Annotated in this window: 50 protein-coding genes and 2 pseudogenes (3 of these 52 running past the window's edge); 24 read left to right on the top strand and 28 right to left on the bottom strand. The window is 70.1% G+C overall.

Annotation, left to right across the window (positions count from 1 at the left end):
- Positions 1-44 (top strand): annotated as a pseudogene (locus OO69_RS12340) (oxidoreductase); its annotated part reaches 796 nt to the left of the window's first position; the annotation flags it as partial.
- Here the strand turns inward: OO69_RS12340 and OO69_RS50080 are convergent.
- From OO69_RS50080 to OO69_RS12330, 3 genes are all read right to left on the bottom strand, one after another.
- A protein-coding gene (locus OO69_RS50080; protein ID WP_234444414.1) for a cysteine desulfurase-like protein crosses the window boundary here: on the bottom strand, positions 1-1286 show its 5' portion. Its footprint begins 67 nt before the window's first position; only the first 1286 of its 1353 coding nucleotides appear in the window; its start codon is at positions 1284-1286; its stop codon lies beyond the left edge, outside the window. The pseudogene OO69_RS12340 and the gene OO69_RS50080 sit on opposite strands and share 111 nt — an antisense overlap.
- Before the next feature lie 211 nt (positions 1287-1497).
- Entirely contained in the window at positions 1498-2307 is an 810-nt protein-coding gene (locus tag OO69_RS12335; protein WP_033280542.1) for a helix-turn-helix transcriptional regulator, read from the bottom strand.
- 179 nt (positions 2308-2486) lie between these two features.
- Positions 2487-2981, bottom strand: a complete 495-nt coding sequence (locus tag OO69_RS12330) for a PaaI family thioesterase (protein ID WP_033280541.1) — start codon at positions 2979-2981, stop codon at positions 2487-2489.
- A 92-nt stretch (positions 2982-3073) separates the two neighbouring features.
- Here OO69_RS12330 and OO69_RS12325 point away from each other — a divergent pair, with 92 nt between their 5' ends.
- A complete protein-coding gene (locus tag OO69_RS12325; RefSeq protein WP_033280540.1) occupies positions 3074-3556 on the top strand; it encodes a winged helix-turn-helix transcriptional regulator in 483 nt (160 codons plus the stop codon).
- Here OO69_RS12325 and OO69_RS12320 read toward each other — a convergent pair.
- Positions 3545-5602 carry a GH92 family glycosyl hydrolase gene (locus OO69_RS12320; protein WP_033280539.1) on the bottom strand — a complete coding sequence of 686 codons (2058 nt, stop codon included), beginning with the start codon at positions 5600-5602 and terminating at the stop codon, positions 3545-3547. The two genes, OO69_RS12325 and OO69_RS12320, sit on opposite strands and share 12 nt — an antisense overlap.
- A 226-nt stretch (positions 5603-5828) precedes the next feature.
- On the opposite strand from OO69_RS12320, the gene OO69_RS12315 reads away from it, so the two are divergent.
- The 3 genes and pseudogenes from OO69_RS12315 (at position 5829) to OO69_RS53700 (ending at position 7906) form a co-directional block, all read left to right on the top strand.
- Positions 5829-7082: a PQQ-binding-like beta-propeller repeat protein gene (locus tag OO69_RS12315; RefSeq protein WP_033280538.1), complete on the top strand. Its 1254-nt coding sequence runs from the start codon at positions 5829-5831 to the stop codon at positions 7080-7082.
- Positions 7083-7136: 54 nt separating this feature from the next.
- Positions 7137-7415 (top strand): annotated as a pseudogene (locus OO69_RS53705) (phosphotransferase); the annotation flags it as partial.
- Between the two features lie 59 nt (positions 7416-7474).
- Positions 7475-7906, top strand: coding sequence for a phosphotransferase (locus tag OO69_RS53700; protein WP_324604552.1), 432 nt, complete (start codon positions 7475-7477; stop codon positions 7904-7906).
- Between the two features lie 130 nt (positions 7907-8036).
- Here OO69_RS53700 and OO69_RS12305 read toward each other — a convergent pair whose 3' ends face one another.
- From OO69_RS12305 to OO69_RS12295, 3 genes are all read right to left on the bottom strand, one after another.
- Positions 8037-9173, bottom strand: a complete 1137-nt coding sequence (locus tag OO69_RS12305; RefSeq protein ID WP_078652389.1) for a DNA gyrase subunit B — start codon at positions 9171-9173, stop codon at positions 8037-8039.
- Positions 9174-9398: 225 nt separating this feature from the next.
- Positions 9399-9890, bottom strand: coding sequence for a hypothetical protein (locus tag OO69_RS12300; RefSeq protein ID WP_033280536.1), 492 nt, complete (start codon positions 9888-9890; stop codon positions 9399-9401).
- Positions 9891-10038: 148 nt separating this feature from the next.
- Positions 10039-10686, bottom strand: a complete 648-nt coding sequence (locus OO69_RS12295; RefSeq protein WP_033280535.1) for a TetR/AcrR family transcriptional regulator — start codon at positions 10684-10686, stop codon at positions 10039-10041.
- Between the two features lie 151 nt (positions 10687-10837).
- On the opposite strand from OO69_RS12295, the gene OO69_RS12290 reads away from it, so the two are divergent.
- The gene (locus OO69_RS12290) at positions 10838-11902 is read left to right on the top strand and encodes a medium chain dehydrogenase/reductase family protein (protein WP_051800954.1); all 1065 of its coding nucleotides are present in this window, start codon (positions 10838-10840) and stop codon (positions 11900-11902) included.
- 47 nt (positions 11903-11949) lie between these two features.
- Positions 11950-12540 (top strand): ester cyclase, encoded by a 591-nt coding sequence (locus OO69_RS12285; protein WP_199810930.1) that lies wholly within the window; start codon positions 11950-11952, stop codon positions 12538-12540.
- A gap of 14 nt (positions 12541-12554) precedes the next feature.
- Here OO69_RS12285 and OO69_RS12280 read toward each other — a convergent pair whose 3' ends face one another.
- The 8 genes from OO69_RS12280 to OO69_RS12245 all read right to left on the bottom strand — a co-directional run bounded on the left by OO69_RS12280 (position 12555) and on the right by OO69_RS12245 (position 22147).
- Positions 12555-12989 (bottom strand): NUDIX domain-containing protein, encoded by a 435-nt coding sequence (locus OO69_RS12280; protein ID WP_033280534.1) that lies wholly within the window; start codon positions 12987-12989, stop codon positions 12555-12557.
- Positions 12990-13052: 63 nt separating this feature from the next.
- Positions 13053-14807 (bottom strand): RICIN domain-containing protein, encoded by a 1755-nt coding sequence (locus OO69_RS12275; RefSeq protein ID WP_051800953.1) that lies wholly within the window; start codon positions 14805-14807, stop codon positions 13053-13055.
- A gap of 56 nt (positions 14808-14863) precedes the next feature.
- Positions 14864-17020 (bottom strand): beta-galactosidase, encoded by a 2157-nt coding sequence (locus OO69_RS12270; RefSeq protein ID WP_033280532.1) that lies wholly within the window; start codon positions 17018-17020, stop codon positions 14864-14866.
- Between the two features lie 50 nt (positions 17021-17070).
- Positions 17071-18006: a carbohydrate ABC transporter permease gene (locus OO69_RS12265; RefSeq protein WP_033280531.1), complete on the bottom strand. Its 936-nt coding sequence runs from the start codon at positions 18004-18006 to the stop codon at positions 17071-17073.
- Positions 18003-18899 (bottom strand): carbohydrate ABC transporter permease, encoded by an 897-nt coding sequence (locus tag OO69_RS12260; protein ID WP_033280530.1) that lies wholly within the window; start codon positions 18897-18899, stop codon positions 18003-18005. The genes OO69_RS12265 and OO69_RS12260 overlap by 4 nt, the downstream gene beginning before the upstream one ends.
- A gap of 2 nt (positions 18900-18901) precedes the next feature.
- Complete coding sequence (locus tag OO69_RS12255; protein ID WP_033280529.1) at positions 18902-20278, bottom strand: ABC transporter substrate-binding protein; 1377 nt, start codon at positions 20276-20278, stop codon at positions 18902-18904.
- Positions 20279-20457: 179 nt separating this feature from the next.
- The gene (locus tag OO69_RS12250) at positions 20458-21495 is read right to left on the bottom strand and encodes a LacI family DNA-binding transcriptional regulator (protein WP_078652388.1); all 1038 of its coding nucleotides are present in this window, start codon (positions 21493-21495) and stop codon (positions 20458-20460) included.
- Positions 21496-21724: 229 nt separating this feature from the next.
- Complete coding sequence (locus OO69_RS12245; protein WP_033280527.1) at positions 21725-22147, bottom strand: organic hydroperoxide resistance protein; 423 nt, start codon at positions 22145-22147, stop codon at positions 21725-21727.
- Between the two features lie 366 nt (positions 22148-22513).
- Between OO69_RS12245 and OO69_RS12240 the strand changes: the two genes are divergently transcribed.
- Together OO69_RS12240 and OO69_RS12235 are read left to right on the top strand one after the other, a co-directional pair.
- Positions 22514-23368, top strand: coding sequence for a chitosanase (locus tag OO69_RS12240; RefSeq protein WP_051800944.1), 855 nt, complete (start codon positions 22514-22516; stop codon positions 23366-23368).
- A gap of 255 nt (positions 23369-23623) precedes the next feature.
- Entirely contained in the window at positions 23624-24547 is a 924-nt protein-coding gene (locus OO69_RS12235; protein ID WP_033280526.1) for an SDR family oxidoreductase, read from the top strand.
- Here the strand turns inward: OO69_RS12235 and OO69_RS12230 are convergent.
- From OO69_RS12230 to OO69_RS12220, 3 genes are all read right to left on the bottom strand, one after another.
- Complete coding sequence (locus OO69_RS12230; protein ID WP_234444413.1) at positions 24531-25226, bottom strand: RNA polymerase sigma factor; 696 nt, start codon at positions 25224-25226, stop codon at positions 24531-24533. The genes OO69_RS12235 and OO69_RS12230 overlap by 17 nt on opposite strands.
- A gap of 128 nt (positions 25227-25354) precedes the next feature.
- Positions 25355-26722 carry a carotenoid oxygenase family protein gene (locus OO69_RS12225; RefSeq protein ID WP_033280524.1) on the bottom strand — a complete coding sequence of 456 codons (1368 nt, stop codon included), beginning with the start codon at positions 26720-26722 and terminating at the stop codon, positions 25355-25357.
- Between the two features lie 23 nt (positions 26723-26745).
- A complete protein-coding gene (locus OO69_RS12220; RefSeq protein ID WP_033280606.1) occupies positions 26746-27312 on the bottom strand; it encodes a hypothetical protein in 567 nt (188 codons plus the stop codon).
- 264 nt (positions 27313-27576) lie between these two features.
- Between OO69_RS12220 and OO69_RS12215 the strand changes: the two genes are divergently transcribed.
- The gene (locus OO69_RS12215; RefSeq protein WP_033280523.1) at positions 27577-28188 is read left to right on the top strand and encodes a PadR family transcriptional regulator; all 612 of its coding nucleotides are present in this window, start codon (positions 27577-27579) and stop codon (positions 28186-28188) included.
- A 60-nt stretch (positions 28189-28248) separates the two neighbouring features.
- Here the strand turns inward: OO69_RS12215 and OO69_RS12210 are convergent, their stop codons facing one another.
- Positions 28249-28899, bottom strand: coding sequence for a TetR/AcrR family transcriptional regulator (locus OO69_RS12210; RefSeq protein WP_051800943.1), 651 nt, complete (start codon positions 28897-28899; stop codon positions 28249-28251).
- A 69-nt stretch (positions 28900-28968) separates the two neighbouring features.
- Between OO69_RS12210 and OO69_RS12205 the strand changes: the two genes are divergently transcribed.
- Positions 28969-30459 carry an MDR family MFS transporter gene (locus OO69_RS12205; RefSeq protein WP_063744430.1) on the top strand — a complete coding sequence of 497 codons (1491 nt, stop codon included), beginning with the start codon at positions 28969-28971 and terminating at the stop codon, positions 30457-30459.
- A gap of 29 nt (positions 30460-30488) precedes the next feature.
- Here OO69_RS12205 and OO69_RS12200 read toward each other — a convergent pair whose 3' ends face one another.
- Positions 30489-31649, bottom strand: coding sequence for a hypothetical protein (locus OO69_RS12200; RefSeq protein ID WP_158713375.1), 1161 nt, complete (start codon positions 31647-31649; stop codon positions 30489-30491).
- A gap of 745 nt (positions 31650-32394) precedes the next feature.
- Here OO69_RS12200 and OO69_RS12195 point away from each other — a divergent pair.
- Both OO69_RS12195 and OO69_RS12190 read left to right on the top strand, forming a co-directional pair.
- Positions 32395-33126, top strand: a complete 732-nt coding sequence (locus OO69_RS12195) for an acetate uptake transporter (protein WP_033280521.1) — start codon at positions 32395-32397, stop codon at positions 33124-33126.
- 46 nt (positions 33127-33172) lie between these two features.
- Entirely contained in the window at positions 33173-34972 is a 1800-nt protein-coding gene (locus OO69_RS12190) for a CocE/NonD family hydrolase (protein WP_078652386.1), read from the top strand.
- A gap of 39 nt (positions 34973-35011) precedes the next feature.
- On the opposite strand, the gene OO69_RS12185 is transcribed toward OO69_RS12190, so the two are convergent.
- The gene (locus OO69_RS12185; protein ID WP_033280520.1) at positions 35012-35698 is read right to left on the bottom strand and encodes a TetR/AcrR family transcriptional regulator; all 687 of its coding nucleotides are present in this window, start codon (positions 35696-35698) and stop codon (positions 35012-35014) included.
- A 157-nt stretch (positions 35699-35855) separates the two neighbouring features.
- Here OO69_RS12185 and OO69_RS12180 point away from each other — a divergent pair, with 157 nt between their 5' ends.
- Positions 35856-36881, top strand: a complete 1026-nt coding sequence (locus OO69_RS12180) for a LacI family DNA-binding transcriptional regulator (RefSeq protein ID WP_033280519.1) — start codon at positions 35856-35858, stop codon at positions 36879-36881.
- Here the strand turns inward: OO69_RS12180 and OO69_RS12175 are convergent.
- Positions 36864-40784, bottom strand: coding sequence for a glycosyl hydrolase (locus tag OO69_RS12175; protein ID WP_033280518.1), 3921 nt, complete (start codon positions 40782-40784; stop codon positions 36864-36866). The two genes, OO69_RS12180 and OO69_RS12175, sit on opposite strands and share 18 nt — an antisense overlap.
- 229 nt (positions 40785-41013) lie before the next feature.
- On the opposite strand from OO69_RS12175, the gene OO69_RS12170 reads away from it, so the two are divergent.
- Both OO69_RS12170 and OO69_RS12165 read left to right on the top strand, forming a co-directional pair.
- Positions 41014-42315, top strand: coding sequence for an MFS transporter (locus tag OO69_RS12170; RefSeq protein ID WP_033280517.1), 1302 nt, complete (start codon positions 41014-41016; stop codon positions 42313-42315).
- Positions 42316-42353: 38 nt separating this feature from the next.
- Positions 42354-43844 (top strand): L-fucose/L-arabinose isomerase family protein, encoded by a 1491-nt coding sequence (locus OO69_RS12165; RefSeq protein WP_033280516.1) that lies wholly within the window; start codon positions 42354-42356, stop codon positions 43842-43844.
- A 13-nt stretch (positions 43845-43857) separates the two neighbouring features.
- Here the strand turns inward: OO69_RS12165 and OO69_RS12160 are convergent, their stop codons facing one another.
- Positions 43858-44124, bottom strand: coding sequence for a DUF6959 family protein (locus tag OO69_RS12160; RefSeq protein ID WP_033280515.1), 267 nt, complete (start codon positions 44122-44124; stop codon positions 43858-43860).
- Positions 44125-44363: 239 nt separating this feature from the next.
- Positions 44364-45026, bottom strand: coding sequence for a DUF6629 family protein (locus tag OO69_RS12155; protein ID WP_033280514.1), 663 nt, complete (start codon positions 45024-45026; stop codon positions 44364-44366).
- A gap of 268 nt (positions 45027-45294) precedes the next feature.
- On the opposite strand from OO69_RS12155, the gene OO69_RS12150 reads away from it, so the two are divergent.
- Positions 45295-45510: a DUF4177 domain-containing protein gene (locus OO69_RS12150; protein ID WP_019056094.1), complete on the top strand. Its 216-nt coding sequence runs from the start codon at positions 45295-45297 to the stop codon at positions 45508-45510.
- A 34-nt stretch (positions 45511-45544) separates the two neighbouring features.
- On the opposite strand, the gene OO69_RS12145 is transcribed toward OO69_RS12150, so the two are convergent.
- Positions 45545-46549, bottom strand: coding sequence for a LacI family DNA-binding transcriptional regulator (locus tag OO69_RS12145; protein ID WP_033280513.1), 1005 nt, complete (start codon positions 46547-46549; stop codon positions 45545-45547).
- Positions 46550-46744: 195 nt separating this feature from the next.
- On the opposite strand from OO69_RS12145, the gene OO69_RS12140 reads away from it, so the two are divergent.
- From OO69_RS12140 to OO69_RS12115, 6 genes are all read left to right on the top strand, one after another.
- Positions 46745-47563 carry an ATP-binding cassette domain-containing protein gene (locus OO69_RS12140; RefSeq protein WP_051800941.1) on the top strand — a complete coding sequence of 273 codons (819 nt, stop codon included), beginning with the start codon at positions 46745-46747 and terminating at the stop codon, positions 47561-47563.
- Positions 47560-48621, top strand: a complete 1062-nt coding sequence (locus tag OO69_RS12135) for an ABC transporter permease (RefSeq protein ID WP_033280512.1) — start codon at positions 47560-47562, stop codon at positions 48619-48621. Before OO69_RS12140 ends, OO69_RS12135 begins: the two co-directional genes overlap by 4 nt.
- Before the next feature lie 59 nt (positions 48622-48680).
- On the top strand, positions 48681-49682 hold the full coding sequence (locus OO69_RS12130) for an ABC transporter substrate-binding protein (RefSeq protein WP_033280511.1): 1002 nt from the start codon (positions 48681-48683) through the stop codon (positions 49680-49682).
- 114 nt (positions 49683-49796) lie between these two features.
- On the top strand, positions 49797-51242 hold the full coding sequence (gene argG, locus OO69_RS12125; protein WP_033280510.1) for an argininosuccinate synthase: 1446 nt from the start codon (positions 49797-49799) through the stop codon (positions 51240-51242).
- 177 nt (positions 51243-51419) lie between these two features.
- Positions 51420-52481, top strand: a complete 1062-nt coding sequence (locus OO69_RS12120; protein WP_420707869.1) for a M20 family metallopeptidase — start codon at positions 51420-51422, stop codon at positions 52479-52481.
- Between the two features lie 108 nt (positions 52482-52589).
- Positions 52590-53123, top strand: coding sequence for a TerD family protein (locus tag OO69_RS12115; RefSeq protein ID WP_033280508.1), 534 nt, complete (start codon positions 52590-52592; stop codon positions 53121-53123).
- Here OO69_RS12115 and OO69_RS12110 read toward each other — a convergent pair.
- On the bottom strand, positions 53089-53817 hold the full coding sequence (locus OO69_RS12110; protein WP_033280507.1) for a hypothetical protein: 729 nt from the start codon (positions 53815-53817) through the stop codon (positions 53089-53091). The genes OO69_RS12115 and OO69_RS12110 overlap by 35 nt on opposite strands.
- Before the next feature lie 186 nt (positions 53818-54003).
- Here OO69_RS12110 and OO69_RS12105 point away from each other — a divergent pair, with 186 nt between their 5' ends.
- The gene (locus OO69_RS12105; protein WP_033280506.1) at positions 54004-55140 is read left to right on the top strand and encodes a PP2C family protein-serine/threonine phosphatase; all 1137 of its coding nucleotides are present in this window, start codon (positions 54004-54006) and stop codon (positions 55138-55140) included.
- Positions 55141-55153: 13 nt separating this feature from the next.
- Here OO69_RS12105 and OO69_RS12100 read toward each other — a convergent pair whose 3' ends face one another.
- Positions 55154-56128, bottom strand: coding sequence for an MASE1 domain-containing protein (locus OO69_RS12100; RefSeq protein WP_051800940.1), 975 nt, complete (start codon positions 56126-56128; stop codon positions 55154-55156).
- 195 nt (positions 56129-56323) lie between these two features.
- Positions 56324-57152: the 3' portion of a PP2C family protein-serine/threonine phosphatase gene (locus OO69_RS12095; RefSeq protein WP_033280504.1), read on the bottom strand. It continues 2 nt past the right edge of the window; 829 of the gene's 831 nt are visible here — the last part of the coding sequence; its start codon straddles the right edge of the window (only 1 of its three bases is visible, at position 57152); it ends in the stop codon at positions 56324-56326.

The following is a 57152-nucleotide window of genomic DNA, read 5'->3' as shown; positions in this document are numbered from 1 at the left end:
CCTTCGAGAGCTGGCGTGAGGTCACGGTCGGCGCGGACTTCCCGCGGCGGGATTCGATGCCCGGAGCCGACTGACTTCAGGAACAGCTCCAGTCCGGCCAGGAGCCGTTCGACGTCCTCGACGCTGGTGTAGGGCGCGAGGCCGATCCGCAGGCCGCCGGAGTCGCCGAGGCCGAGTCGGCGGGAGGCCTCGATGGCGTAGAAGGAACCGGCGGGCGCGTAGACGTCCCGTTCCGCCAGGAAGCGGGACGCGTCCTGCGTGGCCTGGGCGCCGAAGGCTTCGTCCAGGGTCAGGAGCACCGTGGGCGTCCGGTCGGCCGCTTTCGAGTGGACGGTGATCCCGTCCAGGGCGGCGAGCCCCTGGTCGATGCGCGTACGCAGGGTCTCCTCGTGCTGGTGCAGCGCGGCGAGACTCGCGGCCAGGCGCTCGCGACGACTGCCGCCGGCGTCCGTGTCGAGCCCGGCGAGGACATCGACCGCGGTCCTCGTCCCGGCGAGCAACTCGTAGGGCAGCGTGCCGAGTTCGAAACGCTCGGGTACCACGTCGGAGGACGGCAGCAGCTTGTCCGGCCGCAGGGTTTCGAGCAGTTCGGGCCGGGCGGCGAGGACGCCGTGATGAGGGCCGAGGAATTTGTAGGGCGAGCACACGAAGAAGTCCGCGCCGAGTTCGCCGATGTCGACGAGGGCATGCGCGGTGTAGTGGACGCCGTCGACGTGGACCAGCGCCCCCACCTCATGAGCCAGCCGAGCCATCTCAGTGATCGCGGGCCGGGTGCCGATCAGGTTGGAGGCGGCGGTGACGGCGACCAGCCGGGTGCGGTCGGACAGAACGGCGCGGAGGTGGTCCAGGGTCAGCTCGCCGGTCGCGGGATCGAAGTCCGCCCAGCGGACAGTGGCGCCGACCCGCTCGGCGGCCTGGATCCAGGGCCGGATGTTGGCGTCGTGATCGAGACGGGTGACGACGACCTCGTCCCCGGGCGACCAGGTCGCGGCGAGAGTGCGGGAGAAGTCGTAGGTGAGCTGCGTGGCGCTACGGCCGAACACGACCCCCGAGGCCCGCGCCCCCAGGAGATCGGCCATGGCCTCGCGCGCCCCGGTGACGATGGCATCGGCGTTCCGCTCTCCCGCGGTCACCTGGCCCCGGTTCGAGAGCGGGTTCGCCAACGCCTCGGTAATGGCCTCGATGACCGGCCGCGGCGTCTGCGTACCACCGGGACCGTCGAAATGAGCGGGCCCACCACTCAGGGCAGGAAACAGGGCGCGCAGAGCGGAAATGTCGTAAACCACGGAAGTGAGCTCCTGTCGATGCCGTGAACGGGCCTCGGGGCCCCGGGTATCCACAACGATCATCGGACATCGAGGGCGTTCGGGGCAGTGGGCGGGGCGGGCTGCACACGCTGAGGCACACCCGTCAAGGACCGGCGAAGCCAGGTCCCACAGGGGCGCGGGGAACCGCGCGACCAGCCCCCACCGACCCGCACCCACTGGACAACCCAGATCAACGCCCCACCCGCCGAGGCAGCAACCCCATCTCCTGCGCCCGCAACACCGTACTCACCCGATCCCGCGTCCCCAGCTTCCGATACACCCCCTCCACATGCTTGTGCACCGTACGCACGGAGATCCCCAGCCGACGAGCAATCGCCGAGGCCGTCATCGCATCGGCGAGCAGCAGCAGAACGGCGACCTGCCGAGGCGTGAGCCGAGAGTCCGCCGGCATCTCCTCCCGCGTCTCCGGCGAAGCCGCCGTCGCCCGCCAGCGCTCAAGAAGTTGCCGCTGCTGCTCCACACCGGCCAACAGGGGCTGCAACTCCTCGGCGGCCCGCACCTGGTCCTCGCTGAAGTCCGCGCCCGCGCGGTACACAAGGCACCCAGTGACCGGGGTACCCGTGCCAGGCAGAGGTATCGCCAGGACGTGGTCGGCGTCCATCAACCGACTGATCGTCCCCGCCGTACGGCTCCGCGCCCACCCCTTCCCCGCCATCCGATACGCGGTCCCCGGCCGACGGACGCCACCGCCACCGGCACCCGCCCCGGCGTAGTGATCCGCGAAGGGATACCCCCGTCGCAGCACCGCCATCGCATCGTCGTCGATCCGCCCGAGGTGCGCCGCGGCGGCAGGCGACAGGCCCATCGAGCCACTCCGGTCCGTCCACTCACCGAGTTTGTAGATCAGCGCCTCGCCCCCGCACAGCCCCGGCAGCGCCGCGGCCACCAGCGGCCACAACCGCTCGGGTTCCCGTTCGTGCAGCGCCGCCACCGCGACCGCCAGCATGCGTTCGTACGCCCCGGCAGGCCCGCCCGTCATACGCCCTCACGATCCCGCGTGTGTCACGTCCACGTACGTACTTCTCCCCATACCACCACGGCCGCCGCGCCCGGCAGACTGCACACCATTCCGCCAGCGCCTGCGACCGTACGGATCAAGGGAGTTGACGGTACGGATCCGCCTGCGCGGGGGACAGGCGGATTTCCGCCGTTCCGGGGTCAGGCACCCGGGACGGGGAACAGCAGGCAGCTGCTCGTGGCGTGCGCGAGCAACCGGTCCTTCTCGTCGAACAGTTCGGCCTGGGCGAGCGCGGTACGCCGTCCGCCGTTCAGCACGGTCCCCACGGCACGGACGCGCCCGGTGTCGGCCGTGATCGGGCGCAGGAATTTCACGGTCAGGTCCAGCGACGTGTACCCCATGCCCTGCGGCAACGTGGACTGCACCGCGCACCCGGCCGCGGAGTCGAGCAGCGTGGCGTAGACCCCGCCGTGCACGCTGCCGATGGGGTTGTAGTGCTCCTCCCCCGGTATCAGCGAGAACACCGCGCGCCCGTGCTCCACCTCGTCGAGCGTGAAGTTCAGGGTGGCCCCGATGGGCGGCGCGGGCAGCCGCCCGCCGATCAGTTCCCGCAGGAATTCCAGCCCCGTGGACTGTCCTACGGCGGCTGCCGAGACCCCCGGGTCCTCCCACTCGTACGTGCGTGACCGTCCCATACGGCGCTACCTCCCAGCTGGCTTCCTGAAAAGAAGCTAGATGTGCCCGCAGCTGACTGTCAATGACAGAGCCAGGTGGCTACGCTGGCCGCATGGAATGGCTCGACGTGAGCACGGAGAACTGCCCGGTCCAGAGCACGCTCGATCTCGTCGGCGAGAAGTGGACCCTGCTGATCCTGCGGGACGCGTTCATCAGGGTCCGGCGCTTCGACGACTTCCGGCGCCATATCGGGCTCTCGGACGCGGTGCTCGCCGACCGGCTCCGCAAGCTGGTGGCGGCCGGGATCCTGACGACGGTGCCCTACCAGCAGGCGGGGAGCCGCACCCGGCACGAGTACCGGCTGACGAGCAAGGGCCGCGACCTGTGGCCGATCCTCATGGCCCTGCGCCAGTGGGGCGAGACGTACGCCGCCGACCCCGAGGGGCCGGTTCTCGACGTACGGCACACCGAGTGCGGCGCGCCGGTGCGGGTGGTGGTGGAGTGCGACGGGCCGCACGGTGCGCTCAAGCCGACCGAGGTGACGGCCGCTCCCGGCCCCGCGGCCCGTCCCGTGCGGACTCCGCTATCGACGTGAGTGCCCGCGCGCCCCGGCGCCGACCGTGAGCGAGGTGCCGTCGCCCCGGTGGACGGTGGCGGTGCTGAACAGGGGCTCCGAGCGGGCGAGTTGGGCGGTGCCGGGGACCTCCGGGTACAGGCCGAGGCTCGCCCACACCGCCCAGGACGACATGGCGCCGAGGTCGTCGTTGCCGATGAGTCCGCCGGGGGCGTCGGTGAACAGCGTGGACAGCGCGCGGTGGGTGACGGCCCCTGCGCGGTCGGCGTGGCCGACGGAGGCGTAGGCCCAAGGGGTCCCGAACGAGGGCTCGTTGCCGAGGTAGGCGTAGGGCTGGTCGGCGCCCGCGTTGAGGTTGCTGAAGAAGGTGTCGAGGCGGGCGGTGACGGCCGCGTCACCCCCCATCGCCGCGAACAGGCCGGGCAGGTCCTGCGGCACCATCCACGTGTACTGCGCCGCGTTGCCCTCCACGTACTCCGTCTTTTGGGCCGGGGTGAAGGCCGGCCAGGTGCCGTCGGCGGCCCGGGGCTGGATGTACCCGGTCGCGGGGTTGAACAGGTTGCGCCAGTTCCCGGAGGCCCGCAGCAGGGTGTCGTAGGACGTCAAGTCACCGAGACGGTAGGCGAGTTGGGCGAGCGCGTAGTCGGCGACGGCGTACTCGAGGGTGGTCGAGACCGAGCCCCAGACGCCCTTGGTGCCGGCGGGGACGTAGCCGAGGGTGTCGTACTGCGTGTGTCCGGGACGCTGGCGGTTGTCCTGGCGGTCCGCAAGGGCCGTACGCAGCAGGGTGGTTGCGTCGAAGTCGGTACCGCCGAAGGCGTGGATCGCGGACGCGATGGCGGGCAGCGGGTCGCCGACCATGACGCCGCTGCCGCCGTTGGCGAGGGTCCAGCGGTCGAAGTACCCGGCCTGCAGGCCCTGGTTGAGGACGGACTGCGCGATGTCGGAGGCCTCGCGCGGGGCGAGCAGCGCCAGCAGCTGGACCTGGCAGCGGTAGACGTCCCAGCCGGAGAAGTTTGCGTACTGGACGTGTCCGGCCCGGGTGCGGTGGACTACGCCGTCCATGCCGGTGTAGCGGCCGTCGGTGTCGCTGAAGACGCTGGGGTGCAGGAGGGCGTGGTAGAGCGCGGTGTAGAAGACGCGGCGCTGGGTGTCCGTGCCGCCGCCGACGGTGACGCGGTTGAGCCACCCGTTCCAGTCATCGCGCACGGCCTGCCGGATCGTGTCGTACGACTGCGCCTTCTGCTCGTTGAGCGCGTTGCGGCGGGCGCCCTCGACGTCGACGAAGGAGACGCCGACCCGGGCGGTCACCGTGCGCACGCCGGGGGCGAAGGTGACCATGGCCGAGCCCGCCTTGCCGTCGGGGTGGGTGGCCTCGGCGAAGGGCTGGTCGAAGGTGGCGTGGAAGTAGAGCCGGTAGCGGTTCTTGGACTTGCAGAAGGCGCCGCTGTCGCTGTACCCGGAGAGCGTGTCGGCGCCGATGTCGACGGATCCGGTGGCCGCGGTGAACGCCTTGGCCGCGTCGATGCTCACGGCGGCGGGGCGGGTGTCGCTCGCCGGGTAGGTGAAGCGGGCGATGCCCGAGCGCTGGGTGGTGGTGAGGTCGGTGCCGATGCCGTTGTCGAAGGTGACGTGGTAACTGCCGGGCGCCGCCTGCTCGTTGGCGTGCGAGAACGTGGCGTACGCCGGCGGTGCGGTCTCCTGCGTGGGCATGAAGGGGACGTTGCCGTAGGCCGCGCAGCCCGCTCCGGAGATGTGCGCGAGGCTGAAGCCGCGGATGCGGTTGTCGCCGTAGGAGTAGCCGCCGTGCTGGTACGTCACCGTGTCGGGGCTCCACTGCATCCCGCCGAGCGGTGCCGAGGCGCCCGGGAAGGTGTTGCCCGCGCCGCCGCCGTGGCCGAAGTCGGGGCCGCCGGGGGCGGTGCCGACGAACGGGTTGACGTACCGCGCGAGATCGTCGACGGCCCGGGGCCGGGACGTCCCGTCGGCCCGGACCGGGGCGGCGGCCGCTCCGGACGCCACGAGCACCGAGGCCGCCAGAGCGGCCCGAAGCAGGGGAAGTCGCACCACGTTTCTCCAGCCAGACAGGGGATCCGCCGCCCGCGCGGCGCCGGACCGCGAGTGTCCCCAACGCGGCCCCACCTGCCGTGCCGCCACACCGTCCGGCTCGGAGGACCAGCCGGTCGGGTCATCACTCCGCCGTCTGTCGCGGTCGCCGACAGGGTGTGCGCTGACGTGGTGCGTGCGACGCGGCGTCTGGAAACATGGGCGCCTCACACGACGGGGGTGGCTGATGCGACGGGTTCGGATGGCGCACGGGGTGATGGGTGCGGTCCTGTTCGGGGTGATGGCGGTCGGCTGTTCGGGCTCCGGGGACGCGCGGTCCGCGGAGACGACGACCGCGTCCCCGTCCGCCTCCGCGTCGGCCTCCGCCGCGACGCAGAGCTCCGGCGGCGCCCAGGGCCCGTGGCGTGCCTGGACCAAGGACCTCTCCGGCTCGGAGGGGGTACAGGTCTGCGGTGCCACGGCCCACCAGGTCGTGTGCGCCACCGGCGCGGACGGTTTCGTCGGGCGGTCCCGGACCGACGGCGGGGTCACCTGGACCGTGCCCACCACCACCTCCGGCAAGAACCTCGGACTCGTCGTGGACAAGGCCGCCGAACGCGCGGTGACCAACGGCGGCCGCACCCTGCGCGCCGCGAACCTCCGCACCGGCAAGGCGGCCTGGTCCCGCCCGCTGCCCGCCGACCGCGTGTACACCCAGTTCGTCACGGCAGAGGGAATCGTCTACGCGCTCGACGCGTGGACCAGTTTCGACCGCGAGCCGAGCGTCGCGCTCGGCGCCTACCGGGAGTCCGACGGTACGACGCTCTGGCACAGGACGGTGGACGCCAAGCGCTCCGAAAGCCCGGCCGCGTTCGGCGGGCGCGTCTACACGACCGATTCCTCGAAGGTCACGGCGCGCGACGCCCGCAGTGGCGACGCGCTCGCGACCACCACCCCGGGCACCAAGTGCCCGCACCTCATCGCCGGCGGCGGCTACCTCGTCTGCTCGGGCAGCGCGTACACGACCGAGGACAGCTTTCCGCCCCTCCAGCGGCTCGACCCGGGCGACCTCCGGCCACTCGCCACCGCCAAGGCCACCGACGACAAACCCGAACGCGCTCTGATCTCGGCCGACGGTGTGCTGATGCTCTTCGAGGTCAGTCCGGAGGATTCCAGCGCCGGGGACTGGAACGCCTACGACCTCAACCACCCGAAGAGACTGTGGAGTTACTACACGAGCACGGATCAGGTCCGCCTGGTCGGCGGGCGGCTCCTGACCTTCACCCCCCGCAACGACCGTGCCACCCAGGGACACATGATCAGCATCGACCTGCATGCCGGACCGCACGCGAAAGGTGCTGCCGCACCCCGCATGTCACCGGCCTACCCGGAGACCGTGGGCAGCGCGTACCCGGCGTTCGTCCTGCCGGGAGGCGACCCGGACTACGTCGTCATCGAAACGATGGTCCACCACATCCTGCGGTCGCTGCCACTGCCCTAGGAACAGGACGAAGGGGTGGCCCAGTGGCATGCGTGGTGCGGCATCACCGCCGAGATGCGGCGGCTGACCATCGGTACACAGGACGGAGACACCCGTCACCTCGTGCTGCGGACCTTCGTCGACCCGTACTTCGTGGAGCACGCCGAGGACCTGCTGCACCGCGAGGCCGACGCCGTCGCCCTGCTCGCGGACACCGACGTGCCGGCTCCCGCACCGGTCGCGGTGGATCCGGGCGCCGCGCACTGCGAGTACCCCTCGCTCCTCATGACCCGTCTGCCGGGCCGGACGGTCCTCGCCGACGAGGGACTGGAGGCGCGTGTCCCCCTGCTGGCCCGGCAACTCGTGGCGATCCACGCCCTGCGCCCCGCCGACCGGCCCCAGGAGTACCAGGCGTGGACGACCGCCGACGCCGTCGTCCCTCCGCACGGCGCCGACGCGGTGGCCTGGGCCGCGGCGACCGACGTCATCCGCAAGCCGCGCCCCGGTACGAGGGACGGTTCCTGCACCGGGACTTCCACCCCGGGAACGTGCTGTTCGACGTGCCGTCCCGCAACGGGGCAGGTCTCGGCATCAGCGGCGTCGTCGACTGGGTGCAGACCTCCTGGGGACCGGCGGACCTGGATGTGGCGCACTGCTCCACCAACCTCGCGCTGCTGCACGGCCCTGCCTGGGGTCTGCGGTTCCCCGAGGCGTACGAGGAGGCAGGCGGGGTTCTGGCCGCGGCCGCGGGCGGTTGTACTGGCGGTTGCTGGACGCGCTGGCGTTCGGGTCCGGTGTGGGGCCGGTGGCTCAGCCGTGGCGGGAGGCGGGGCTGGGCGAGCTGACGACGCGGGCTGTGGAGGAGCGGCTGGACGCCTACGTCATCGCCCTGTTGGAGGCGGTGAGTTGAGCCGGTGCGGGGACTGGTCTCCCGCACCGGCAGCCGAGTCGTTCCGGACGGACCGCCCGCGGGTGTCAGTCCTGGCCGCTGTCTCGTACGATCCCGGCGACGACGCGCGCGGCCCGCTCCGGCCGCTCCTCGAACCAGGTGCCGAGGTGTTCCCGGACGGCCTCCGCCACGCAGACCCGCACGTCGGTGTTGCCCAGCAACGTGCGGGTGGCGCCGAGGTATTCGGGTTGGTCGAGCTTCACCGACACGACCGCGGTGAGCCCCTCGACGATACGGTCGGTGCGGGCATCGAGGTCGGACGCGCCCGGCAGCTCCCGTTCCCGTGCGAACGCGGTGACCGCGTCCACCACTCCCTCGCGGAAGCCGTCCAGATGCGTACCGCCCTCGTGAGTGGCCAGGCTGTTGGCGAAGCCGCGTGTCTGCGCGCTGTGGGAGTACCCCCACAGCAGGGCCACTTCCATCGTCCCCGCCATTCTCGTGTCCTCCCGCTCGAAGCCGAAGACGTCCGCATGGGGGCACGCCCCCGCTTCCGCGTCGAGGGCGGCCACGAAGTCCCGTACTCCGTCCGGGAATTGGTACAGCACCCTCCGAACCCCGTTCGCCGGGCGTTCATCGGTCAGCGAGACGGCCAAGCCCCGGTTGAGGAACGCCAGTTGACGGAATCGCTCCGCCAGCACGGGGAACGAGAGCCATGTCGTCTCGAAGATCTCGGTGTCGGGCCAGAAGGAGATGGTCGTCCCCTCTCCGGTCAACGGCCCCTCGGCGTCGGCCTGTTCGACCTCGACACCGCGCGCGTACTCCTTGGCCCATCGGGTCCCCTCGCCCCGCACCTCGGCCGTGAGCCGACTCGACAGGGCGTTGGAGACGAAGAGCCCCATGCTGAAGGGGGCGACGACCGCGGTGTGCCGGCCGATGGGGCCGGGAACCAATTGGAAACTGGTCAACTGCGCTTCGAGGTCCGGGCCATGGGGCCCACCACCTCCCGTCCCGTCGTCGGCGACCCGCACACCGCCGTCCGCCGTGAGCGTCACGTCGACGGAGCCGGCGCGGCCCGCCAGGACCTCGCCCACGGCCCGGTCGACGACACCCAACACGAGGGTGTACAGCCCGCGTTCACCGGTCGAGCCGACGTACATCCCGGGCCGCTTCCGGACGGCTTCCCAGCCTTCCAGCACCTTGATGTGAGCAGCGTCGTACTCCATACCTTCCGCACCCACGAAGACCCCTCCCACGGCGTTCGGTTGATCACCCCAGCGTAGGCGGATTCAAGGAAAACACCAGGTCAGAGCCACTACGCCGAGGCCGCACACGGGCAGGTGAAGACGTGCCGGGAGGCGGGCGGCGCAGCCGTCGCGCACCACACCCGGAGCGTGTCCGAGGGCCCGCCGAAGCCGCGTACGACCCCGTTCCGGGCACCCCTGGGGGCCTCAATTCCGGTGTTTCGCTATGTCCTTCAGCAGCGGTCGGCAGCGGGTGAACTCGTCGCGTCCGACCGTGAGTCGGCGTCCCCCGGCGGTGATGGCGTACGTCGTGGGAAAGATCGGGTTCCTGGACAGTCGTCGGACCTCGGTGACGTCGCGCCAGGCACAGACCGTCTCGCTGCCCGCGCCGTAGGTCTCGACCACCCCGCCCTCGAAGTGGACGATGCCGCCCTCGGAGTTCCGCGACACGACGCGGGCGGCGAGCGACATTCCGACGATCATCCCCAGGCAGATGACGACCCCCGCGTACGTCTTGCCGGACACGCCGTCGTCGACGGTGTCGATCACGACGACGGGCAACAGGAAGGCCACGAAAACGCAGCCTGACACCCCGAGGACCCACGCGCCGAACCGGGAGCGGTCGTAGACGGCCTTCAGCTCACCGAGCCCGGCCTCCCCGGCGGCACGCACCGCCGCGTCACGTGTCTCCTGGCTCATCCTCGACATCGCGCCCCCGCCAACCGGAATGGCCATCAGTCCGTCTTCGACCCGCCTGCACCGTCGCACGGCGGAAATACCCCACCGGCGCCCGGCCAACCGGAGACGCGGAAGCGTACGGGAATCACGACCGTCGCACCTCACCGGCCTACGACGCCGACAGCGCGGCCAGTTCCGAGTCGAAGAACATCTCCGGGTCGAACCCCATGCCCGTGAAGTGGCCCGCCAGTTCCAGGGACAGGACGCCGTGCAGACGGGTCCAGAAGGTCAGGGCGCGGTGGAGGGCCGCGGGTGGAGCGGGGTGGTCGCCCGCCCAGTGCCGATGGGCCTGCAGGTCGACCTCGAACGGGGTCGTGGGACCGTCAGCGGGCAGCTCCGTGCTCGCGTCCAGCAAGGCCGCCATGATCTCGGACGCGATGCCGGTGATGTCGTCGGGCGCGTGGTAGCCAGGGACGGGTGTGCCGTAGATGAGGAAGTAGCGCTGCGGGTCGGCGTGGGCCCAGTCGCGCAGGGCGTGGGCCAGTCCGGGCAGGTCGGTGCCCGACTCAGCGGCCGTGCGGAAGGTGGCGGCGAGGCTGCGGTAGGCGTCGCGGATGAGTTCGGTGATCAGGTCGTCGCGGCTGGCGAAGTAGCGGTAGAGGGCGGGGCCGCTCATGCCCATCCGCTTGGCGATCGCGTTGAGGGAGAGCGCGGAGGCGCCCGCCGTGGCGATCTGTTCCCGCGCGTGTTCCTTGACCTCCGCGCGCACCTGGTCGCGATAGCGCTCGCGCGGGGTCTTCGTGCCCGTTTCCGCCATGACCGGCCGCCTTCCACTCCCACTCGACTACATGTTCACGCTTCAGTTAGAAGCTATCACGATTGCTATTGACGACCCCTTCTCGCGTGAGTTACAACTTATAACGAAAACGAAAGCACCTAGCTCGCAGCGGATCGCAGTGGAGGTCACCATGAACAGCACCGACGACACGAACCACGTGGACAACACCACCGACGCACTCGTCGAGGTCGTCCTGCCGGGCAAGGTGGAGCCGGAAGGCCTGGAGGTCCGGCACGGGGCCGTTCCGGTCGCGGTCCCCGGCCAGGTCGTGATCCGGATGGAGGCGACCGGGGTCTCCTTCGCCGAGCAGCAGATGCGCCGCGGCAAGTACTACGACCAGCCCCCGTTCCCCTTCGTCCCCGGCTACGACCTGGTCGGCACCGTCCAGAGCACCGGCGCGGGCGTCGAGCCCGGCCTGGTCGGCACCCGCGTGGCCGCGCTGGTCAAGGTCGGCGGCTGGGCCAGCCATGTGCTGGTCGACGCGGCCGACGTGGTGCCGGTGCCCGAGGGGATCGGCGCGGCCGAGGCGGAGACGGTGGTCGTGAACGGCATCACCGCCTGGCAGATGCTGCACCGCAAGGCCCGCGTCCGCGCCGGCCAGACGATCCTGGTGCACGGTGCGAACGGCGGGGTGGGCACCGTCCTGGTCCAACTCGCCCACGCCGCAGGGGTGCACGTGATCGGCACGGCGTCCCCGCGCCACCACGACGCGCTCCGCGAGCAGGGCGTGGAGCCCATCGACTACCGCACCCCGGACCTCGCGGCCCGCGTCCGCGAGCTCTCCCCGCGCGGCGTGGACGCCGTCTTCGACCACGTCGGCGGCCCCAGTGTCGTCCGGTCCTGGCACCTCCTCGCCCCCGGCGGCACGCTCGTCTCCTACGGCAGCGCCTCCACCCGCGACGACGAGGGCTCCAAGCAGCTGCCCGTGCTCAAGATCCTGGGCCGGGTCTGGACGTGGAACGCGCTGCCGAACGGCCGTCACGCCTACTTCTTCAACGTCTGGGCCGGGCGCGCCCTGAACAAGAACAAGTTCCGCGCCCAGCTCCGCGCCGACCTCACCCAGGTCTTCGCGGCCCTCGAGCGCGGTGAGGTCAACGCGCAGATCGCGGCCCGACTCCCGCTCGCCCGCGTCTCGGACGCCCTGCGCCTGGCCGAGTCCGGCACGGTCACCGGCAAGGTCGTCCTGACGCCGTGACGCACTCCGCCCTCCCCTCTCCCTCACCTCTCTCGGAAGGACCTGCCATGACCACCGTCGCGCCCGCCCGCACCACCCGCCGTCCCCGCGCCCGGCTCCTCGTCCCGGCGGCGCTCGCCGCCCTGGTCTGCACCGCCATGACCGCCAGCGCCTCGGACGCGTCACCCAAGTCCCCCTCGACGACGGCGATCACAGCCGTCCAGAGCCACCACGAGGGCGCACAGCGGCCGAAGGCGATGCTCGACGACTGGCTCCGGCTCTGGAACGGCGACTACGACCGGGCGACGGGCATCATCTCCCCCGCCTTCCGCGTCCACGCCGCACTCCTCGACGGCGGCGACGGCAGCTCGATCCGGGGCGCCGACGGGCTGGTCGCGTGGATCAAGCAGACCCGCGCGGCGTTCCCGGACCTGCGCTTCACCGAGCAGGTCACCCCGCTGGTCGACGGTCGTTACGCGTCCATAAGGTGGACCGCCACCGGCACCTACGCGGGCGGTTTCCCCGGCGCCAAGGCCGAGCCCGGGACCGTGGTCACGTTCACCGGCACCGACACACTCCGGATGCGGGACGGCAGGTTCGTGGAGTACTGGGTCAACACCGACACCCTCCAACTCCTCACCCAGCTCAAGGTGTTGTGACCACCGTGCGGGTGTCAGGCGCCCCAGGTCTCGACATGCGCGAGCACGAAGTCGGCCAGCTCGGCGGGCTGGAGGTTGAGGGCCGCCACGGCCGGACGGTTCAACGCGACCCGGACCGGTTCGAAGAGGCCCGTGTCGGGGTCGTCGAGTTCGGGACCATGGCGGAGGTCCAGGTCCATGTCCACCAGATCGGCGAGGAAGTAGTGCTGGACGACGGTGCTCGTCCCGCGCGGTTCGGTCAGGGTCAGGACCTCGGTGGCGGGACCGATCGTGGCCCCGATCTCCTCCAACGCCTCGCGGCGCAGGGCCGCTTCGAGGTCCGCGTCCTCGGGCTCGACGCTCCCGCCGACGGTCGTGCAGTACGGATCGCCGCCGGGCCAGCCCCGCTTCAGGAACACCAGATGACCGTCGTCGAGCAGCACGACCCGCGCCTTGTGACGAACCCTCATGTCCCCAACGGTACTGGGCCGACCGGCAGTTCACCCCGGAAGCCGGCCGACCCGTCCTCCGCTCTACCGCACGAGCTTCCACTCCTGCGAACCGTCCGCCGCCGTGTTCTGCAGGGTCAGCGACGCCCCGTCGGACGCACCGGTCAGGTACAGGCTCGTGTTCTTGACCGCCTGCAAGCGATAGAACCCGTCACCGGTCTTCACCAGGTTCCAGCTGCCGGTGGCACTGTTGTCGACCCACTGTCCGATCCGCTGTCCGACCGTCGCGTTGCCGGTCCAGATCGCCGCCGCCCGGCCGCCCGCCTTGTTCAACAGCGTTACCCCACCGCCGGGTTCGGTCACCACGTGCCAGTACTGGGTGTCCCGGTCCGCAGCGGAACCACGGGCTTCCAGGACGACATCGGGGACGTCCCCGTTGCCGATGTTCGCGTCGTTCGACTTCCCGCCGGTGCCGATCACCTGACCGGTCTTCCGGTTCACCAACCGGTAGTAGGCCCCCTTCGAGCGCCCGAGGTCGACCTCGGCGTAGGCGATCGTCGAAGTCCCCTGGTTGTTGAGGATCGCGATGCGTCCGGTGCCATCGACGTACTGCAGATCGCGGCTGTATCCGGCCCGCGAGGTCGTCTGGTACTCCTTCCAAACCCCGTCGCTACGACCGCTCTTGTTGACCCAGACGTTGCCACTGCCGGCCGCGTTGTAGACCAGGCCTCCCCCGGGCAGCCTGATGACGACAGGGCTGCCACCCGTCGCGAGCGGATGGGAACCGGTGTCGACGGGCAACGAGGTGACGGCATCGCCGGTCGCCGAACTCCGGTAGAAATCAAGCGGGTTGTCGGCAAGCAGGTACCGGGTGTTGGCTCCGCCGCCCCAGTACTCGTACGTGAGCAGCCACTTGCCGTCCGTGGTTCGCACGACGTTCGTCATGCCCGGCCGCCCGCCGCCGATCTCGGTCTTGCCGTCGCCCATGCTCTGGGTCAGTCCGGCGACATCGACGACGGGTCCACTCCACTGGGCGCTGCGGCCGTTCCAGGTGCGGTGGGCGAGGATCTGTCCGTGTGAGTCCGTGGCGGTGTCGTTGGCGGGGTCGCGGGTCGGGACGCCGGTGGTCGCGTCGAAGCCGGTGTAGTCGTTCTCGTCGGAGTAGTAGCAGACGAGTTGGCCCTTGTAGACCATCAAGTACGGCTCCCAGATGGGGTCGACCTGCTGGTACGTGTTGGCCGTGGCGACGTTCCGTCCGATCGCGCCCGCGCTGCCGCCCTGCCAGCCGCCGGTCGCGATGACGTTGACGACCTTCCAGGACGCGCCGCCGTCGGTGCTGGAGTACAGCGCGATGGCGAGGTCGCTGCGGTCACCGTCGTTGGAGGGCGTCCAGTTCGGGTCGGCCGCCTTGTGTTCCTTGTAGTACGCGTCGTCCCCCGACACGACACTCGCCAGGAGCAGCGTGCCCCGCCTCAGCTTTCCGACGTTCTGCGGAAGCGTGTAGAGGTAGGGGTTGGTCCAATTGCTGGTGTACTTCGCGTACTTGGGGTCCTTGGAGAGATACGCGGGAGCCTTGACCTCCGACAGCGGCTGCCAGCTCGTCCCGTGGTCGTCGCTCTTGTACACCGGGAGCGTCTGCCCGTCGGCACTGCCCGTACCCGACACAACGGTGGACTTCTCGAACGACGCGACCAGCCGCCCGCCGGGCAGTTGGGCCGACTTCGGGTAGACGGCGCAGTTGCCCCGCCCTTTCAGACACGGCTCGCTGCCGAGCTGATAGAGGATTCCGCCCGTCGGGTTGTACGCCTGCGCACCGGTGGCCATGGGCGCCGCCAGCATCGCCGCCGCCCCGACGAACGTACCCAGCGCCTTCACCGCTCTGCTTCTTCGCACAGCTACTCCTTCGCGTCGATCGGGGAAACGAGTACGCGTACGTCCCACGGGCCGAGCTCCAGCACCGCGCCCGTGGGGAAGGCCGTGCCGTCCAGGCCGTCGGCGAGATCGACCGGGACAGCCGAACGGGCGTGCTCCCAGCTCCAGTTGTGGACGATGTGCACGCGACGACCGTCGGGCGAGGTCCCGGTCGTCGCCGTCACGGACGCGGGCAGATCGCCCCACCCGCTCCGGGCGGCCGGGGCCAGCCACTCGGCCAGCGCGCGGGCGAGATCACGGCCGGGCACGGTGCCGACGTACGTGACCTGCCCCTCCCCGTGACGGCGGCTGGTCACGGCGGGCCAACGCCCGAAGTGCGGGTGCTCGTACGTCGCGAGGACCTCGGCGTCGGCGACGGTCAGGCCGTCGGCCCAGTGCGTCGCTGTCGCGGTCTCCGGCAGCGCGAGCGGGCTGCCGGGCACGGGTCGCACGGGCACGGCCTGCGCGAGGTTGCTGAATTCGTCGTACGACACTCCCGCCGCGTCGGTGAGGCGGGCGGGGGCCGGTTCGTGCCGGGCGCGTGCCTCGTGGTCGGCGTAGCCGGTGCGGGGGCCGAGGACCAGGTGACCGCCGGCCCGCGCGTAGGCGGCGAACCAGTCGAGCGTGGTGTCGTCGGCCAGGTACAGGGCGGGAACTACGAGCACGGGGTGGCGGCGGGCGGCCTCTTCCGGGGCCACGCCTTCGCGTTCGCCGCGCGGGTCGTGGAGTTGGCGGGCGTGGACGACGCGGACCTGGCGTCCGGCGTCGAAGGCGCCTCGGTAGAAGGGGTCGAGGATGCGGTGGTAGGCGGCGGGGTCCGGTTCGCCGTCCGGGGTCGCGAGGGGCGGGTGCTTCTGCATCAGCCACTTGCTGGGGGTGGAGTAGACGATCGTGATGTCGGCGTCCGGTTCGAGACCGGCGACGAGCGGTCCTAGCGCCTCGAACTCCTCGCCCAGCCGGGCGAGTTCGGCGTAGGTACGACCCGGTCGGCCGCTGTGCGGGAGGACGCCGCCCCAGTAGGTCTCGGCGCCGAAGCGCAGGGTCTGCCACTGCCAGTACTCGATCATGCGGGCCCCGCGGCCCACGAGGGCCCAGGCGGCCTGGCGCCACTGGCCGTCGTAGGCGGGGCGGTTGTCCCAGGCCATGCCGATGGAGTTGGCGTTGGTCTCGGTGACCAGGAACGGCTCCTGGCGGGAGGAGAACATCCAGTCGGCGGTCTGGTAGAGCGACCAGACGCCGGTGGTCTTCCACTTCTGCTCGTGGGTGTCCGGGGTCGGGTCGGGCAGGAGCAGGCCGTCCTGCATGTCGTAGTACGGGTTGCCCGTGGCGATGTCGAGGCGGTCGGTGAGCTCGTCGTCCTCAACTGCCGGGCGGGTGTAGGAGATACAGGTCGTGACGAAGTGCTCGGGGCGCGCGTACTCGCGGACGATGTCGGCCTGCCAGCCGATGAACTCGGTGCACTGGCGGGCCTGGAACTCCCGCCAGGCGACGTCGTATTGGGGCTGTACATTGCCGTCCGGGGTCCACAGGTCGGCCCAGGTGGACAGCCGGTGGGACCAATAGACCAGGCCCCACTCGCGGTTGAGGGTCTCGACGTCGCCGTACTTCTCGCGCAGATGGTCGGTGAAGCGCTGGAAGACGCCGTGGTTGTGGAACAGCTCCAGGCCCGGTTCGTTGTCGACCTGGAAGCCGATGACGGCCGGGTGGTCGGCGTACCGGGCGACGACCTTCCGGATGATCCGCTCGGCGTGGAAGCGGAACGCGGGGTGGGTGAAGTCTACTTCCTGCCGGGCGCCCCAGCCGATGCGCTCGCCGGTGCGCCGCTCGCCGGTGATCTCCGGGTACTGACGGGCCAGCCACGGCGGTACGGCGTAGGTGGGGGTGCCGAGGATGACGGAGATGCCGCGTTCGTGGGCACCGTCCAACACCGGTTGCAGCCAGTCGAGTTGGAAGCGACCATTCTCGGGCTCCCAGGTCGACCAGACCGACTCGCCGATCCGGATGACGGTGAAGTGCGCCTCTGCCATGAGGTCGAGGTCGGTCTTGAGCTGCTCGTCGGGCCGTACGTCCGGGCCGTACGCGGGGTAGTACTCGTGGTAGTAGGCAGCACCGAACAGAACGCGGGCGGGCAGATCCGCCATGGACAAACCTCCGGAGTACAGGGGGTGTTGGGGGGATGGCGCTGTGGGGGTTACTGCTTGACGCCGCCGGTCGCCAGGCCGCTCTGCCAGTACCGCTGGAGCAGCAGGAAGGCCAGGACGAGCGGGATGATCGAGATCAGGGAGCCGGTCACGACGAGGGCGAGCATGTCGCTGCTGGCTCCGGCGCCGCCGTTCTGCGCCTGGGCGGCCCAGGAGGAGAGCCCGACCGTGATGGGGTACAGGTTCGGGTCGTTGAGCATGATCAGCGGCAGGAAGTAGTTGTTCCAGGTGGCGACGAGCGTGAAGAGGATGACCGTCACCAGGCCGGGGGCGAGCAGCCGTAGCCCGATGGTGCAGAAGATCCGGAACTCTCCGGCGCCGTCCATGCGGGCGGCCTCGATGAGGCTGTCGGGGACGGCGTCCTCGGCGTAGATCCGCATGAGGTAGAGGCCGAACGGGCTGATGAGGGAGGGCAGAATGACGGCCCAAGGGGTGTTCACCAGGCCCGCCTTGGCGAAGAGCAGGTAGGTCGGGATCGCCAGCGCAGTGGTCGGGATCATGATGGCGCCGAGAACCAGGTTGAACGCGGCGCCGTGACCGCGGAAGCGGTACTTGGCGAAGCCGTAGCCGGCCGCCGCCGCGAGCAGCGCAGCACCGAGCGCGCTCGCCCCGGCGTAGAGGACGGTGTTGAGCAGCCAGCGGCCGAACACTCCGTCGTCCTGGGTGAAGGTGGCCTTGACGTTCGACAGCAACTGCGGGGCGTGCGAGAACCACAGGCCGAAGCTGTTGAACAGGTCCTGGGTGCTCTTGGTCGAGGCGATCAGCAGCCAGAACAGGGGCAGCAGGAAGTACGCCAGGACGGCCAGCATCGCGATGGTGAGCGGGGTGCTGCGACGCCGGGTCGACGACCGGTGCGGCACGCGGGGCTCGGTGTCAACTCGCTTCGCCGCCGGGGTGGTTGAGGCGGTGGGCGTCACGGTGGTCATGCGGTCCTCCTGCGGTTCGCGGTGAGCAGGAAGGCGTACGACACGATCACGATGACCAGTCCGAGGATGAAGGACACCGTGGCCGCGTAGTTGGTCTGCTGGCTGATGAACGCGACGGAGTAGGCGTAGAGGTTGGCGGTGTAGGAACTGTCGATGACGTCCGGGGCGACGCTCATGAGCAGCTTCGGTTCGTTGAAGAGCTGGAAGCTGCCGATAACCGAGAACAGGACGGTGAGGGTCAACGCCGGGCGCAGCGCCGGGAGTTTGATGGAGCAGGCGATCCGCCAGGCGCCGGCGCCGTCCATGGCCGCCGCCTCGTACAGCTCGGCGGGGATGGTGCGCAGCGCGGCGTACAGGATGATCATGTTGTAGCCGACGAACTCCCAGGTGACGATGTTCGCGAGGCTGCCGAGCATCCAGCCGTCGGTGAGGAAGTGCGGGGCCGGCAGGTGGAGGTCGTGGCTGATCTGGGCGAAGGGGCCGAAGTCGGGGCCGTAGAGGTAGCCCCACATCAGGGTGGCGATCACGCTGGGGACGGCGTACGGGACGAAGATGCCGAGGCGGATCACCCGGGCGAGCCGTAGCAGGCCGCTGTCCAGCGCGAGGGCGAAGCACAGGGCGAGCAGCAGCATCACCGGGACCTGGATGACGAAGAACAGGGCAACTCGGCCTATGCCCTTGAGGAGTTGGGGGTCCTTGAGGGCCGTGACGTAGTTGTCGAGGCCGACGAACGTCGAGCCTCCGATGAGCTTCTCCTGGAAGAGGCTCAGGTAGGCGGCGTAGCCGAGCGGGGCGAGGAAGAGCAGCAGGAACAGCACCATGAACGGGGCGATGAACAGGGCGCCTGTTGTGCCGTGCCGCCTGCGGGCCACGGCCGTAGTGGTGGTGGCCATCGTCAGCCTCCCTTGACCGTGAAGCCCTGGCTCTTGGCGAAGGTCGTGATGCGCGACTGCCAGGAGCCGAGTGCGCGGACGGTGTCGGTCTTGTCGGCGAGGGACTTGCCGACGGTCTCGGTCCAGTCCGTGGCCACCCGGTCGAGGAACGGCGGCCACTGGAAGGCGGGGTCGACCTGGGCGCTGATGTCCGCGAAGACCTGGTTGACCTTCTGGCCGCCGTAGAAGGCGGGCGCGTCGGCGAGGAAACTCGCCTCGGTCAGAAGGGGTTTGGTGGCCGGGAAGAAGAACTGCTCGGTGGCGAACATCTTGGCGCTGGTGGGGTCGCTGTTGAGGAACTGGGCGAACACCGCTGCCTGGATGGGGTTCTTGGTGGAGCGGATGACCGCGGTGGTGGAGCCACCCCAGTTGCCCGAGCTGGGCTTGGCGGCGTCCCACTGCGGGAGCGGGGCCGCACGCCACTTCCCGGAGGTGGCCTTCGCCGAACCGGAGAGGAAGGCAGGACCCCAGGCACCCGTCAACCAGGTCGCGTACTTGCCCTTGTTGAGGGCCGCGTACCAGGCGTCGGTGAAGTCCGGCTCCACGCCGATCACACCGTCCTTGGCAAGGGTGCCCCAGTACTCGCCGAGCTTCTTCGAGACCGCGTCGTCGACGCTGACGGTGATGTCGCTCTTGCCGGAGGTGACGTACGGCTTCCCGCCCGCCTGCCACAACAGGCCGTGCCAGGCGGCGACTTGGTTGGCCGCGAGGTTGGTGAGATAGACGTCCGGGTCGGCCTTGTGCAGCTTGCGGGCCGCTGCCGCGAACTCGTCCCAGGTGGTGGGCACTTGGATGCCGTGCTGGTCGAAGATGTCCTTGCGGTACAGCATCCCCATCGGCCCGGTGTCCTGCGGGATCGCCCAGATCTCGCCGCCGCTGCCACTGACCTGGCCCCAAGTCCAGTCCACGAACGTCGACTTGAGCGCGGATGCGCCGTAGGGACGGAGGTCGAGCAGACTGTCGGTGATGGTGAACGTCGGGATCGCCTGGAACTCGATCTGCACCATGTCCGGCGCACCGCTGTTCGCCTTCAGCGCGGTCCGCAGCTTGGTGTACTGAGGCGTCCCCTGACCGGCGTTGACGACCTTGACCTTGACGGCCGGGTACTTCTTCTCGAAGAGCGCGACCTCCTTGTCGATGTTCGGAACCCAGGTCCAGAACGTCAGTTGGGTCGGCGTCTTCATCGCCTTGTCGATGTCGGCCTGACCGACCGGCTTACTGGACGAGCCGCTCGTACCGCCACTGCCCCCACCACAGGCGGCCAACGACAGCGCACCAGCGGCGACGAGAAAGCCCCGACGACTAAGAGACGAGGGCGAGTTGAAGAAAGCTCCGGACATGATGAACTCCCGAGAGAGGGTATGGGTGACCGGCACACCGACCGACGGCGTGCTGAAACTTGCGTGAGGTGAGCGCCCCTTCAGGGGCGCGGGGCTGTATCTATATGCGGCTCCGCCGCGTGGGCGCGACCAGCCCCCACCGGCCCGCAGTCGAAAGAACCGCAGACCCCGCAAGGCAACTAGCGAGGCGCCGCCGAAGACGCCCGAACAACAAGCTCAACCGGCGGGTCGATCATCGGCAACGGATCCGACCCAGGGTTCTCAATCGCATGCACCAGCAACTTCAGGCCACCCTGCGCCATCGCATCGAACGGCTGCCGCACCGTCGTCAACGGCGGAGTCACATACGCGGCAACCGGCGTGTCGTCGAACCCGACCACACTGACATCCTCCGGAACCCGCCGCCCCGCCTCCGAAAGCGCCCGAATCAACCCGATCGCCATGTCGTCATTGGCGGCGAACACCGCGGTAACGGTGGAATCGACGCCAAGTTCAAGCCCGGCCGCATAGCCGGACGCAGCAGACCAGTCCCCCTCGACAACCGGAGGCTCCACCCGCCCGTGCGCGGCGAGCGCGGCACGCCACCCGTCGAGACGGTCCCGCGCCGAGTACCAGCGCTGGGGCCCGGCCAGGTGATGGACCGTGGTGTGGCCCAGTTCCAGCAGGTGCTCGGTGGCCGCCCGCGCCATCTGGCCCGAGACGATCCCACCCGTCACGACATGCGGCGCGGCGAACGGCGGCGGCGCCCCGAGGACAAGCACCGGCACATCGACCCGCGCCGACAGCTCCGCCCCGCCCTCCTCGTCGATCGGCTCCGAGATGACGATGCCGTCCACGCCCTGATCCAGGAGCGAGTCCACGGCTCCGGCGATACCCGCCGCCTCACCCTCCATCGTGTTGACGACACGGAGCGCGTAACCGGTGTCCCGTACGGCCCGTTCGACGCCCATGAGCAGCGAGGCGGGACCGTACAGCGCGGTGCCGAGCGTCACGACGCCGATGGACCGGGTACGTCCGGAGGCGAGCGCGCGGGCGGCGTTGTTGGAGCGGTAGCCGAGTTCCCCGGCCGCCGCGAGGACACGACGACGTACGTCCTCGGAGACGTACGGCTCGTCGTTCATGACCCGGGACACCGTCTTCTGCGACACACCCGCGAGGCGTGCCACGTCCACGCTGCGCGGCGCGGCTCCCGCCCCACGTCCTGCCACTGGTGTCATGGTGTCTCCCGATCTCCGGCAGCCGCATCCTAGCCCGACTCCGGTCTATGACTGCGCTGTCATGACTGCGCAGTCATATCTACGCAACGAGACTGGACGCGTCAAGACTTCGCGCAACATCCGCGAAATACGGGAGTTCTGGACAGGGCACGGTGTCCGCCCCGTACGGGCGCGCCGGACAGCCAGAAGGCCCCGCGCTCTCACCGAGCGCGGGGCCTCAAGTCCCGTACTACACCGTGGTGTTGAGAGTGACCTCGATGTTGCCGCGGGTGGCATTGGAGTACGGGCACACCTCGTGCGTGGCCTTCACCAACTGCTCGGCGGTGGACCGTTCCAGGCCGGGCAGATGCGCGGTGAGCGTCACGGCGAGGGTGAAGCCGCCGGCGTCCCGGGTGAGCAGGCCGACCTCCGACCGGACGGTGGAGGCGCCCACCTGGACACCCTGCTCGCCCGCGATGAGGCGCAGTCCGTTGTGGAAGCAGGCGGCGTATCCGGCGGCGAAGAGCTGCTCGGGATTGGTCCGGTCGCCGCCGGGGCCGCCCATCTCCTTCGGGACGGCGAGGAGTTCGTCCAACACGCCGTCGACGGAACGGACTTCGCCGTTGCGGCCGTCGCCGGTCGACAGGGCCTCGGTGGTGTACAGCGTGGGCATGGCGGTTCCCTCTTCGTCGGTGCTACGAGTGGTGAAGTGGTTCCGAGTCTGGAGCCGCCGCCCGCGCACAGCCTGCCCCTGCCAGGGGCACGCTTCCCGACGCTCCGGTGATCGATACTCGACCGACCGCACCGATCGGTGAACCGGCCGTCCAGAGCCCGGAGTTCACACGTCGCCGAGATGACCGACGCGACAAGCACGGGCAAACCATCAAGCATCGCCCTCGCACAGGTACGCGACTCTCGTTCATAGCTACGAACTTGGCTCCAGGTGGGTGCCCTCGGCGCCGAACCTCTGATAGTTAACTTTCCTATCAGTTCGACGGTACGACCAACTCCCCACCCCCCACCACCCTTTGGAGTCCCCGTGGTCCACCCGTTCCACGACCCTGCGATCTCCGAGCCGACAAGCCCCTCGCGTCGGACGCTCCTCGCGCTCATCGGCGTGTCGCTCGCCGCGGCACCTCTGCTCCGCGCCCCGCAGGCCTCGGCAGCCCCCACGGCCGCCAAGGCGATCGGCCTCGACGACCCGGCGAAGAAGGAGATCGCCATGAAGCTGGTGTCGAGCGCGGAGAACTCCTCGCTCGACTGGAAGGCCCAGTACAAGTACATCGAGGACATAGGCGACGGCCGCGGCTACACCGCCGGCATCATCGGCTTCTGCTCCGGCACCGGCGACATGCTCGACCTCGTCCAGCTCTACGCCACCCGCAAGCCCGGCAACGTCCTCGCCAAGTACCTCCCCGCGCTCCGCAACGTCAACGGCACCGACTCGCACTCCGGCCTCGACCCGAACTTCCCCAAGGACTGGCGCACGGCGGCCCAGGACACGGTGTTCCAGCAGGCGCAGAACGACGAACGCGACCGCGTGTACTTCAACCCCGCCGTCAGCCAGGGCAAGACAGACGGGCTGCGGGTGCTGGGCCAGTTCACGTACTACGACGCCATCGTCATGCACGGCGACGGCGACGACCCCACCAGCTTCCGCAACATCCGCGCCCGCGCCCTGCGTTCGGCCAAGCCGCCGGCCCAGGGCGGCAACGAGACGACGTACCTCAACGCGTTCCTCGACGCCCGCGTGTGGGCCATGAAGCAGGAGGAGGCCCACAGCGACACCACCCGCGTCGACACGGAACAGCGCGTCTTCCTCCGCAACGGCAACTTCGACCTCAACACACCGCTGAACTGGAAGGTCTACGGGGACAGCTACACCATCAACTGACCTGACCTGCCGCCTGGTTGGGAGGCGACTCGGCGGACAGTGCGGCGCCAGGATCTGGGGGTACGGATCCTGGCGCCGCTGCCGTTTCCCCGCCGAAGCGCCCACCTCGGCCCACCCACCTGAGGTCATGCCTGCCGCGTATCGCCTTATGCGACACAGGACTTGGACACCCGACCGGGCCCTTCCTAGCGTGGTCCGTGAGCCCGTCGCCCATGGCCGCCGGGTCGACCCGAACCGACCTGGGGGATCTCCACTGTGCGTGTTTTCGTTGCGGGCGCGACCGGTTACATCGGCTCCGCCGTCGTCCGTGAACTCCTCGACGCGGGGCACCAGGTCCTCGGCCTCGCCCGCTCGGACCCGGCCGCCGACACGCTGACGCGATCCGGCGCCGACGTGCACCGCGGCGACATCGGCGACGCCGACAGCCTGCGCGCCGGAGCCGCGGCGGTGGACGGTGTCGTCTACGCCGCGAACCAGCACATCTCCGAAACCACCGACCCCGTCGCCCGCGCGAAGGCCGAACTGAACGCGGTCGAGGCGATCACCACGGAATTGGAGGGCACGGGCAAGCCCTTCGTGGTCACTTCGGGAGTCATCGGCCGCACACCGGGCGACCTGCTCACCGAAGAGACCCCGACCGTCCCCACCCCCGTCACGGCCCTACGGCTCCAGGTCGAGTCGTCCGTCCTCGCCGCGGGCGAGCGCGGAGTGCGGTCGTCCTCGGTACGCCTGGCCCCGACCGTGCACGGGCCGGGGGACGCGCGCGGATTCATCTCAACGCTCATCGGCGTCGCCCGTACGACGGGTGTGTCGGCCTTCGTCGGCGACGGTTCGAACCGGTGGCCGGCGGTGCACCGCCGTGACGCGGCGACCCTGTACCGACTGGCCCTGGAATCCGCCCCGGCCGGTACGCCGCTCCACGCGGTCGCCGAGGAGGGGGTGCCGTTTCGGGACATCGCGGGGGCCATCGGCCGCCAGTTGAAAGTCCCCGCCGTGAGTCTCACTCCCGAGGAAGCGAGCCGACACTTCGTCGGCTTCCTCGCCCCGCTGGTCTCGCTCGACAGCCCGGCGTCGAGCGCCCTGACCCGGCAGCGCACGGGATGGCGGCCGACGCACCCGGCCCTGGTCCCGGACATCGAACTGGGCCACTACTTCGGGGAGTTCAGCGCAGCACACTGATCCGGCCCGGAGCGAGGTCGGCACCCGGTCCAAGTCCCTCGCGTCCTACGGCGGCCAGCAGCTCATGGGCCTCAACTCGGCTGGCCTGGACGCGTTGTTGGGCATCTCCGTGCGGAGCGTCCGCCGTGGCGGCGAGGGCTGCCGCCAGCTTGGTCCGGCCCTGGCTCAGCCTGCTGCGTACCGTGCCGACCGGCACCCCGCACACCTCCGCGATCCGTTCGTACGAGGTGACCCCGGTGGCGAAGTACCGCAGCACCAGCGGCATGCGCAACACCGGGGAGAGTTCTTCCAGAGCCTCCCAGACCCAGTCGCGCAGCGTGTTCCGCTCCAGCCACTGTTCCGGTCCCAAATGCGTTGACTGCAGGGGCAGTTCGCCCACAGGCCGGACCACGGCCGCCTCCCGCACTACCTGCCGACCGGCGTTGCGCACGATCGTCCGCAGCCACGCGCCGACGGCCTCCGGGTCCCGTACGTCCCCGATCCGCAGCAGCGCCGTCAGCGCCGCGTCCTGCATCACGTCGTCGGCATCCGCGCCCGGCCCCAGGATGCTCACCGCCACCGCGCGCATCCCCTGCCGGTGTCGCTCCAACAGCAGCCCCAGCGCGGCGACTTCACCCGCCTGAGCCGCACGCGTCAGCTTCGCGTCCTCCGTGCGTGCCGCCCCCTCGGCGTCCCCCATCATGCGTCCCTTTCGGCACCTGTTTACGACTGTTCAGGGCACCCCGACGAGAGCCGTCCTCCGGACAACCCGGGCGTTCGGGCCCGGAGGACGGCTCAGCGTTCATGACGTCGGCGGGGTGCGGTGGGTCAGGCGTCCACGAGCCAACTGCCGTGGAATCCGGCGGGTACCCGGCGGGGCAGGTGGATGGTGGCCACCGGCTCCTGGGTGAGGTTGTCGGCGTCGAGGACGACCAGGTCGCTGCGGTCGGTCGAGGCGTCGTAGACGTAGGTCATCAGCCAGCCGGGGCCGCCGGGTCGATCGTCGGCGGGGGCGAAGGCCGCCTCGCCCGGGAAGCGTCCGGGAGCGAAGTAGTGGCTGGCGACGCTCGACTTGCGGAGGTCGTACCGGTGGATCGCCGCGCGCGACTCGTCCGGGTCGTACTGCGGGAGTTCCGGTACGGGTGCCGCGGTGGCGTGGCCGAAGTCGGCGGGCAGGCCCGCGAGTCGGTCGTCGATGCGGGGGAACTCCCCCGGGTGGTCGTCCAGTTGCTCCTCGCTGATCGCGCCGGTGGTGAGGTCGATGGTCCACCGCCACAGGTGAGCCGCCGTCGCCACGGTCGCGCCGTCCCGCAGGGACGGGTACCGCATGCCGAGCAGGACGAGGCTCCGACCCTCGTTCTCCTCATAGGAGTTGAGGGTGTGGAAGACGTAGCAGGGGTCGATGTCAAACCAGCGGATGTCGCCGTACGGGTCGTCCCTGCGCAGGACGCCGAGCCTGGCTCCGTAGGTGTCGGACCAGACGTAGGGCATGCCGCCGTTCGGATCCATGGCCCGCTCGATGCTGAACACGGCGGGCAGGTCCATGAAGACGACATGGTTCCTGGTGAGGTGGAAGTCGTGCATCATCGTGTGCGCCGGCACGTCGATCGGCCGGCTGACGGTCAACTCGCCGTCGGCGTCGGCACGGTGATACGTGAGGTACGGCGCCGCGAGCCCGCCGTAGCCGTAGAAGTGCAACTCACCGGTGACCGGGCAGGTCTTGGGGTGGGCGGTCATCGGGGTGCGCAGGCGGCCGTCGAAGTCGTAGGGGCCGACCGTGTCGAGTTCGCGACCCGCCTCGCAGCTCAACTCCTGCGGGAAGGACGTCTCGACGAGGGCGAGGGTGCGCCCCGCGTGTCGTATGACGTGGGTGTTGGCGACGCCCGCGGCGAGGTTCATCCCGCCGTCCGGGCCGTAGACCTGGGCGCCCGTCTCGAGGGTGGGGGTGCGGACCCAGCGGTTGCGGTACGAGATGGCCTTGCCTGCGTCGAGGCGGACGCCGTGCACCATCCCGTCGCCGGTGAACCAGTGGGCCGAGGCGGCCTCGTGCGGGTTGGGGCCGTTGCGCAGGTACCAGCCGGTGAGTTCCGGCGGGATGGCTCCGGTGACCGCGAGTTCGGTGACGGTGATCTCGTCGGGGACCGGGGCGAAGTTGCCGGCCAGGTGCGGAGGCGGTGGGGTCTTGTCCGTACTCATGGGGAAGTCCTTGGGTCGGCTGGTCAGGCTTGCGCTGCTTGCATGGCTTCGAGGCGCGCCTGGACACGCTTGGGGTAGATCGACGTGAAGACAGCGGGGGCGACCAGGCCGACGACGTGCGCGGTGATGCCGACCCAGGCGGGGGCGTCGGTCGCGTTGCTGATGGCCAGGACGACGGCGATGAACGTGAAGCCGGAACCCCAGGCGGCCGTGATGTGGTTGTTGACGGCGAGGAAGCCCGGGGTGTCCCAGTACTCCTCGGGCGCCTGCCGACGGGCGATGCCGAGCGTGAACGGGCTGCGGAGCGCCATGCTGCCCCAGGCCGTTCCGGCGAGCCAGACGAACGAGATGACGTCGCTGTGGTCCTGGATCGACGAGTCGGGCGAACTGAAGGCGATCGCCCCGATGATGACGAAGTAGATGATGGTGCTGATCTCCAGCACCATCGCGTCCATCGCCACTCCCCTGCGCCGGTCCTGGAGAAGCAGCAGGACGCCGACGACGACGCCGGCCACCGCGCCCCAGCGCCAGTCGACGGCGGAGACGAATCCTGCCGCGATCCATGGGTAGAAACCGCGCAAATAGCCCATGATGCCCACGTTGAACTTCCTCGCAACTCGATGTTCCAACTTTGACAGGTGGAAGCTAGACGCTCCGCAATCAACATGTCAAGAATGGAATATTGAACGAAAGTCCGCCGCGCCACCGCCCTCGCGGACCCGCACCGGCCCTACCTGGGCAAACTGTTTCGACCGCGCCCGGCCTCCACGCGACCCCCTTCCCGGACGCACAGAATCCGCATGGGTAGTTTTCGACCTGTCAATATTGGAGTGACAGGCGTTAGGCTGGTCCGCATGAGCCTCCGCAACGCCCTCCTGGGCCTCCTCGTCTTCCGCCCCGGCAGCGGCTACGACCTGCTGAAGATGTTCGACACCTCGCTCGGCTACGTCTGGCCCGCCAAGCAGAGCCAGATCTACGGCGAGCTGACCAAGCTGGACGCGACGGGTCTGATCAAGGTCACGGAGGAGGGCCCCCGGGGACGCAAGCAGTACTCGCTCACGCCCGAGGGGCACGCGGAGACGGTGCGCTGGCTGTCCGAGAACCGGGAGAGCAGGCCGCTGCGCAACCCGATGCTCCTGCAGACCTTCTTCCTGGGACTCCTGCCGCGCGAGGAAGCGGTCCAGCGGCTCCTCGACCACGCGGAGGCCTCGGCCAAGGAGCACGATGCCCTGGTCGCCCTCCGCGACACGGAGGAGTGGGACAAGGACATGCTCACCGTGTGCGGCAGGCTCGTCCTCGAACACGGCATCCGGCAGCGGGTGTTGGAGCAGGAGTGGGCCCACTGGGCGGCGGAGCAGCTGCGCACGGCGCACACCGCGGGTCCCACCACCGAGGAGACGGCGGCGCAAGGCGCGGACACATCGCGCGCCGACGACGCCAACGACCAGGCGCAGTCCTGGCGTTGAGGCGCCGCAGAGCTTTCCCGGTGACTCAGGAACGCCCGCTGATCACGCCCTCACGCACTCCTACCGCACCGCATACGCCCGGATGAATGCGTGAGCCCCGTCGATCATCGTCTGACGGACCCGTTCCGGGTCGGGGTTGGCGGGCACCGGCTGACGGTCGTAGGCCAACAGGACGGTCAGGGCGAAGAAGTGGTCGGCGGCCAGTCGCGGGTCGTCCGTCTCGAGGAGTCCAGCGTCGGCGAAGTGGGCCAGGCGTTCCGCGAAGACCTCCTCGACCGCCCCCGTCGCGATGTCGTCCCGGGTCGTCGGGGTCCGCAGGCGCTCCTGGGCGACGAGGGCGAACCCGGCCGCGTAGTCGGCCGAGCCCACGATCGACGTACCCAGGTCGACCGCCAACTCCGTTAGGGACCGCTCCAGTTGGGGCACCGTCGTGATCCGCGCATCCTCCGGAAGGTGCTCGTCGAGCGCGCGGCCCACGGTGTCCAGCATCGACTGGGACACGTCGGCGAGGATGGCCAGGAAGAGGCGCCGCTTGTCGCCGAAGTAGTCGTACACGGTGCGCTTGGAGACCGCGGCCCGGGCCGCGATGGCGTCCATGCTCACGCGGTCCACTCCCTGATGCACGAACAGTTCGCGCGCGGCGACGAGGATCGCCGTCCGCTTCTCAAGGGACCCCTCGCGCACCGTCTTCTCCGTGCCCACCGCGCTCATCCGCACCTCCGCGGCAAACCCTACACCGACCGGTGTAGCAACTACACTGCACGGTGTAGTGTCCCCGCCATGACTCCGATAGTGACGGCCTCGCAGGCCACGGCACCGGTGCCCGATCGCCGGCTGAACCTCATCAGCCTGGTCCTCGCCCTCGGCGTGTTCACGACCCTTCTGGACACGACGATCGTCAACATCGCCCTCGATCACCTGCAGGCGGTGTTCCACTCCTCGGTCGCCCGGACGCAATGGGTCGCGACGGGCTATCTGCTGGCCTTCGTGTCGGTGATCCCGGTGAGCGGGTGGCTGTCCGAACGGTTCGGCGCGCGCAACGCCTGGCTGTTCGCCGTGGGCGCCTTCCTCGGAAGCTCGCTCCTGTGCGGGCTGGCGGGTTCACTGCCCGCGCTCATCGCCTTCCGGGTGCTCCAGGGAATCGGCGGGGGCATGGTCATGCCGATCACGCTCTCCATCGTCACGCGGGCGGCCGGACCGGAGCGCATCCACAAAGCCACGGCGGCCGTCGCGCTTCCCGGCCTGCTCGGGCCGGTCCTCGGCTCGGTGCTCGGCGGCGCCATCGTCCAGTCGCTGAGCTGGCACTGGCTGTTCCTCGTGAACGTCCCGGTCTGCCTGGCGGGACTCGCCCTCGGCCGGATCCTGCTGCCCGCGACCGCCGGCGAGCGCGGTCACCGGCTCGACGTCCCCGGCCTCCTGCTGCTCACGCCCGCCGTCGTCGCCGTCGCCTACGGCATCAGCGGGATATCCGGCGAGGACGGCTTCGCCGCCGTCGGCGCCTGGCTCCCGCTCGTCATCGGCGCCGCGCTGCTCGCCGCCTTCACGGTCCACTCGCTGCGCGCCCGCCGTCCCGCCCTCATCGACGTGCGCGTGTTCGCGCGGCGCGGCTTCGGCCTGGGCAGCGTCATCACGTTCGCGGGCGGCTTCTCGACGTACGCCCTGTCGTTCCTGCTCCCCCTCTTCTACCAGCAGGTTCGCGGCGAGACGGTCCTGCACACGGGCGTACTGCTCATCACGCAGGGGCTCGGCACGATGTTCTTCGTCGTGGCCGTGCGCCCAGTCGCGGCACGGTTCGACAGCCGGTTCGCCATCGCCGCCGGAGCGGCGCTGACCATGATCGGGACCGTGCCGTTCGCCCTCGCGGACGCACACGGCGGTACGGCGGTGCTGCTGGCCGCGCAGTTCGCCCAGGGGCTCGGTTTCGCCGCCACCACGTTTCCGGTGATGACGCTCGCCCTCGCGGGCCTGAGCCACGCCGAGACTCCCCGGGGCAGCGCGGCGTTCAGCGTCGTCCAACGCGTGGGCGCGCCCTTCGGGGTCGCGGTCGTCGCCATGATCCTGCAGAAACTGCTCGACGGCACGACCACGGCGACGGCCCAACTCGCCGCGTTCTCAGGCACGTTCTGGTGGATCTTCGGCCTGGGCGCGGTGCCGTTGGTCCTCGCGTTCTTCGTTCCGTCGGAGCCGGAGGAGCCGTCGGAATCGTCGGAATCGTTGGGGAAGGACGCCCTGCCCGAGCCCGCAGCAGAGGCCGCGGACCCGGCACAGTAGACGGGCAACTCCCAGCCCGGGCCGTGGCGTCAGAGCCGCTGGAACAGCACCGGAATCAGGGCAGGCACCGCGGGAACCAGCAGGTAGGCGACGATTCCGGTCATGGCCTTGCGGGTCGTGACCGGAAGCACCGGACCGGCCCAGACCTGCGCTATCGCCGCGCCGCACTCCTCACCGGAAAGAGTCTGGTACAGCAGTTTGACGTGGGCCTGCTTGACGGCAAGCGCGGAGTGGTAGCCGATCGAGGACGGGTAGACGATCACCAGCATGTCGACCACCATCACCCCCAGCACGATGAACACCATCCACGACGCCGCCGGCAACCAGACCATGAAGAGGACCAGCAGGCCGATCAAGTGGGCCAGAGCAGAGCCATAGGTCCAGAGCATGAACTGACGCAGGGGGCGCAGTCCTTGGAACCCGTCGCTGTCGAATTTCATGTTCGGGGTGACCCCGAAGCCGATCGCTTCGGACCGGTACAGGTACACGGTGAAGACGACGCCCATGACCAGTTGCTTTGCCAGGAAGTAGAAGGCGTACGTGCCCGCCGCGCACAAGGCCAGGGCCAGTTCGGGGTGGGTCTGCCGGTTGGCCCACCAGCCGGTGTAGACCTCGGAGCGCCAGACCGAGTCGGAGAGCCTGGTCGGGTTCCACGTCTGCATGAGGCCATGCGTGTTGACGAAGACGTACAGCGAGGTCGTACCGATCGCCATGGCCGCCATGATGGCCGCGGAGACAGTCCGGCGGCCCAACGCGCCGAACCACTTGTTGGTCCGGTCGACCAGCCGATTGAGCCGGCCGATCTGTTCGGCGGACAGTCTCTCCGCACCCCCGTTGCGCTCGTTCATCCGCACGAAGTCGGCGATGGCCTGCACCTGTTGGCAGCAGAAGATGGGGGTCACGAAGACAACCGCCAGCACGATCAGGCCCGCCGGGTCCTGGAGCAGGAACAGGGTCACGCCGCTCGGCTCGGCGTTGTCGGAGAACAGATAGCCCAGGGCCCACCGTTCATCCGTGCCGGCCGACGACACCAGCGCGCCGCCCGCCTCGGCCAGTCCCAGCAGTGTGATGGAGGAGACCAGACTGATCAGCAGAATCTTGGTCTTGGCCGTCAGCGGCGAGTACAGCAGGCGGATCAGCAGGCGAGCCGCCCCTCTGCGCGACCGCGGCACCCTGCGCAGCAGGCGCATCGCCCACCGGATGCCGACAGGTGCGGACGGCCGGAAGACAGCCGCGATCCGCTGCGGCTCCAAGGAGTTGAGCTGTTCCATCCCTTACCCCCGCGTAAAGGTGACACCACGTCATAAGCCTTTATACCCAGGGTGATTGGGGTGCCCACCCGGCCAACCGGGGCCGCCCATGGCGCAACTCGGGGTTCTGATCTCCGGCGAGCGCATCAGCGGCCAACTGGTCGGTCTCTGCGGGGTGTCCAGACACTTCACACCAGTCGGAGCGGCACGAGGGTGCCCGGATCATCGGCGTCGTGCAACACGCGGGCTTCAACGGCGTCGCCGCGCTCCGAGCCACGTCCACCGTCTTCAGCTACGTCCCCGGCGCGAGCCGGACCTACCCCCAGCTCCCCTCCACCCCCGTTTCGGAGAATATATCTCCACTTTCTTCGGCCCGGGAAGCCCTACGACACGCCCCTCCCGGACGATCACTCACCGCCCGTCCGACCTCTCCGGGCGAAACGACGGGCACCCCTTCCCACCAGGGACGATGCCCGGGATTCGCGCGCTGAAGACGCGCCCCTGAAGTCGCCCCCGTGCCGCGTTCACCGCGTCGACAGTCGCCGCCGAGACGTCATCGAGGGCGTTTTCCACTTCGGTTCGATCCCTTGACAGCCCCAACCGGCCGTTCCCAAACTACCGACCATTCGGTTGACGGCACGGGCCGAGCGCCCCCGCTGTCGACATTCCAGAAGGGTTGATCACCATGACCGAAGTGTCGCTTCACGATGCCCAGAGCCCGCCGGTCCCGACAGTCACCACCTCACACATCGGTCACGCGACAGCCGTGGGGGCGGCCGGATTCGCGTGGTGCTCGCTCATCCTGGGCCTGCACACCGCCGGCGTCATCGACGCGGCCGACGGCACGATCGTGCTGGCGGGGACCTTCTTCTACGGCGGCATCGTCCAACTCGTCGCGGGCTTCTTCGCGTTGGCGTCCGGCGCGACGTTCGCGGCCGCGTTCCTGACGGCGTACGGGGCGTTCTGGCTCGGCTACACCGTCATCGAGTTCTGGGCGGCACCCCACATCGCGGGAGCCGCGGCGGCCGCCGCGAAGGCCGGCGGGGCGTCGGCGGAGGCTTCGGCGGCCGCGGGCGGACACGCGGTGATGCAGTCGCTGGGGCTGTTCCTCATCGGCTGGCTGGTGGTCACGCTGGTCTTCGGCATCGCGAGCCTGGGCACGAACGCGGTGATCGTGAGCGCGTTCACCCTGCTGACGCTGACGATCGTGCTGCTGGTGACCGCCTACCTGGGCGCTTCGAGCGCGGGTGTCCCGAGCGATTCGGTGCTGCACACCGCGGGTTACGTCGAGATCGTGCTGGCCGCCGTCGCCTTCTACCTGGTCCTGGCGGAGCTGACCAACGACATCCGCGGACGCGACGTGTTCCCGCTCTTCGCCCTGAACCGCGACCGTCACGCCATCGCGCAGACGGCCTGACCCGGACGGCATCACGACGAACCCCCCACCCGTCCCAAGGAGCCGCATGAAAACGCCCAAGGCAGCAGACCACCGGATCAGGCTGCCGCACAGAGTCACCGTACTGAGCAGCGCCACCGCGGTGCTCCTCCTCGTGGCCGCAGGCCAGACGACAGCCACCGCACTCCCCGCGCACGCGGCCAACTGGACGCCGCCCGCGGCCAGTTACGCGGCGAGCGCGCCCGTCCACACCACCGTCACCATGGACGACGGCGTGAAGATCGCCGTCGAGGTCGTCTACCCGACCGACCCGACCACCGGCGCCCGCGCGTCGGGCCCGTTCCCCGTCCTCCTGACCCAGAATCCCTACGGCGCCCAGCGCTCCGACCCCACGGACAGCGGCACGTACTTCGTGCAGCGGGGCTACATCTACGTGGCCTCCGCCGTCCGCGGCACCGGTGACTCCGGCGGTCAGGTCGACTGGTTCGGGGAGCGGCAGGGCAAGGACGGGGCCGACCTCGTCGACTGGGCGGCGCACACGCTGTCCGGCTCCAACGGCAAGGTGGGGCTTGACGGTTGCTCCTACCTCGGGGTCGACCAGTGGTTCACGGCGGCGGCCGTGGGCAAGAACTCCGCGCTGAAGGCCATCACCCCGTTCTGCACCGACTCGGACTTCTACAACGACCTCACCGGCAACGGCGGTATCCCCACCCCCTTCGTGGCCGGCATCGCCCAGGCCGAGCCGCGCGGCCCCGAGGACGACCCCGCCACCGACCCGCAGTCGGTGACCATCGCCCAGCAGGCCTCGGGCGGTTCACGCTCGTACAACGACGCCTACTGGCAGTCCCTGAACGTCCAGAAGAAGCTCGTACCGAAGATCGTGGGCAACAACATTCCGGCACTGACCGAGGCCGGCTGGAACGACCTCTTCCCCGGCGGCAACCTCGGCGCCTACGTGTCCGCCCAAAACGCCTACTACCACCGGCCGTTGACCGATCCGATCTCCTCGGACGATCCCGTCACCGGCCGCTACCAGGCGATCGTCGGCCCCTGGACCCACGGCGAGCACGTCAACGAGGCGACACTGCAGGGCATCCGCCTGGAGTGGTTCGACACCTGGCTCAAGAACGCGCCCACCGGCATGGCGAACACCTCAACTCCCCTGCACCTCTTCGAGAACGGCGCCAACACCTGGGTCGACAGCGCAGCCTGGCCCCTGTCCTCCGACGCCCGCACCTACTACCTCGGCGACGGCTCACTCACCCCCGGCAAACCGACGGACGAGGGCAGCGACTCGCTCTCCTGGAGCGCGGCGAGCGCGGCCAACACCCTGACGTACACCACCGCCCCGCTCACCAAGGCGGCCCTGCTCAACGGCCCGACCGACGTCACCCTCTACGCCAAGTCGACGACACCGGAGACCGAACTGTCGGCCAAGCTGAGCATCGTCGCCCCGGACGGCACGGTGACCAAGCAGGCCGACGGAATCCTGCTGGGCAGCCAGCGCACTCTGGACACTCAGGAGAGCTGGTACGGCGACAACGGCACTCTGCTCAAGCCCAATCACCCCTTCACCCAGGCATCGCAGCACCCGGTGACACCCGGCCAGACCACCCGCTACGACATCTCCCTGCTCTCCAACTTCACCAAGATCCAGGCCGGTTACCGGATCCAGATCAGCATCAACAGCCAACCCCCGGCCGACTTCCACTTCCCCGTCGCCCCGACCCCGCAGGAACTGGCGAACCTGGCCGGCGGCGTCTACACCGTCGAGCACTCCCCGCAGGCGGCGTCCTTCGTCAACCTGCCTCTGACGACGCCGAGTTCGGCCACACCAAGCGGCACCGACTGGGGACCGTCCTCCTGAAACAACACGGGTAGCAGGTCTGCGCGTACGGCAGGCCTGCTACTCCTTCGTCGAAGCGGGCCTGACCAGACCCATGACCTGCTCCACCGTCTCGTTGCTCAAACTAGGCGTCGTCAGCGGGAGGTTGTCGGGCCGCTGCCGGATGCCGTTCAGGATGATCTCGAAGTAGCGGCGCCACACCTCGGGCCGCTTGCCCTGGGTGAACTGGCTTGCCGCACTGAGCATTTGGACGATGACGGGGACGTCGGAGGGGGTAATCTCCGCCCGCAGGTCCCCGCTCTCCTGCGCCCGCTGGATCAGGGCCTCGAGGAAGGGGAGCATCCCGCCGCGCATCGTCTCCATGGGCTCGGAACTGTGGCTCCCCAGCATGATCACTTCTTGCAGGCCACGGTTCTCGGCGAGATCGGCCCCCATCTCCATCAGGAAGTCCACGAACCCTTCCCAGGGATCGGGATGAGCGAGCGCCCGCTCCGCCGACGCCTGCCGTATCCCGAGATCCTGCTCGAACAGGGCCCGCACCAGGGTCTCTTTGTCCGGGAATCGCCGATAGACGGTCCCGACGCCGACCCCCGCGTGCCGGGCCACGTCGTCGAGCGTGACCCGCAGCCCGTGCTGGCCGAAGACCTCCCGCGCGGCACGCAGAATCTTCTCCCGGTTGAGGGCGGCGTCGCGCCTCAGCGGGCGGTCGCCCTCCATCGGGGCATCAACCCCGGAACCCTCAGCCATAACCCCATGTTAACCCTGTTGATCACAGGCAGGTTCGGCCACCGCACCTGCCTCTCCAAGGCACCCGGCAGAAAACGTTGCAACAACCATCGGGGTAGACTGACGCCGCCCATGAGAACCGCGTCGTGCCTGGTCGCACGGCTGTCACAGCGAGGGGGTGGACGCCATTCAGGTTCGCCCCGCCCGCATCCAGGATGTCGCGGCCGCCGCGGGAGTCTCGGTCTCCACGGTGTCGAACGTCCTGAACCGGCCCGAGCGCGTCAACGCCCGCACCGCCGAACGGGTCCGCGACGCGGTCGCCGCACTCGACTACGTGCCGCATCCGGGAGCCGCGGGCCTGCGCACCGGCCACTCGTCCTCGATCGGCCTGGTCCTCCCGGACGTGGCGAACTCCTTCTACTCACGCATCGCCCGCGGTGCCGCCGACGCGGCCTACGACCACGGCTATTCCCTCGTGCTCTGCGACAGCGGCGACGCCCCCGAGCGGGAGCAGGGCTACTTCACGATGCTGATCGAGCAACGGGCTGTAGGAGCAGTCGTCGTCCCCCTCGGCGCCGACCCCACCCGCCTCACCCGACTCCGGGAACGCGGCATCCCACTCGTCCTCGCGGACCGCGCGCTACCGGCCCAGGACGGCTGTTCCGTCTCCGTCGACGACATCGCCGGCGGCCGGGTCGCCGTACAGCACCTCCTGGACTGCGGGGCGCGCGACATCCTCGTCGTCAACGGCGAGCGCGGCATCGTCCAGTGCGCCGACCGCTACCAGGGCGCCCGCCAGGCCGTCCGCACCCGCCGCGAGGCACGGGTCCGCCAGGTCGTCGCCGACGAGATGACGGTGGCCTACGGCCTGGAGATCGCCCGCACACTCGACGACCTGCCCGACGGCGTCTTCTGCACCAACGACTTCCTCGCCGCCGGCCTGTGCCGAGGCCTCGGCGAACGGGGCGTACGAATACCCGAGGAGGTTCAGGTGGTCGGCTACGGCGACCTCGACATCGCGAGCTTCGTCGGTACGACCCTGACGACCGTCCGGCAACCCGTCGAGGAACTCGGCAGAGCGGCCGTGGGAATGCTCCTCGACGAGGTGGAGGCACGAGCCGAACACGCCCACGAGACACGGGTGTTCGCGCCCGACCTCGTCCTACGGGACTCCACTCGACCCCGGTCAGTCCCGAACCCGTAGCGTCACCGGCCCCAGCAGCCCCGAGGAGAGCTGGGACGGGAAGGCCCAGGCGGTGGGGGTGGCCTCGGCGAGATAGGGGGCCAGGGTGTTGTTCACGGTCACCTCCAGACGCACCAACCGCCCTGCTGTACCGGGGAGTTGGAAGCGGTACGGAGGACAGAACCCCTCGCCGACACACTCCCCGTCGACGACGACCGACACACTGCCGCGCACCCGCCCCAGATCCAGCACCGGGTCCGCACCGGCCGGTACCTCCACCTCCCGCGAGTACGTCACACCACCGCTCCAGCCACCCAACCCGAGCAACTGCCAGTCACCCAGGGGAAGTTGCGCCGGTTCCGTACGGACGCGCACCGGTCCCCGCCAGGCGGAGCCGCCGCGAAGTACTGCGGTGGGTGCGGTGACGACCTCGACCTCCGTCGGTACCGGGAGCGGCTGCTCCAGCGTCAGGAACTGGCCGTCCAACCACGTCTCGGCGCCATCGCCGACCCGTACCCTCGCGGGCAACTCCAGTGGCAGTTCCAGCGATTCGGTGCCCGGCGGCACGGTGAAGCGGAAGCGCTGGGCGCGTTCGCGGACGGTGTCCGTGGTCCGCAGCGGCAGTACGGCGGTGCCGAGCACCGGTGCGCCGGTGAGCCACTCGGTGTCCGGCAACGGGTGCGGTCGTACGGCGGCGTAGCAGTGCTGCAACTCCCCCCACCGGCCTTCGTGTTCGACGGTACGGCCGCTCCACTCCCCCGTCTCGGCCTCCCAACCTGCGCCGCTTGCGAGCGAGTTCGCCGTGCCCGCCACGCAGTCGACGAACACCGCGTCGCGTGGATGGACGGCGTCGGCCACCACCTCCAGCACGTGTTCGCCCTCGCCGAGGGCGAGTTGGTGCCGGAAGAACATCGGCACCGCGCCCCAGTCGGACTCGTAGTACTCCACCTTCTCCTGGCGCGCGACGACCGCCCCGTCGAGCAGCACGGTGACGCCCACCGCCGCGCCCACGACAAGTACCGCCTGTCCGGGGCCGTGCAGCCGCCCCCGATAGGTCACGCCGCCGGACGGTCGTACGTCCTCGGGGAGGCACATGAACTGCGGTCGCGAACCGAACCCGTCCGGGCGGGTCAGGCAGAAGTAGCTGCCCAACGGTGTGCCCGCCGTGCCGGAGATCAGGAGCGGCCTGTCCTGGGCGTCCCCCAGCTCGTATTCGAGGACGTTGCGGGTCCGGCCGATCTGCACGCGGGCGGTGGCGAGATAGCCGGTGCCGGTGTCCAGGCGCTCGCCGTTCCACCACACCCGCTTGGTGGCCGCGGCGCCGAGGTGCAGCTCGGCGGGGCCACGGTGGTCCGTCTCCACGATCGCGCGGACCCGGGCGACCATACCGGGCCCGGGGACGGGGACACGTACGAACTCCTCTGTCACCAGGCCCTTGTTGCCGAGCAGACCGTCCGGGTCCGGGATGCCCCGGCTGGACGAGTACAGCGAGACGCTCCAGTCAGCGGGGGTGAGGGGCAGGTCTCCGGAGAGGACCTGTTCGACGGAGGGTGCGTCGAGGGGGTCGGGTGCCTGCGCGGACGGAACCGGCGGGAGGACGCGGACCCGGTTGCCGTAAGTCACCCGTGTCTGCTGCCAGTTGGCGTCGGGGGCTTCGGCCTCGGTCCACCGCATGGTCCAGATCTGAGGTTCGGCGATGGATGAACCGGCGGGCAGGGCCAGGTCGCCCCAGGTGTTGTCCATGGTGGGGACCAGGCGGCCCTCCCAACCGGTCGAGAGGTCAATCGTCCGTTCCGGCACGGGTGTTGGCACGGCTGTCCGGTGCGTCTGCGGGCTCCCCTCACGCCATACGACGAGAACGGCAGGGGCGCCTTCCAAGGGCACCTCAATGGTCGATCGGCCGTCGGCGACAGTGACTTGGGCCGGGTGGCGGTCGCCGGTCGCCGGGTTCCAGATCTCGGCCTCGGACACCACCGCATCCACGGTGACGGTCGAGTGGTGGGCGTAACGCGCGGGGTCCGCCTCGTGGTTGGCGTCTCCGGGCAGTGTGCGGGCGTCAGGGAAGGTGCCGGTCACCAGGGCGACCGCCTCAACTCCCTTTCTCCTGACGAGCAGTGGCACCTCGCCGGTCGCGTGACCGGCGGTGTCGGCCACCGCCGCCGCTCCGGCCTCGGCGTCGCTCGCCCGCTCCAGTCGCGGGTGCTTCAGCAGTGCCGCTACGACGGAGTCGTCACCGGCCTGCCCGGCTGCCGTAGCGGGCGGACGGCCCACGAGCACCACCCGGCCGCCCGCGTCGAGGAGTTGGGTGAGCCGACGTGCCGTCTCCTCCTCCAGGACGCTCGCCGAGGGCAGCAGCACCGCGCGGTAGGCCAAGTCCGTGACGTGCAGGGCTCCTTCGGTGGTCGTGGCGCGCTGCACGGAGGCGTCGTCGATGATGTCGAAGGCGATGCGGTGGCGGTCGAGTGAACCGACGTGCGGGGCAAGCCAGTTGTTCGTGCCGCACAGGTCCAGGTAGTCGCGCTGTGTCTCGTCGACGTCGGCGTGGTCGTCGCCGAGGCGGCCGTCGCCGAAGTGCTGGACGGGGGCGTCCAGCGGGATGAGGGACTGCATGGTGGCGGTGGGGTGCAGGACCGCGACGTCGGCGCTGTAGGTACCCCAGGACATGATCGAGCAGATCCGGGCGACGGCACGGGAGAACGCCGGGTACTGCTGCCAGTAGGGCTGGCGCCAGTCGGTGGACGGGGGCGCCCACTCGAACCAGCCGCCCGCGGTGCCGAAGTAACTCGCGTGCGGGTTGTACAAGTTGGCGCCGCTGCGCAGGAAGGGCAGGAGCCAGTCGTAGGTGTCCGCCAGGGTGCCGCCCCAGCCGGAGGAGTGGAACGCCTCGATCCAGACCCGCTCGTGGCCGTAGAGGTGGGCCATGGAGGAGTGGACCTTGGAGTCGCCGTGGTGGTCGCTGCCCGCGGCGCCGTACCAGCGGTGGGTGCGGAAGTAGTCGGTGTAGATCTGCGTGGACTGAGCCGGGAAACCCGCCCGCGCGGGGTGGCTCTGGTCGGCGCCGATGAGCATCCCGCGCTCGTCGTGCCAGACGGCTAGGGGCTTGAACAGGGCCTCTTCGGTGAGTTCGGCCCGGACCGCGTAGTAGTCGGCGCGGATCTTCGCCGCGCGGGCGGTCACCGGGCCGAACAGCGCGGGGAGATGGTCGAGGAGGTCGTAGCCGCGACGCGCCCGGAACTCCTCGGGGAAGCGGTGGCTCCAGGAGTTCGTGCCGGGCAGCTCGTCCTGGAAGCTGCCCGCGATGACGTTGCCCAGGTACTCGGGGACACGCCGGTCGTACTCGTGGTGGACGGCGTCCAGCAGCAGTCGTACGGCGTCCGGGTCCAGGTAGTCGAAGGCGGTGGGGACGGCGACGACGAGCCGTACGTCCGTCCCCTCGGCGGCCGGGACGCCGGGGGCCATGGGCAGGCGGCGGCCCTCCAAGTCGTAGGCGGCGACGAGGGTTTCGGCTCCGCGCAGGGGGATCGTGCCGCCGGTGACGGTGGCCGTTCGGGAGCGCAGGGCGCGGCCGGTGGCTTCCGGGTGGCGGCGGGTGACCGCGCCCTGGATGTTGGCGCCGGAGAAGCCGATCTGGTCGTAGAACCACAGCCGGGTGCCGATGTCCCGGGCGATCCGGCAGGTGTCGGTGAAGCGGGCCCACCACTCCTCTCCGAACCAGGGCGGGTCGTCGGTGCGGGCGCCGAAGGCCGGGCCGGCCGGGGCCAGGTTGATGACGACGAGGTTGTGGACACCGCCGTCCGCGAACCGGCGCAGCTGCCAGGCGAGTTGCTCGCGGGTGACCTTGGCGCCGGACCACCACCACAGCGGGGTGGGGCCGAAGTCCCGGGGCGGGGCGTCGAAGAGCTGCTGCAGCGCGGGTGAGATCACGGTGTTGGTCCTTCCGGGTGCGGCTCGGTCACCCTCACGGATCAAAAAACGTTTTACGTCGGCTCTGCTGTCCGTCACCTGCGATGTTGGCACCGGATCCGCAGCCCGGGAAGGAGGCCCGCTCTCCTCGCCCCGGATTCCCTCGGATACATGCAAGAGGGGTTGTTGGAACGTTTTTTGAACCCTATATTCACTGCGACCCCGGCCCAGAGCCGCGAGGAGCCGCATCATGATCCGATTCCCGTCCCCACCGGAACACGCGGAACAGCCGCCCATCCCCCGGCACTTGTGGAAGGTCGCGGCCCTCTCGGGCATGGCGTCCTACCTCGACGCCGCGCTCATCGTCAGCATCGCCGTCAACCTGGCGATCTACCGCGACCACTACGACATGGGCGTGTGGATGGCCGGGGCGATCAGCGCGATCGTCACCGGCTGCATCGCCGTCGGCTCCCTCGTCGGCGGCCGACTAGCCGACATGTTCGGGCGCCGCCGCGTCTACAACCTGGACATCCTCTGCTACGCGATCGGCGCGATCGTCATCACCCTCGCCCCGAACGACATCGTCCTCTTCATCGGCGTGCTCGTCGCGGGCCTGGCCGCCGGCGCCGACCTGCCGACGTCCCTGGCCGTCGTCTCGGACGCGGCACCCCCCGACGGCCGGGCGCGTCTCGTGTCGTTCACCCAGGTCATGTGGGTGGCGGGCATCGTCGTCGTGATCTTCCTCGGCTACGTCCTGTCGGACACGGGCATGGTCGGGGCGCGGATCATCACCGGCCATCTGATCATCGCCGCGCTGGCCACCTTCCTGCTCCGCGCCCGGCTGGAGCTGGCCGAGCCGTCCGAGACGGCACAGCGGGAAGAGGCCGCCGCGCTGGCCGCCCCGCGCGGCATCGAGCTCAAGAACGTGTGGAACCGCGCCGCCCTGCTGCCGATGATCGCGACCTTCGTTTATTACGTCACCTGGGGCATCGGCGCCAACACCTTCGGCCAGTTCGGCACCTACCTCCTGGTCACGGTCAGCGGCGCCTCACAGAGCCTGGCCACCGGCATCAACCTGGCCTTCCTGCCGATCGCCCTGGTCCTGACCTTCGTCTTCGTACGGGTCGCCGACACCCCGTGGCGCGACCGGCTGTTCTACGTCTTCACCGTCGTGCAGGTCGTGGCCTTCTGCATCGCCTCCCTCACGGCCGGCGCGCTCGTCGGGATGCTGGTCTTCTTCGTGCTGTACCAGATCTCCAACCCCTTTGCCGGGGAGGCCAGTTACAAGGTCTGGTCGCAGCTCACCCTGCCGCCGGACACCCGCGGCACCACCCAGGGCCTCACCTACGCCCTGTCGCGCGGGGTCTTCGCGGGCGTCGCGTTCGTGACACCCGCGCTGATGGACTACAGCGCCTCGCTCCTGCTGTGGCTGATCACCCTCTGCATGGCGGCATCTGGGGTCGCGGGTGTGTACGTCATCCATGTCCTCATCCGGCGTTCCCCCGACACGGCCGTCGCCCCGGCGCCGGGTCTGGGCGTGGCCCGCACCTGAATCCACACCAGCTCCGACGCGCAGAAAGAACACCGCCCATGGCAACGACCGAACCCGCGACCGTGACCACTGAACCCACGACCATGACCGCGGAACGCGCCGCCGCCCTGCGCGAGTTGCTCCCCCCGGCGCCCCGCCGCCGCACCCGGATCGGACTCGTGGCGGGCGGTCTCGGCGCCTACTGGCCCCAATTCCCGGACCTGCTCCCGCAGTTGAGGGAGTCGTCCGCGTACGTCGCCGAGCGCTTCCAGCAGATGGACGCGGAGGTGACCGACGTCGGCTTCATCTCCGACGCCCAGGAGGGAGCGGCCGCGGCCGAGCAACTGCGGCGCGCGGACTGCGACTTGATCGTGCTGTTCCTGACGACGTATCTGACCTCGTCGATGGTGCTGCCGATCGCCCAGCGCTCACACACCCCCGTCCTGGTCATCGACCTCCAGCCGTCCGAGCGGATGGACCACGCCTCCTTCGACACCGGCGCCTGGCTCGCGTACTGCGGACAGTGCCCGGTGCCCGAGGTCGGCAACGTGTTCCGCCGGGCGGGCATCCCCTTCCGCTCGGTGTCGGGCTGGCTGCGCCAGGAGTCGGCATGGCGGCGCATCGAGCAGTGGATCCGGGCCGCACACGTGCGGGCCTCGCTCCGCCACGCCCGGCACGGCCTGATGGGACACCTGTACCCCGGCATGCTCGACGTGTCGACCGACCTGACGCTGCTCCCGGCGACGTTCGGCTCGCACGTCGAGGTGCTGGAGTTCGACGACCTACGGCACCGGGTGGAGAAGGTGAGCGAGGCGGAGACCCGTGAACGTACGGCTCTCGCCCGGCGGATCTTCGCCGTGGACGACAGCGTGGTCGACGAGGACTTCGCGTGGGGGGCGACCGTGTCCGTCGCCCTCGACCGGCTCGTCGAGGACTTCGGCCTCGACACCCTCGCCTACTACCACCGAGGACTCGACGGCGAACTGCACGAACGGCTCGGCGCCGGCATGATCCTGGGCGCCTCCCTGCTCACCGCCCGGGGGGTACCGGCCGCCGGCGAGTACGAACTCCGCACCAGCCTGGCCCAGTTGGCGACCCAGAGCATCGGCGCCGGGGGTTCCTTCACCGAGATCCAGGCCCTCGACTTCGAGGCCGGTGTGGTGGAGATGGGCCACGACGGCCCCGCCCACCTCGCGGTCAGCGCCCGCGACCCGCTCCTGCGCGGCCTGGGCGTCTACCACGGCAAGCGCGGCTGGGGCGTCAGCGTGGAGTTCGACGTCCAGCACGGTCCCGTCACCCTCCTCGGCCTCGGCCAGGACGCCGACGGCACCCTCTCCTTCATCACGTCCGAGGGGGCCGTCGTCCCCGGACCGCACCTCGCCATCGGCAACACCACCAGCCGAGTCGACTTCGGCCGCGACCCCGGCGAGTGGGTCGACGCGTGGAGCGCGACGGGCGTAGGCCACCACTGGTCGCTGGCGCTGGGCCACCACACGGCGGACTTCCGGGCTGCGGCAAGCCTGTTGGGGATCGAGCACCGGGAGGTGTGAGCGAGGGCTCCCGTCAGTAGGGCAGCTGAATCCGATGGTTCTCCAACGCCACGGAGTAGCGGCTCAGCAGCGCGTCGAACCCCGCCAGCAGCAGCCCCGCCGCCTCCCCCGCCTCGGCCAGGTCGCCCCGTTCGCAGGCCTCCACCACCTCGGCCACATCGCCGCGAAGGATGTGCAGCGAGTCGCCCTGGATGAGCACGCCGGGCAACCGGCGGCCGGGGAGACGGACCACGGCGTCGTTCCCGCCGTCGGTGAACAGCTCTGCGTCTATGCGCTCCATGGGGCCATCCAACCCGACATCTCCTGCAGACACCAACGACTTGGCACGCGGCGGGACTTGGGCACAGCACGGCGACACCCGTGAAAGGCCCCCGTCGTATTCGGTTCGACTCCCGCCGCCCCCTTGAGGGATCCTCGTCGCCGACCGCTCCGAGGGGTCACCCCTTACCAGCTGAAGCTGCACGACCGCGGACTTCTCCCCCTCCGGGCCGACCCGCGCCGTCGCCACGAGCAGCGACCTCAGCCCCTGGACCCGCCGCGCCCCGCACCGACGTAGGGCCGCCTCCCCGGCTCCCGGTCGCCGCCGTTCACCCAGAAGAAGAGGACCAGCGAGGACACCGCGGCGACCGCGCACCACGTCGAGACGAACTCCAGCTCCCACAGCGTCCAGCAGACCATCGCGCCCGCCGTGACCAGGATCCCCAGCACCACCAGCCCGCGCTCACCGGACAGCAGCAGCGAGCCGATCGTCGCCACGAGGTAGCCGGCGATGACCAGTTGGGCGTAGGGCAGGTCCACGACGTAGCCGAGGGTGTGGCCGCGGATCTCGGCCGTCACGGGGTGGACGGCGAGGGCGTGGGCGAGGGCCGCCGCCGTCACCGCGCCGATCGCGACGAGCACGCCGATCCGGGGCCGGGCCCGCCGGGACGCGGCGCACCACACACCCACCGGGACCCACACCGCGAGCAGGGGCATGGCGATGACGGCCCAGGCGAGGGTGGCCGGTCCCGAGCCCCCGTCGGCCGCCCACACCGCCGACTCCACGATCTGGTGGGCGCCGAGCAGCAACGGCAGCGCGGCCATCGGGAGATCGGTCCGCCTGCGCGCCCGGACCACGCACGCCACTCCTACGGCGGCGACCGCCGCGCCCGCCACGAGGTCGGCCTTCGCACTCCAGCACATGGCACCTCCACGGGATCCGTTCGTATACGCCTCGGTCACGCTACGTCTCCGCCCCGCCGCGTCCCGGGTGACACGACGGCCGCGGCGCGCGGTCATGGCATACCCGGGAGTACGACCCCGACGCCCCGTCCGGACAACACGCCGCTCTCCGGGCCGAGTTGACGGGCGTGCCACGAAACCACCCCCGGCCTGCGCGGGAAGGTCCCCCCGTGATTGGCTGACCCCGCCCACCGCACACCGTGCGCACGCACAGGAGGACACCGCAGCCATGAGCAACGCCTACACGTTCGAGTACAAGGTCGTCAGCTTCCGGGAGTCGCTGATCGGCGACGCGCTGGACAGCGACAAGCTGGAGAAGGTCCTCAACAAGCACGCCGAGGACGGCTGGGGCCTCAAGGCCATCACCGCCGCCGACGTCAAGGGCCGCATAGGTCCCGGCGCGGTCGAGGGCCTGCTCCTCACCTTCGAGCGGCCTCGCGCGTAACGACCGATGCCGTGCGCGGGACGGGGGACGGGACTCAGCGCCGATGCGTGAACGGCGTACCGGGGCCCGGGATCTCCCCCGACCCGCGCGGGATCAGCTCGGTCGGCATGACGACCCTGCGCGGCGGTGACGTGTCGCCGTGGATGCGGGCGAACAGCAGATGCGCGGCGCTCGTCGCGAGGGCGACCGGGTCCTGCGCGATGACCGTGACCGGCGGCGTCAGCTGCGCGGCCAGCGCGAAGTCGTCGAAGGCGATGAACGCGACGCCGGCGGGCAGTACGGCCCGTACGCCGAACGCGAGGGCCTCGTTGCCCGCGAGGACGGCGGTGGGCGGCTCCGGTGCGGAGAGGATCGCGGTGACGGCCCGGGCGGCGTCCGCGCCGGACCGTAATCCGTGCCGGACGAGCGCCGGATCGGCGGCGATGCCCGCGGCGTCCAGGGCCGCCAGATAACCGCGGTGCCGTTCGCCGAAGGTCCAGATCTCCGGCTTGTCGCCGAGGTAGCAGATGCGGCGGTGGCCGTGCGCGATGAGGTGGCGTACGGCCTGCCGGACCGCGCCGAAGTTGTCCACCACCACGGTGTCCACGTCCAGTCCGGGCGCCACCCGGTCCACACACACGATCTTCGTGCCCCGCGCCTGCGCCGAGCGCAGCACACGGTGGTCGCCCGCGACCGGGGTGAGGATCAGCCCGTCGACCCTGCGGGCGGTGAAGGCCGCGATGACCTCGCGTTCACGGTGGAGGTCGGCGCGGCTGGAGCCGATGAGGACCATGTTGCCGCGCCGGTGGGCGACGTCCTCGGTGGCCGAGGCGACGGCGGCCATGAAGGGATCGGCAACGTTGTCCACCATCAGTCCGATGGTCTGGCTCAGCCGGTCCGTACGGCGTAACTGCCGTGCCACGTCGTCCCGTTGATAGCCCAGCTTGCGGACGGCGGCCTCCACGCGGGCGGCGGTGAGGGGCGCCACGCCCGCCTCGCCGTTGACCACCCGGGACACCGTCATGACGCTGACGCCCGCTTCCGCGGCCACGTCTTTCATCCTGGGGCGACTGGGACGGCTGGGGCGACTGGTCACGCCGCGTCCTCCCGAGGTCATCCAGCGCGACCGGACCGGAGTCCGTCCGACGGGCCGACGGTGTCCGCCCAAATCCCCGTTCGTTCACGACCCTTGACGCCCACCCACGGGCCTCCCAGAATCGACGAGCTGTTAACGATACCAACCAGAAGGCACAACATGGCCTCTGCAAGAGAACCCCTTCTCGCGGCACACGGTGTGGTCAAGCGTTTCGGCCATGTCCAGGCGCTCTCGGGCGCCGACTTCACGGCGTACGCCGGCGAGGTCGTCGCACTGATCGGTGACAACGGCGCCGGCAAGTCGACGTTGGTGAACGTACTTTCCGGCGTCCTCACCCCGGACGAGGGCGAGGTGCGCCTGGACGGGACGCCGGTCCGGTTCACGGGGCCGATGGACGCGCAACGGCACGGAGTCGAGACCGTCTACCAGGATCTCTCCCTGGCACCGGATCTTGACGCTGCGTCAAATCTCTATCTAGGCAGGGAACTTGTGCGCGGAGGCCTGCTCGGCCGCCTGGGCGTGCTCGACCGGCCCACCATGCGCCGGGAGGCGATCGCGGCGTTCGGTGAACTGGGCGTGGAACTGAAAGATGTGACGGCTCCTGTGACAACGTTGTCAGGAGGGCAACGGCAGTCGGTGGCCGTGGCGCGCGCGGTGGCCTTCGCCAACAAGGTCATCTTCATGGACGAACCGACCGCCGCCCTGGGCGTCGTCCAGCGCGCCCGCGTTCTGGAGACCGTCCGCAGGGTCGCCGACCGGGGCATCTGCGTCGTCCTCATCAGCCACAACATGCCCGAGGTGCTGTCGGTCGCCGACCGGATCGAAGTACTGCGGCTGGGCCGCCGGGTCGCGTCGTTCACCGCGGCCGACGCCACGATCGAGAAACTCGTCGGCGCCATGACTGGATCGCTGGACGAGCCCGCGCCGAACGGGAACCACGACCCGGCCGGCGCGACGGAAGCGGAGGACGGGCGATGAGCGCCAACAGCCAGGACATCAAGCCGGCCGCCCCGGCACAGGAGCCGCCCCCGGCCGACGGCGGGCGCCTGGCGATACCCCCGTGGCTCCGACGGGCCGCCGGAATCAGCGAGTTGTGGACGTTCGTGATCCTCGTCGCGCTGGTCGCGTTCTTCACCATCGCGGCGCCGGGCAAGTTCTTCACCACGTACGACATCACGCAGATCGCCGTGAACGCGGCCATCTATCTGGTGCTCGGCGTCGGCATGACGTTCGTGATCATCACCGCGGGCATCGACCTGTCGATCGGCTCGGTGCTGGTGCTGGCGGCGGTGGCCGCCGGTGAGTACAACATCCACCACGGCGGGCCGACCGCCGGCTGGTTCACGGTCGCGGTCTGTGTCGTCATCGCCCTTGCGGTGGGGGCGGGTTGGGGCGCGTTGCAGGGCGCGGTGGTGGCGACCGGGAAGGTGCCTCCGCTGATCGTGACCCTGGGCGGTCTGGGCGCGGCACTCGGCATCGCCGAACTCGCCACCGGCGGCCAGGACCCCTCCGGGGCCTCCGCCGCGCACCTCCAAAACAGCCTGGGATTCGGCAAGTTGCTCGGCATCCCCTGGATGGTGATCCTCGCCGCGGTGGTCACCGCCCTGTTCGGCGCGGTCCTCGGCGCCACGAAGTTCGGCAGCCACACCCTGGCCATCGGCTCCAACCCGACCGCCGTCCGCCGCGCGGGCATCCCGGTGGGCCGCCACCTGATCAAGGTCTACGGCCTGATGGGCCTCCTGGCCGGTCTCGGCGCGGTGATGTGGCTGGCGTCGTACGGCACGACGTCGATCGCCGGGCACTCCACCGACAACCTGAAGGTGATCACCGCGGTGGTCCTGGGTGGCACCAGCCTGTTCGGCGGGCGGGGTTCGGTGCTGGGCACCGTGATCGGCGTCTTCATCCCCGCGGTGCTGACCACCGGGCTGATCGTCATCGGCGTCCAGCAGTACTGGCAGGACGTCGCCGTCGGTGTCGTCCTGGTCGCCGCCGTCTACATCGACCAGATGCGCAGGAAGACCCGGGAACGCGCATGACCCCGACCCCCCGCCGCAGCCTTCGTCCCAACCCTCGTATGACCCAGGAGGACACCCTTATGTCGAGCATCCGCATCACGCGCAAAGTACTGGTCGCCGCGGGCACCGTGCTGGTCCTGACCGGCGCCGCCGCCTGTAGTTCGTCGAGCGACAGCGGCAGTTCGGGGTCGAAAGGAGGGGCTTCCGGCAAGAAGGTCCGGCTGATCACCGGCGTGAAGAGCGACCCCTTCTACATCACCATGACCTGTGCGGCGCAGACCGAGGCCAAGGCCAAGGGCATGGAATTCAGCGCCGACGGCTCCGCCCAGTGGGACGTGTCGGTCCAGCGCCCGCTCATCGACTCGGTGGCCGCGACCCGGCCGGACGGGCTGCTGATCTCGCCGGTCGACACCAGCGCGCTCACCCCCTCGCTCAAGCAGATCCAGTCGTCCGGGACCAAGGTCGCGCTGGTGGACACCACGGTCTCCGACTCCTCGATCGGCATCACCCGTATCTCGTCCGACAACGAGAAGGGCGGCCGGGTGGCGGCCGACGCGCTCGCCAAGCTGATGAACGAGAAGGGCTCGGCCATCGTCATCAGCGTCAAGCCCGGCGTCTCCACCACGGACGCCCGCATCAAGGGCTTCACCGAGGAGATGAAGAAGTACCCGAACATCAAGATGCTGCCCACCCTCTACGACAACGACCTGCCGGCCACCGCGGCCTCGCAGATCCAGTCGACGCTGGCGGCCCACCCCGACCTCGGCGGTGTCTTCGCGGGCAACACGAACACCGGCCAGGGCATAGCCACCGGTCTCAAGCAAGCGGGCAAGGAGGGCAAGGTGCAGGTGGCCGCGTTCGACGCCGAACCGGACGAGATCGCCTCGCTGAAGGCGGGCACCCTGCAGGTCCTGGTCGCGCAGGACCCGGCGGCGATCGGCAAGGAGGCCGTCGACCAGCTCGCCGCCGCGTTCGAGGGCAAGTCGGTCCAGAAGTCGATCGGCACCAACATGGTGGCCATCACCAAGGCGAACATGAACCAGCCCGAGATCAGCAAGTACTTCTACAAGGCGGGGTGTTGAGCACCCTCCCACTGCCGCTGCTGCCGGGTGCCCTCCTGTCTCACGGGCGCCCGGCAGTGCCGTGCCAAAAGAAGGGACTTTGCATGACCATGCGCGAGGGTGCATAATCTTCCCATGTCTAAGGTCCTCACCTCCCTCCCCACCGGCGAGCGCGTCGGCATCGCCTTCTCGGGCGGACTCGACACCTCCGTCGCGGTCGCCTGGATGCGCGACAAGGGTGCCGTCCCCTGCACCTACACCGCCGACATCGGCCAGTACGACGAGCCCGACATCGCCTCGGTGCCCGGCCGCGCGCAGGCCTACGGCGCCGAGATCGCGCGTCTGGTCGACTGCCGAGCGGCGCTGGTCGAGGAGGGCCTGGCCGCGCTGACCTGCGGGGCGTTCCACATCCGCTCCGGCGGGCGCGCCTATTTCAACACCACCCCGCTGGGCCGTGCCGTCACCGGCACGCTGCTGGTCCGGGCGATGCTCGAGGACGACGTCCAGATCTGGGGCGACGGCTCGACCTTCAAGGGCAACGACATCGAGCGGTTCTACCGCTACGGCCTGCTGGCCAACCCGCATCTGCGGATCTACAAGCCCTGGCTGGACGCGGACTTCGTGACGGAGCTCGGCGGCCGCAAGGAGATGTCGGAGTGGCTGCTCGCGCACGAGCTGCCGTACCGGGACAGCACGGAGAAGGCGTACTCCACCGACGCCAACATCTGGGGCGCCACCCACGAGGCCAAGACGCTCGAGCACCTGGACACGGGTGTGGAGACCGTCGAGCCGATCATGGGCGTCCGCTTCTGGGACCCGTCGGTCGAGATCGTCACCGAGGACGTGACGATCGGCTTCGACCAGGGCCGCCCGGTGACGATCAACGGCAAGGAGTTCTCCTCCCCCGTCGACCTCGTCATGGAGGCCAACGCGATCGGCGGCCGGCACGGCCTGGGCATGTCCGACCAGATCGAGAACCGGATCATCGAGGCGAAGAGCCGCGGTATCTACGAGGCCCCGGGCATGGCTCTGCTCCACGCCGCCTACGAGCGTCTCGTGAACGCCATCCACAACGAGGACACCGTCGCCCAGTACCACAACGAGGGCCGGCGCCTCGGCCGTCTGATGTACGAGGGCCGCTGGCTGGACCCGCAGGCCCTGATGGTCCGGGAGTCCCTGCAGCGCTGGGTCGGCTCGGCGATCACCGGTGAGGTCACCCTGCGGCTGCGGCGCGGCGAGGACTACTCGCTGCTCGACACCTCGGGCCCGGCGTTCAGCTACCACCCCGACAAGCTCTCCATGGAGCGCACCGAGGACTCGGCTTTTGGCCCGGTCGACCGCATCGGCCAGCTCACGATGCGCAACCTCGACATCGCCGACTCCCGCGCCAAGCTGGAGCAGTACGCCGGCCTGGGCCTCATCGGCACCGGCAACACCGCGATCGGCGCCGCGCAGGCCGCCGCGACCGGCCTCATCGGCAGCATGCCCGAGGGCGGCGCCGAGGCCATCGCCTCGCGCGGCGAGGTCTCCGAGGACGACGCGCTGCTCGACCGCGCGGCGATGGAGTCCGGCACGGACTGATCAACTCACGTTATCTGCACGGCCGTTGGGCCGGTTCGACGCGTTGGGCGTCGGGCCGGCCTTTCGTCGTGCCGGTCGCGCGGCAACAGACCGTAAGCCGCCCACCCCTCTCCCACGCCCGCCACGTAGCCTTCCTCCGTGACCACGCACAAGATCGCCGATGTGAATGTCGACGCGATGCTCGACGACCTCCGCACCCTCGTCGAAGTCGAGTCCCCCTCCCGTGACCTGGACGCCCTGCGGACATCGGCCGAGACCGTCGCCGCTGTCATCGAGGCGCGACTCGGTGGCCAGGCCGTGCTCGTCGAGAGCGAAGGCGGACCGCACGTCCACTGGTCCGGTGGTGGGACACCCCGCGTGCTGGTCCTCGGTCACCACGACACCGTGTTCCCGCTGGGCACCCTCGCGCGCCGCCCCTTCCTGGTCGAGGACGGCCGGGTGACCGGACCCGGTGTCTTCGACATGCTCGGCGGTCTGGTGCAGGCGATCCACGGGCTGGCGGCGCTGGAGGACCGTTCCGGCGTCGAGATCCTGGTGACCGCAGACGAGGAGGTCGGTTCCCGCGCCTCCCGGACGCTGATCGAGGAACGCGCCCTGGCCTGCGGTGCCGTGCTCGTGGCCGAGGGTGCCGCCGACGGCGGGGGCGTGAAGACCGGCCGTAAGGGATGCGGCACGTTCGAGGTGTCCGTCGCAGGGCGGGCCTCGCACGCGGGGCTGGAGCCCGCGGCGGGGGTCAACGCGCTGGTCGAGGCGGCCCATCAGGTGCTGGACATCGCGGCGTTGGCGCGGCCCGAGGTGGGCACGACGGTCACGCCGACCGTCGCGTCCGCCGGGACATTGGACAACGTCGTTCCCGCGCAGGCGACCGTCGTCGTGGACGTGCGGGTCGAGTCGGCCGAGGAGAAGGAACGGATCGAGGCCGCGTTCGCGGCCCTCGCCCCTCATCTCGACGAGGCCGTGATCACCGTAGAGGGAAGTGTCGGGCGGCCGCCGATGCCCGAGTCGGCCGCGGCCGGACTGTTCGCGGTGGCGCAGGAGTTGTTGCCCGGGCTCGAAGGACAGGCGGTCGGCGGCGGCAGCGACGGGAACTTCACGGCCGCGCTGGGGGTACCGACACTCGACGGGCTGGGCGCGGTCGGGGGCGGGGCGCACGCCGACCACGAGTATCTGCTCGTCGCGTCGATGGCCGAGCGGGCGCACCTCGTCGCCGGGCTGGTGGACGCGATCCGGAGCGCCTGACCCCGGGTTTGGCGGGTCCGTCCGGGCGGCATCAACAGGCCGTCGAAGAGCCATACTTGACCATGCGGGGGATCGTCCCGTGATGGCCTGATTCGGGAGCGGCATTCAGTGAGCAGTGTCAGCACAGTTGCGGGGAAGGTCGAAGTACGGCTCCGCTGGGATCCGAGCCCTTGGGGGCAGCAGCCGCGCCATCTGGACATCGTCGCGGCGACCTACTCGGCCGAGGCCCCGCACGGACGCCCGGTGTACGTCGTCAACTCCGAGAGCCGCGCGCCGGACGGCACGATCAACATGAGCCGGCACAGCGAGAGCGGCCAGGGGTACGGCTACATGGAGGTGATGGTCCTCGAACTCGACCGGCTCGCCGCGTCGTTCGGCCGGGTGGTCGTCGGGGTGGCGATCCACCAGAACGGCGGGACCAGGACCTTCGGTGATCTCTCGCACGCCAGGGCGCTGGTCGTGGAGGGGTACAAGGAGCTGCTGTCGGACGACTTCGCGGGGGTGGCCGGGTCCACCGCGGCGACGGTCGCCGAGTTCACCAAGGACGCCTCCGGAGCATGGGAGTTCCGCGCGATGGTGCGCGGGTTCGACAGCGAACCGGCGGGGTTCACCGCGGAGATGGGCAGCGTGTCTCGGCCCTGACCGGCTGGTCCGCCTTGAACTGCGGAAGCAGCGCCGTGACGGTGGGCCGCCGGTGGCGCACCTCGTGGACCACGCCCAGGACGACGGCGGTGGCCACCGCGACCAGGTGCTCGCGGCCCGCCAGGTTGGGTTTCACGATCGACTCCCACACCATCGACCCGCCGGTGAGGAAGAACACGACGGGCGCGCGCCGGACGACGGCGAGATACGTGAACAGTCCTACGACCGCCGCGGACGGCCCGGTGTCGAGGACGTGCCCGATCTCCGGCCGCAGCCCGAGGCCGCCGCAGCCGGGCCCGATCAGGAGCATCACGCGCACTGTGAGGGTGCCGGCCAGGGTGGTCGCGTAGGCGACGACCAGGGTGCGGGCCCGGCCGAGGGCCAGCTCGGCCAGCGCGAAGGCGAGGAACAGCTGGGTGATGCCGGCCCAGACGGGCAGGTCGAGGGCGGGGACGTACAGCGATATGGGCGTGCGCACCAGGGCGAGCCACAGGGGCAGGTCGCCCTGGACTCCGCCGATGTCCCGCACCATCTCGGCGCCGGTCGGGTGCTGTGCGAGGGCGTGGAAGAAGATGACGCCGAAGGCGGCGACGAACGCCAGGGACACCCCCATCAGTCCGCGCCGCAGCAGCTGTCGTACCGGATCGACGACGATGCCCTGCCATTCACCCCGCAGTGTGCGCCAGATGAACAACGGTCCCCAACTCCCCCACCATCGGCCAAACATACGGATCGGAATGTAGTCCCCTGTGCGGTTCTTGTGCGTCCCGGGTCGGCCTGAGCTGTTGGCGCAGCTCGCGGACGGTACGGGTGGGGCTGATATTGAAGAGTGGGATGCTTTCCCGACGGTTGTTCGACGACTGAAGGAAGCGGAGGGCCGGTGCGCACCTCGAGAGATCCGGCCGGTTCCACCGTGGTAGACGCAGGGCAGCGCTCCACGCCTCCTCTCAGCTGGGCCGTGGTGGTGTTCTGGCTCGTCGTCGTCACGCTGCTGGTGGCGGTGACCGGTATCGCGCTGGGCCGGGACACCCGGCCCGCCCCCTTCCTGGTGGTGCTGCCCGCGCTGCTCGCCGGGCGCGGCACCGTGCGGCAGACGACCGTCGCCTCCGTATGGGTGACGCTCGTCATCGTCGGCTCCCTCGTCGACACCCCGCTGGGCACGGCGGGCGCGGACGCGGCCGTCGTCGCCTTCACCCTGGTGTTCAACGGCCTCAGCGTGGCGCGAGCGGCGCAGCGGATCCGCTGGGAGGGCGAGATCGCCCGGCTGCGCTCGGCGGCGGCCGCCCTGCAACGGCAGATCCTGCGCCCGTTCCCCCTGATGACCGACCAGCTCCTGGTCCACGGCCTCTACCAGCCCGTGGAGGAGGACAGCCGGGTGGGCGGCGACGTCTACGAGGTCGTCTCCTCGCCGTACGGCAGCCGGGTCTTCATCGCCGACGTCCAGGGCAAGGGCCTCCAGGCGATCAGCGCCGCGTTCGCCGTGCTGAGCGCCTTCCGCGAGGCAGCAGTGACCGAGCCCACGCTCACCGCCGTGGTCGACGCCCTGGAGGAGGCGGTGCTACGGCACAACTCCTTCGCGGCGCAGACCGGTGAGCGGGAGCGGTTCGTGACGGCGATCGTCCTGGGCATCGACGGCGAGCAGGAGGTCCAGGCGATCAACTGCGGTCATGTGGCGCCGCTGCTGCTGCACAAGGAGCGGGCCGAGCCGGTGCTCCGGCAGGAGCCCTGCGTGCCGCTGGGCCTGGACGCGCTGGCCCCTGAGCCTCGTACCGTCGAATGGTTCGACTTCCCGTCGGACGGCACGCTGCTGCTCTGCACGGACGGGGTGACCGAGGCGCGGGATCCGTCCGGCGCGTTCTATCCCCTGGAGGAGCGGGCGGCGACCTGGGGCGATGTCCTGCCGAAGGACGTACCGGCCACCGTCTACGGCGATCTGCGGCGCCACACGGCGGGGATGCCCCGGGACGACACGGCGCTGCTGGTGCTGCGCAGGCGGGGCGACGCGGGGCTTGCCTGACGGCGTGAGCCGGTCAGGGGCGGCCGCCCTGGCGGGGGTCGCCCGCGGTGAGGTGTTCGAGGACCTCGGCGAGTTCCTGGCAGGCCTTCTCCACCGAGAGGCGGGTGTTGCGCTGCTCGGTGATGACCGAGGACAGGAGCAGGGCGGTGAGGGCCATCGTGCCGTTGAAGGCCTGGAGTTTCATCATGACCTCGACATGGGTCAGCGCGGCGAACGGGCCCGTCTCCTGGGTCGCCGCGATGGTGGCCATGACGGAGGCGAAGAGGGCGCACAGCATGCTGCCCGCGAAGCGGAACCGCAGCGCCGCCCAGATCAGCAGCGGATAGATCAGGAACAGCAGGCTGATGCGGTTGTGGGTGACGAGGGGGACGATCACGCCGATGGTGGCCGCGAGCAGCAGGGCCTCCTTCCAGCGGTGCAGGTCCAGGGGCAGGCGCACGGTACGCAGCATGAGCAGGAGCGGCGTGACGATCAGTACGCCCATCGCGTCGCCCACCCACCAGCCGAGCCAGACCGGCCAGAAGGAGTGCGCGGCCAGTTTGTCGGTGAGGACGAGCAGCCCGACCCCGCAGGTGGCGCTGATCAGCATGGCGGAGAGGGCGCCGAGGAACACCAGGGCGAGGCCGTCCCGCAACCGGCCGAGGTCGGTGCGGAAGCCCACCCCGCGCAGCATGAGGTAGGCGACGGCGGGCGCCACGGTGTTGCCCGCCAGGACGACGAGCACGGTCGGCTGGAGCGAGGTGATCGACATGATCACGAGGAGCACGCCGAGGGCGATGCCGGGCAGCACCCGCAGCCCGAAGATCAGCAGGCAGGCGACCGCGACGCCGGTGGGCGGCCAGACGGGGGTGAACACGGCCCCCTCGACGACCAGCTCCCGCAGCAGGCCGAGCCGCCCCGCCGCGAAGTAGCCACCGGCGACGGCCAGCGTCAGGAGGGCGTACCCGGCCGGTCGCCGCAGATCCTCGAAACCCACCACAGCAGCCATCAGACACTGACCGGGCCGTGTCGGCGAGGCGAGGAGCGACGAGTACGCCGAGTGCTCATCCGGCCGGGTCGGTCGCGGCTCCGCCGCAGGGCCGTGTGGCGCCGTCGTTCCACTGCCGCGCCGTCGTGGCTGGCCGCGCCCGCGCGGCGGCTGCCGCGTATCGACACAGCCCCGCGCCGCTTCGGGGTACGGGCACTACGCCCCGATGTCGGGCGCGTCGTGGCCCACGACCAGGACCGCCGCGTCGTCCTCGTGCCCGACCCGCTCCGCTCCCTTGATCACGGCGGCCGCGAGTGAGCCCGCCTCCATGCCCGCCACGGCGGCGACTCCGGCGAGGCGCATCACCTGGTCGAGGCCTTCGTCGACGCTCATCGAGGGGCCCTCCACGACGCCGTCGGTGACCAGGACGAAGACTCCGCCGGTGGTGAGCCGGTGCTCGGTCACGGGGTACCGCTGTCCGGCGACGATGCCGAGGGGCGGCCCGCCCTCGTCGTCGGTGATGCCGCAGCGGCCGTCGGCGGTGGCCCAGACGGAGGGTATGTGTCCGGCCCGCGCGCTCTCCAACACCCCGGTGATCGGGTCCAGGCGCATGAACGTGCAGGTCGCGAAGAGTTCGGTGCCGAGGGACAGGAGCAGGTCGTTCGTCAGGGAGAGGAGTTCGCCGGGCTCGCTGGTCACGGAGGCCAGCGCCCGCAGACCGACCCTCACCTGGCCCATGAACGCGGCCGCCTCGATGTTGTGGCCCTGGACGTCGCCGATGGACAGGCCGATACGCCCGTCGGGCATGGTGAAGGCGTCGTACCAGTCGCCGCCCACGTTGAGCCCGTGGTTGGCGGGCGAGTACTTGACCGCGAGGTGGAACCGGGGAGTGACCGGCATGTCGCCGGGCAGCATGCCGCGCTGCAGGGCTACGGCCAGTTCGAGCAGGGAGCGCTGGAGCTCCGCCCGCTCGCGCGCCTGGGCGGTCAGCGTCCCGAGTCTGGCCAGCAGTTCGTCGCCGTCGTCCATGGGGTGCTTGCGGGAC

The sequence above is a fragment of the Streptomyces sp. NRRL F-525 genome, assembly GCF_000716605.1.
Lineage (GTDB): Bacteria > Actinomycetota > Actinomycetes > Streptomycetales > Streptomycetaceae > Streptomyces.
This window is presented reverse-complemented; position numbering and strand designations above follow the sequence as displayed.

Coding starts and splice junctions, on each gene's coding strand:
- OO69_RS12280 (WP_033280534.1), bottom strand. CDS start 12,989: ATGAGGGTTCGTCACAAGGCGCGGGTCGTGCTGCTCGACGACGGTCAT.
- OO69_RS12275 (WP_051800953.1), bottom strand. CDS start 14,807: ATGCTGGCGGCGCCCATGGCCACCGGTGCGCAGGCGTACAACCCGACG.
- OO69_RS12185 (WP_033280520.1), bottom strand. CDS start 35,698: ATGGCTGAGGGTTCCGGGGTTGATGCCCCGATGGAGGGCGACCGCCCG.
- OO69_RS12145 (WP_033280513.1), bottom strand. CDS start 46,549: ATGAAAGACGTGGCCGCGGAAGCGGGCGTCAGCGTCATGACGGTGTCC.
- OO69_RS12270 (WP_033280532.1), bottom strand. CDS start 17,020: ATGGCGGATCTGCCCGCCCGCGTTCTGTTCGGTGCTGCCTACTACCAC.
- OO69_RS12140 (WP_051800941.1), top strand. CDS start 46,745: ATGGCCTCTGCAAGAGAACCCCTTCTCGCGGCACACGGTGTGGTCAAG.
- OO69_RS12170 (WP_033280517.1), top strand. CDS start 41,014: ATGATCCGATTCCCGTCCCCACCGGAACACGCGGAACAGCCGCCCATC.
- OO69_RS12330 (WP_033280541.1), bottom strand. CDS start 2,981: ATGGGACGGTCACGCACGTACGAGTGGGAGGACCCGGGGGTCTCGGCA.
- OO69_RS12215 (WP_033280523.1), top strand. CDS start 27,577: ATGAGCCTCCGCAACGCCCTCCTGGGCCTCCTCGTCTTCCGCCCCGGC.
- OO69_RS12160 (WP_033280515.1), bottom strand. CDS start 44,124: ATGGAGCGCATAGACGCAGAGCTGTTCACCGACGGCGGGAACGACGCC.
- OO69_RS12225 (WP_033280524.1), bottom strand. CDS start 26,722: ATGAGTACGGACAAGACCCCACCGCCTCCGCACCTGGCCGGCAACTTC.
- OO69_RS12220 (WP_033280606.1), bottom strand. CDS start 27,312: ATGGGCTATTTGCGCGGTTTCTACCCATGGATCGCGGCAGGATTCGTC.
- OO69_RS12190 (WP_078652386.1), top strand. CDS start 33,173: ATGAAAACGCCCAAGGCAGCAGACCACCGGATCAGGCTGCCGCACAGA.
- OO69_RS12260 (WP_033280530.1), bottom strand. CDS start 18,899: ATGGCCACCACCACTACGGCCGTGGCCCGCAGGCGGCACGGCACAACA.
- OO69_RS12300 (WP_033280536.1), bottom strand. CDS start 9,890: ATGAGCCAGGAGACACGTGACGCGGCGGTGCGTGCCGCCGGGGAGGCC.
- OO69_RS12200 (WP_158713375.1), bottom strand. CDS start 31,649: ATGCGCCTGCTGCGCAGGGTGCCGCGGTCGCGCAGAGGGGCGGCTCGC.
- OO69_RS12250 (WP_078652388.1), bottom strand. CDS start 21,495: ATGACACCAGTGGCAGGACGTGGGGCGGGAGCCGCGCCGCGCAGCGTG.
- OO69_RS12130 (WP_033280511.1), top strand. CDS start 48,681: ATGTCGAGCATCCGCATCACGCGCAAAGTACTGGTCGCCGCGGGCACC.
- OO69_RS12205 (WP_063744430.1), top strand. CDS start 28,969: ATGACTCCGATAGTGACGGCCTCGCAGGCCACGGCACCGGTGCCCGAT.
- OO69_RS12315 (WP_033280538.1), top strand. CDS start 5,829: ATGCGACGGGTTCGGATGGCGCACGGGGTGATGGGTGCGGTCCTGTTC.
- OO69_RS12195 (WP_033280521.1), top strand. CDS start 32,395: ATGACCGAAGTGTCGCTTCACGATGCCCAGAGCCCGCCGGTCCCGACA.
- OO69_RS12305 (WP_078652389.1), bottom strand. CDS start 9,173: ATGGAGTACGACGCTGCTCACATCAAGGTGCTGGAAGGCTGGGAAGCC.
- OO69_RS12245 (WP_033280527.1), bottom strand. CDS start 22,147: ATGCCCACGCTGTACACCACCGAGGCCCTGTCGACCGGCGACGGCCGC.
- OO69_RS12290 (WP_051800954.1), top strand. CDS start 10,838: ATGAACAGCACCGACGACACGAACCACGTGGACAACACCACCGACGCA.
- OO69_RS12255 (WP_033280529.1), bottom strand. CDS start 20,278: ATGTCCGGAGCTTTCTTCAACTCGCCCTCGTCTCTTAGTCGTCGGGGC.
- OO69_RS12295 (WP_033280535.1), bottom strand. CDS start 10,686: ATGGCGGAAACGGGCACGAAGACCCCGCGCGAGCGCTATCGCGACCAG.
- OO69_RS12150 (WP_019056094.1), top strand. CDS start 45,295: ATGAGCAACGCCTACACGTTCGAGTACAAGGTCGTCAGCTTCCGGGAG.
- OO69_RS12285 (WP_199810930.1), top strand. CDS start 11,950: ATGACCACCGTCGCGCCCGCCCGCACCACCCGCCGTCCCCGCGCCCGG.
- OO69_RS12335 (WP_033280542.1), bottom strand. CDS start 2,307: ATGACGGGCGGGCCTGCCGGGGCGTACGAACGCATGCTGGCGGTCGCG.
- OO69_RS12155 (WP_033280514.1), bottom strand. CDS start 45,026: ATGTGCTGGAGTGCGAAGGCCGACCTCGTGGCGGGCGCGGCGGTCGCC.
- OO69_RS12230 (WP_234444413.1), bottom strand. CDS start 25,226: ATGGGGGACGCCGAGGGGGCGGCACGCACGGAGGACGCGAAGCTGACG.
- OO69_RS12165 (WP_033280516.1), top strand. CDS start 42,354: ATGGCAACGACCGAACCCGCGACCGTGACCACTGAACCCACGACCATG.
- argG (WP_033280510.1), top strand. CDS start 49,797: ATGTCTAAGGTCCTCACCTCCCTCCCCACCGGCGAGCGCGTCGGCATC.
- OO69_RS12100 (WP_051800940.1), bottom strand. CDS start 56,128: ATGGCTGCTGTGGTGGGTTTCGAGGATCTGCGGCGACCGGCCGGGTAC.
- OO69_RS12265 (WP_033280531.1), bottom strand. CDS start 18,006: ATGACCACCGTGACGCCCACCGCCTCAACCACCCCGGCGGCGAAGCGA.
- OO69_RS12210 (WP_051800943.1), bottom strand. CDS start 28,899: ATGAGCGCGGTGGGCACGGAGAAGACGGTGCGCGAGGGGTCCCTTGAG.
- OO69_RS12325 (WP_033280540.1), top strand. CDS start 3,074: ATGGAATGGCTCGACGTGAGCACGGAGAACTGCCCGGTCCAGAGCACG.
- OO69_RS12120 (WP_420707869.1), top strand. CDS start 51,420: ATGCTCGACGACCTCCGCACCCTCGTCGAAGTCGAGTCCCCCTCCCGT.
- OO69_RS12135 (WP_033280512.1), top strand. CDS start 47,560: ATGAGCGCCAACAGCCAGGACATCAAGCCGGCCGCCCCGGCACAGGAG.